47 protein-coding genes, 1 tRNA gene and 1 pseudogene (1 of these 49 running past the window's edge) are annotated in these 57,671 nt (G+C 62.1%); 28 read left to right on the plus strand and 21 right to left on the minus strand.

Annotated features, from left to right (window positions below; translation table 11 throughout):
- Together FJU11_RS04050 and FJU11_RS04055 are read right to left on the minus strand one after the other, a co-directional pair.
- On the minus strand, positions 1-418 hold a 418-nt coding region (locus FJU11_RS04050; RefSeq protein WP_235890799.1), incomplete at its 3' end, for an FAD-binding oxidoreductase.
- 150 nt (positions 419-568) lie between these two features.
- On the minus strand, positions 569-1,015 hold the full coding sequence (locus FJU11_RS04055) for a MarR family winged helix-turn-helix transcriptional regulator (RefSeq protein ID WP_141165750.1): 447 nt from the start codon (positions 1,013-1,015) through the stop codon (positions 569-571).
- Positions 1,016-1,231: 216 nt separating this feature from the next.
- Here FJU11_RS04055 and FJU11_RS04060 point away from each other — a divergent pair, with 216 nt between their 5' ends.
- The 9 genes from FJU11_RS04060 (at position 1,232) to FJU11_RS04100 (ending at position 13,245) form a co-directional block, all read left to right on the plus strand.
- Positions 1,232-2,725: a 6-hydroxynicotinate reductase gene (locus FJU11_RS04060; protein ID WP_141165751.1), complete on the plus strand. Its 1,494-nt coding sequence runs from the start codon at positions 1,232-1,234 to the stop codon at positions 2,723-2,725.
- Between the two features lie 10 nt (positions 2,726-2,735).
- Positions 2,736-3,668: a UPF0280 family protein gene (locus FJU11_RS04065; protein WP_141165752.1), complete on the plus strand. Its 933-nt coding sequence runs from the start codon at positions 2,736-2,738 to the stop codon at positions 3,666-3,668.
- Entirely contained in the window at positions 3,661-4,242 is a 582-nt protein-coding gene (locus FJU11_RS04070) for an amino acid synthesis family protein (RefSeq protein ID WP_141165753.1), read from the plus strand. The genes FJU11_RS04065 and FJU11_RS04070 overlap by 8 nt, the downstream gene beginning before the upstream one ends.
- A 179-nt stretch (positions 4,243-4,421) precedes the next feature.
- Positions 4,422-6,509, plus strand: coding sequence for a hydantoinase/oxoprolinase family protein (locus FJU11_RS04075; protein WP_141165754.1), 2,088 nt, complete (start codon positions 4,422-4,424; stop codon positions 6,507-6,509).
- Positions 6,506-8,287, plus strand: coding sequence for a hydantoinase B/oxoprolinase family protein (locus FJU11_RS04080; RefSeq protein ID WP_141165755.1), 1,782 nt, complete (start codon positions 6,506-6,508; stop codon positions 8,285-8,287). Before FJU11_RS04075 ends, FJU11_RS04080 begins: the two co-directional genes overlap by 4 nt.
- Positions 8,288-8,479: 192 nt before the next feature.
- Positions 8,480-9,691, plus strand: a complete 1,212-nt coding sequence (locus FJU11_RS04085) for an ABC transporter substrate-binding protein (RefSeq protein ID WP_141165756.1) — start codon at positions 8,480-8,482, stop codon at positions 9,689-9,691.
- A 200-nt stretch (positions 9,692-9,891) separates the two neighbouring features.
- Entirely contained in the window at positions 9,892-11,781 is a 1,890-nt protein-coding gene (locus FJU11_RS04090; protein WP_141165757.1) for an ABC transporter permease, read from the plus strand.
- Positions 11,778-12,551, plus strand: a complete 774-nt coding sequence (locus tag FJU11_RS04095) for an ABC transporter ATP-binding protein (protein WP_141165758.1) — start codon at positions 11,778-11,780, stop codon at positions 12,549-12,551. The genes FJU11_RS04090 and FJU11_RS04095 overlap by 4 nt, the downstream gene beginning before the upstream one ends.
- Positions 12,544-13,245, plus strand: a complete 702-nt coding sequence (locus tag FJU11_RS04100) for an ABC transporter ATP-binding protein (RefSeq protein WP_141165759.1) — start codon at positions 12,544-12,546, stop codon at positions 13,243-13,245. The genes FJU11_RS04095 and FJU11_RS04100 overlap by 8 nt, the downstream gene beginning before the upstream one ends.
- 138 nt (positions 13,246-13,383) lie before the next feature.
- Here FJU11_RS04100 and FJU11_RS04105 read toward each other — a convergent pair whose 3' ends face one another.
- From FJU11_RS04105 to FJU11_RS04115, 3 genes are all read right to left on the minus strand, one after another.
- Positions 13,384-15,297: a TRAP transporter permease gene (locus FJU11_RS04105; protein WP_141165760.1), complete on the minus strand. Its 1,914-nt coding sequence runs from the start codon at positions 15,295-15,297 to the stop codon at positions 13,384-13,386.
- A 134-nt stretch (positions 15,298-15,431) separates the two neighbouring features.
- On the minus strand, positions 15,432-16,364 hold the full coding sequence (locus FJU11_RS04110; RefSeq protein ID WP_141165761.1) for a TAXI family TRAP transporter solute-binding subunit: 933 nt from the start codon (positions 16,362-16,364) through the stop codon (positions 15,432-15,434).
- Between the two features lie 255 nt (positions 16,365-16,619).
- A complete protein-coding gene (locus FJU11_RS04115) occupies positions 16,620-17,534 on the minus strand; it encodes an ABC transporter substrate-binding protein (protein ID WP_141165762.1) in 915 nt (304 codons plus the stop codon).
- Positions 17,535-17,687: 153 nt separating this feature from the next.
- Between FJU11_RS04115 and FJU11_RS04120 the strand changes: the two genes are divergently transcribed.
- Positions 17,688-18,233 carry a cupin domain-containing protein gene (locus tag FJU11_RS04120; protein WP_141165763.1) on the plus strand — a complete coding sequence of 182 codons (546 nt, stop codon included), beginning with the start codon at positions 17,688-17,690 and terminating at the stop codon, positions 18,231-18,233.
- 332 nt (positions 18,234-18,565) lie between these two features.
- Here the strand turns inward: FJU11_RS04120 and FJU11_RS04125 are convergent, their stop codons facing one another.
- Positions 18,566-19,312, minus strand: coding sequence for a GntR family transcriptional regulator (locus tag FJU11_RS04125; RefSeq protein ID WP_141165764.1), 747 nt, complete (start codon positions 19,310-19,312; stop codon positions 18,566-18,568).
- A gap of 69 nt (positions 19,313-19,381) precedes the next feature.
- Entirely contained in the window at positions 19,382-20,770 is a 1,389-nt protein-coding gene (locus FJU11_RS04130) for a malonyl-CoA decarboxylase domain-containing protein (RefSeq protein WP_235890800.1), read from the minus strand.
- A 221-nt stretch (positions 20,771-20,991) separates the two neighbouring features.
- On the opposite strand from FJU11_RS04130, the gene FJU11_RS04135 reads away from it, so the two are divergent.
- Positions 20,992-22,212 (plus strand): 2-isopropylmalate synthase, encoded by a 1,221-nt coding sequence (locus FJU11_RS04135; RefSeq protein ID WP_141165765.1) that lies wholly within the window; start codon positions 20,992-20,994, stop codon positions 22,210-22,212.
- Positions 22,213-22,300: 88 nt separating this feature from the next.
- Here the strand turns inward: FJU11_RS04135 and FJU11_RS04140 are convergent, their stop codons facing one another.
- From FJU11_RS04140 to FJU11_RS04155, 4 genes are all read right to left on the minus strand, one after another.
- Positions 22,301-23,995: a CocE/NonD family hydrolase gene (locus FJU11_RS04140; protein WP_235890801.1), complete on the minus strand. Its 1,695-nt coding sequence runs from the start codon at positions 23,993-23,995 to the stop codon at positions 22,301-22,303.
- 39 nt (positions 23,996-24,034) lie between these two features.
- Entirely contained in the window at positions 24,035-25,348 is a 1,314-nt protein-coding gene (locus tag FJU11_RS04145; RefSeq protein ID WP_141165766.1) for a TRAP transporter large permease, read from the minus strand.
- Positions 25,345-25,869, minus strand: coding sequence for a TRAP transporter small permease (locus tag FJU11_RS04150; RefSeq protein WP_141165767.1), 525 nt, complete (start codon positions 25,867-25,869; stop codon positions 25,345-25,347). Before FJU11_RS04150 ends, FJU11_RS04145 begins: the two co-directional genes overlap by 4 nt.
- A gap of 76 nt (positions 25,870-25,945) precedes the next feature.
- Complete coding sequence (locus FJU11_RS04155) at positions 25,946-27,145, minus strand: TRAP transporter substrate-binding protein (RefSeq protein WP_181408036.1); 1,200 nt, start codon at positions 27,143-27,145, stop codon at positions 25,946-25,948.
- A gap of 406 nt (positions 27,146-27,551) precedes the next feature.
- On the opposite strand from FJU11_RS04155, the gene FJU11_RS04160 reads away from it, so the two are divergent.
- The 7 genes and pseudogenes from FJU11_RS04160 to FJU11_RS18550 form a co-directional block, all read left to right on the plus strand.
- Positions 27,552-28,526, plus strand: coding sequence for a tripartite tricarboxylate transporter substrate binding protein (locus FJU11_RS04160; RefSeq protein ID WP_141165769.1), 975 nt, complete (start codon positions 27,552-27,554; stop codon positions 28,524-28,526).
- A gap of 24 nt (positions 28,527-28,550) precedes the next feature.
- On the plus strand, positions 28,551-29,021 hold the full coding sequence (locus FJU11_RS04165; RefSeq protein ID WP_141165770.1) for a tripartite tricarboxylate transporter TctB family protein: 471 nt from the start codon (positions 28,551-28,553) through the stop codon (positions 29,019-29,021).
- A 6-nt stretch (positions 29,022-29,027) separates the two neighbouring features.
- Positions 29,028-30,566, plus strand: a complete 1,539-nt coding sequence (locus tag FJU11_RS04170) for a tripartite tricarboxylate transporter permease (RefSeq protein WP_141165771.1) — start codon at positions 29,028-29,030, stop codon at positions 30,564-30,566.
- 16 nt (positions 30,567-30,582) lie between these two features.
- Entirely contained in the window at positions 30,583-31,401 is an 819-nt protein-coding gene (locus tag FJU11_RS04175; RefSeq protein ID WP_141165772.1) for an SDR family oxidoreductase, read from the plus strand.
- Between the two features lie 62 nt (positions 31,402-31,463).
- The gene (locus FJU11_RS04180) at positions 31,464-32,204 is read left to right on the plus strand and encodes a FadR/GntR family transcriptional regulator (RefSeq protein WP_141165773.1); all 741 of its coding nucleotides are present in this window, start codon (positions 31,464-31,466) and stop codon (positions 32,202-32,204) included.
- Positions 32,204-32,863, plus strand: coding sequence for an RraA family protein (locus FJU11_RS04185; protein ID WP_141165774.1), 660 nt, complete (start codon positions 32,204-32,206; stop codon positions 32,861-32,863). Before FJU11_RS04180 ends, FJU11_RS04185 begins: the two co-directional genes overlap by 1 nt.
- Before the next feature lie 308 nt (positions 32,864-33,171).
- Positions 33,172-33,595, plus strand: a pseudogene (locus tag FJU11_RS18550) (IS481 family transposase); the annotation flags it as partial.
- 426 nt (positions 33,596-34,021) lie between these two features.
- Here the strand turns inward: FJU11_RS18550 and FJU11_RS04195 are convergent.
- Together FJU11_RS04195 and rfbA are read right to left on the minus strand one after the other, a co-directional pair.
- Positions 34,022-34,095 (minus strand) — tRNA-Gln (locus FJU11_RS04195).
- Positions 34,096-34,187: 92 nt separating this feature from the next.
- Complete coding sequence (gene rfbA / locus FJU11_RS04200; RefSeq protein WP_141165775.1) at positions 34,188-35,069, minus strand: glucose-1-phosphate thymidylyltransferase RfbA; 882 nt, start codon at positions 35,067-35,069, stop codon at positions 34,188-34,190.
- Positions 35,070-35,223: 154 nt separating this feature from the next.
- Between rfbA and rfbC the strand changes: the two genes are divergently transcribed.
- The 5 genes from rfbC (at position 35,224) to FJU11_RS04225 (ending at position 43,136) form a co-directional block, all read left to right on the plus strand.
- Positions 35,224-35,799, plus strand: coding sequence for a dTDP-4-dehydrorhamnose 3,5-epimerase (rfbC, locus tag FJU11_RS04205; protein ID WP_141165776.1), 576 nt, complete (start codon positions 35,224-35,226; stop codon positions 35,797-35,799).
- Positions 35,796-36,860 (plus strand): dTDP-glucose 4,6-dehydratase, encoded by a 1,065-nt coding sequence (gene rfbB, locus FJU11_RS04210; protein WP_141165777.1) that lies wholly within the window; start codon positions 35,796-35,798, stop codon positions 36,858-36,860. The genes rfbC and rfbB overlap by 4 nt, the downstream gene beginning before the upstream one ends.
- A gap of 98 nt (positions 36,861-36,958) precedes the next feature.
- A complete protein-coding gene (locus FJU11_RS04215; RefSeq protein WP_141165778.1) occupies positions 36,959-38,311 on the plus strand; it encodes a DUF2793 domain-containing protein in 1,353 nt (450 codons plus the stop codon).
- A 218-nt stretch (positions 38,312-38,529) separates the two neighbouring features.
- A complete protein-coding gene (locus FJU11_RS04220) occupies positions 38,530-41,838 on the plus strand; it encodes a glycosyltransferase (protein WP_141165779.1) in 3,309 nt (1,102 codons plus the stop codon).
- 2 nt (positions 41,839-41,840) lie between these two features.
- Positions 41,841-43,136 (plus strand): glycosyltransferase family protein, encoded by a 1,296-nt coding sequence (locus tag FJU11_RS04225; protein WP_141165780.1) that lies wholly within the window; start codon positions 41,841-41,843, stop codon positions 43,134-43,136.
- Between the two features lie 50 nt (positions 43,137-43,186).
- On the opposite strand, the gene rfbD is transcribed toward FJU11_RS04225, so the two are convergent.
- The 4 genes from rfbD to FJU11_RS04245 all read right to left on the minus strand — a co-directional run bounded on the left by rfbD (position 43,187) and on the right by FJU11_RS04245 (position 46,944).
- The gene (gene rfbD / locus FJU11_RS04230; RefSeq protein WP_141165781.1) at positions 43,187-44,062 is read right to left on the minus strand and encodes a dTDP-4-dehydrorhamnose reductase; all 876 of its coding nucleotides are present in this window, start codon (positions 44,060-44,062) and stop codon (positions 43,187-43,189) included.
- A 64-nt stretch (positions 44,063-44,126) separates the two neighbouring features.
- Positions 44,127-44,966 (minus strand): 3'(2'),5'-bisphosphate nucleotidase CysQ, encoded by an 840-nt coding sequence (cysQ, locus tag FJU11_RS04235; protein WP_235890802.1) that lies wholly within the window; start codon positions 44,964-44,966, stop codon positions 44,127-44,129.
- Between the two features lie 95 nt (positions 44,967-45,061).
- Positions 45,062-45,316, minus strand: a complete 255-nt coding sequence (locus FJU11_RS04240; RefSeq protein WP_141165782.1) for a hypothetical protein — start codon at positions 45,314-45,316, stop codon at positions 45,062-45,064.
- A 152-nt stretch (positions 45,317-45,468) separates the two neighbouring features.
- Positions 45,469-46,944, minus strand: coding sequence for a mannose-1-phosphate guanylyltransferase/mannose-6-phosphate isomerase (locus FJU11_RS04245; protein WP_141165783.1), 1,476 nt, complete (start codon positions 46,942-46,944; stop codon positions 45,469-45,471).
- Between the two features lie 238 nt (positions 46,945-47,182).
- Here FJU11_RS04245 and FJU11_RS04250 point away from each other — a divergent pair, with 238 nt between their 5' ends.
- Positions 47,183-47,836, plus strand: coding sequence for a sugar transferase (locus FJU11_RS04250; RefSeq protein WP_141165784.1), 654 nt, complete (start codon positions 47,183-47,185; stop codon positions 47,834-47,836).
- Positions 47,837-47,906: 70 nt separating this feature from the next.
- Positions 47,907-49,838, plus strand: a complete 1,932-nt coding sequence (locus FJU11_RS04255; protein ID WP_235890803.1) for a polysaccharide biosynthesis protein — start codon at positions 47,907-47,909, stop codon at positions 49,836-49,838.
- Positions 49,839-50,105: 267 nt separating this feature from the next.
- Here FJU11_RS04255 and FJU11_RS04260 read toward each other — a convergent pair whose 3' ends face one another.
- On the minus strand, positions 50,106-50,702 hold the full coding sequence (locus tag FJU11_RS04260; RefSeq protein ID WP_141165786.1) for a biotin transporter BioY: 597 nt from the start codon (positions 50,700-50,702) through the stop codon (positions 50,106-50,108).
- A gap of 146 nt (positions 50,703-50,848) precedes the next feature.
- Between FJU11_RS04260 and FJU11_RS04265 the strand changes: the two genes are divergently transcribed.
- Positions 50,849-51,757, plus strand: coding sequence for an MBL fold metallo-hydrolase (locus FJU11_RS04265; protein WP_141165787.1), 909 nt, complete (start codon positions 50,849-50,851; stop codon positions 51,755-51,757).
- A 15-nt stretch (positions 51,758-51,772) separates the two neighbouring features.
- Here FJU11_RS04265 and FJU11_RS04270 read toward each other — a convergent pair whose 3' ends face one another.
- Positions 51,773-52,696 (minus strand): DUF1499 domain-containing protein, encoded by a 924-nt coding sequence (locus FJU11_RS04270; protein ID WP_141165788.1) that lies wholly within the window; start codon positions 52,694-52,696, stop codon positions 51,773-51,775.
- 167 nt (positions 52,697-52,863) lie between these two features.
- Here FJU11_RS04270 and FJU11_RS04275 point away from each other — a divergent pair, with 167 nt between their 5' ends.
- On the plus strand, positions 52,864-53,847 hold the full coding sequence (locus FJU11_RS04275) for a magnesium transporter CorA family protein (protein WP_141165789.1): 984 nt from the start codon (positions 52,864-52,866) through the stop codon (positions 53,845-53,847).
- Between the two features lie 19 nt (positions 53,848-53,866).
- Positions 53,867-55,795 carry a potassium transporter Kup gene (locus tag FJU11_RS04280; protein WP_141165790.1) on the plus strand — a complete coding sequence of 643 codons (1,929 nt, stop codon included), beginning with the start codon at positions 53,867-53,869 and terminating at the stop codon, positions 55,793-55,795.
- A gap of 25 nt (positions 55,796-55,820) precedes the next feature.
- Here FJU11_RS04280 and FJU11_RS04285 read toward each other — a convergent pair whose 3' ends face one another.
- Positions 55,821-56,111, minus strand: coding sequence for a hypothetical protein (locus tag FJU11_RS04285; protein ID WP_141165791.1), 291 nt, complete (start codon positions 56,109-56,111; stop codon positions 55,821-55,823).
- Positions 56,112-56,271: 160 nt separating this feature from the next.
- A protein-coding gene (gene ppdK / locus FJU11_RS04290; RefSeq protein ID WP_141165792.1) for a pyruvate, phosphate dikinase crosses the window boundary here: on the minus strand, positions 56,272-57,671 show its 3' portion. Its footprint extends 1,294 nt past the window's final position; the window shows 1,400 of its 2,694 coding nt (coding positions 1,295-2,694); the start codon falls outside the window, past its right edge; its stop codon occupies positions 56,272-56,274.

Here is a 57,671-nt window from a genome sequence, read left to right on the forward strand (position 1 = left end):
TGCCCGTCGAAAGCATGTAGAGCCGCCTGCCCGGCACAAGCGCGTCGAGCACGAGCGTGCCGGTCGGCTTCTTGCGCATGAGCACCGTATCGCCGGCCTTCACCTTCTGCAGGTGTTCCGTCAGCGGTCCGCCCGGCACCTTGATCGAGAAGAACTCGATCTCGTCGTCCCAGAAGGGGCTGGCGATCGAATAGGCGCGAAAGACCGGCTTTTCCGCGTTCGGCAGGCCGATCATCACGAACTCGCCCGACCGGAAGCGGAACTCGGCCGGCCGCGTCATGCGGAACTTGAACAGACGGTCGGTGTAGTGCTTCACCTCCGTCACGGTTTGCGCATAGACATTCGCGGGGATCGCGAAGGTCGGTGTAGCTGGTGCGTCTGCAAGGGTCGGTTCGCCGGACTGTGCACCGTAATCCATCGAAGGGACCTTTCTTTATGAATTCATCCTGATTTCATTTGTACACAAACGATTTTTATCGTGCAAGGCAGCCGCGCGTCTGGACACTCGGCGCGCGACCCCGACGACACCTCGAAGAGCATCCGAGCCATTCGCCAGGCAATCGGATCATCAGCAAAGCTTGTGAAGCATTTCGAGGAAAAGCATGCGTTCACCCGTCGTCAGCGGCGAAAGCGTTTCGCTCGTCGCGGTCGTGGCAGCGGGAATCATCTCCTGGACCGTCTTCTCTCCCTCTTCGGAAAGCGAAAGTACGACACGCCGTCCGTCGTTCGGGTCTTGTGCCGTTCGAACCAGACCCCGCTTCACCAGGCGATCCACGACGCCCTTCACCGTCGCGATGTCCATCGCGGTTTCCCGACCGAGTTGATTTTGGGAACAGGGCGCGAGTTCCTTCAGGCGAACGAGCGCGGACCATTGCGTCGGCGTCAGCTTGTAGCCGACATGCTCGCCGAAGATCGCGACATGCCGCTGGTTCGCCTGGCGCAGCATGTAGCCGGCCTGATCCTCAAGCCGATAGATGGCGGCCGAGCGATCCGCCTCCTCCAGTAATTTCGGCATTTCCGTTGCTCTTTTGCGGTTTGGCATAGGGGTGGGCTTACCGGGACACGAACGAATGTCAACGCACGAGATCAGCGCCGGCGCGTGACCTCGACGCCCGCTCGCGCAAGCGGTCCGAAGCCACCTGAACATTCTTGACATGTTCCCGGACCCCCTCGATAATCGTTAGCGTACCAACAATCAAAGGCGTCGGGCGTCCAGTCCTTCGGAGAGACGATGGTCAAGCAAGCGGCCGAGCAACGGGCTGACGGCAAGATCCGTTGTGATGCCTGTCCCGTCATGTGCTACATCGCCGACGGTCGATCCGGCGCCTGCGACCGCTACGCCAACGAGGGTGGCGACCTCATCCGCGTCGATCCGCTGACCGTCGTCGACGAAACGATCGCGCAAGGGGGACAGGTCGTCCCCTTCCTGCCTGGCGAAACGGAAGTCGAGTGGGACGGTGATCTCGTTCATGCCTCGCGCAATTTCGTGACCGCTGTCGGCGCAGGCACCACCTATCCCGATTACAAGCCCGCCCCCTTCATCGTTTCGCAGAAGGACAACGGCATCGACATGGTGACGGTCGTCACCGAAGGAATCTTCAGCTATTGCGGCGTGAAGGTGAAGATCGACACCGATCGCCATCTCGGCCACGAAACGTCGAAGATCATGGTCGGCGGCGAACCGATCGGTCACGTCACAACGGGCGAATACGGCTCGCAGATGCTTTCGATCGGCGGCGTGGAGCATCTCACCGGCGGCTCGAAGAAGGAAGGCCGCGTTACCTGCGAAGCGCTCCTGAAGCTTTGCAACAGCGAAGCGGTCGATCTTTCGATCGAAGGCGGCGCGGAACTTACGATCCAGGCCGGACGCGCGCCGATCATCAACGGCGCCGAGGAAAGCCGTATGCGTGTCGGCTGTGGCTCGGCGACGATCGGCATGTTCGCCAAACAGTGGATGGGCCATGTGGACGAGGTCGTCGTCGTCGACGATCACATCACCGGCGTCCTTTCCGAGCATCAGGCGGGCAAGCTGCTGGACGTTCCGGAAACCGGCATTCGCATCAAGGGCCGCCGGTCCACGCCGGGCCGCTATTTCCAGGTCGCGGAGCCGGGTGTTGGATGGGGCGGGACCGATATCAGCGATCCCCTGACGATCCTCGGCGACTTCAACGCGAAGAAGGCGTGGCCGGGCCTTCGCATGCTGATGGTTTCGACCACGGGCGAACAGCACGGCTATTACATCCTCAACGAGGATCTCGTGCCCGAGCGGCAGGAGATTCTGCCACCGGCGCTTCAGGAAAGCGTCGAGATCATCGCGGAAAACTGCGAGCCTGCGCTGACGTCGGTCCTCTTCATCGGGGGAGCGGGGGGAAGCCTGCGCGCCGGCGTGACCCGCAACCCCGTGCGCCTGACGCGCTCCGTAAAAGACGCACTGACCTACGTTTCGTGCGCCGGCGTGCCCGCTTATGTGTGGCCTGGTGGCGGCATCACGGTCATGGCGGACGTCTCGCGCATGCCGAGCAATTCTTTCGGCCATGTGCCGACACCCGCGCTCGTCGCACCGATCGAATTCACCATGCGTCTCGACGACTATCGCGCGCTTGGCGGCCATATGGAGGCCGTCGTGCCGATCGACGAAGCCCTTGAAGTGGCCGAACGCAAGGTCGCACCGAACGACCGGGCCCCATGGCCGACTGCCAGTCGCAACTTCCAATGGGGCGCGTAAGGAGCCGGTTATGAGCGCTCGGCCGCTCGCACGCTACCTCGACGCCGAAGGACCGCTCGGCCGTCTGCACTTGCAGCATGGGCCGATCGACCTCGTCATCGGGATAGACGGAACGCGTCGTTCGGGTCCAGAAAACGTTGCCTTTCGCGAAAAGGGGTTCCGTGCGGCAAAGAAGCGGCTGGACACCGTTCTCGAGGAACTCGTCGAGGAACTCCCGCTTTTGCGCCAACCAGCGCGGAAGGACGGCGAACCCGTTCGCGGCAGCGTTGCACAACGCATGGTCCGCGCGGTCTTGCCCTACGCCGAGGACTGCTTCGTGACGGCGATGGCAAGCGTGGCAGGTGCCGTCGCCGACGAAGTTCTGGCCGCGATGCTTTCGGCCTACCAGCCGGACGACCGGCCGAACCGCATCTATGTGAACAATGGCGGCGACATTGCGCTTCACCTCGAAGGCGATGCGGAATTTCGCGTGCGCATGAAACGCGAGGACGGAGCGAAATTCGGCGATCTGACCATGGCCGCTCGCGATCCCTCGCGCGGGATCGCCACCAGCGGACGTGGCGGACGGTCGCTTTCGATGGGCATTGCGGATTCGGTCACGGTTGTCGCGGCGGACGGCGCCACCGCGGATGCTGCGGCAACCCTGATCGCCAATACCGTCGACCTGCCCGGCCACCCGGCGATCACTCGCAAACCGGCCTGTGAAGTTGTGGACGAAAGCGATCTTGGCGATCGTCCGGTCGTGGTCGGTCGCGGCCGGTTGACCGACCGGGAAATCGACGCAGCACTCGCATCCGGCACGGCCTATGCCGAAACGCTGATCGAGCGCGGCCTGATCCACCGGGCCGCCCTCTTCCTGGGCCCTGCCGGGCGGCTTGCGCTACCGCGGACATCGCATTCGAAACGCACATCGAACCCTATGAAAGAGCTGCACCATGCCTGAACCCAAAGTCCGCAAGTTCGTGATCATTTCCGAGGAAATCCATCACGAGGGCGGTGCGCCGGTCGATCATCCGCCACGTCGCGCCGCGATTCTGGCCGTGATCGAAAACCCCTTTGTGGGTGAGTATCATCAGGAGCTTACCGGTTTCATGGAAGACCTGAAGCCACTGGGGCTCGAGATGTCGCGCCGCCTGATCGAACATCTTGGCGGCGCCTCCGCTGTCACGAGCTACGGCAAGGGCGCGATCGTCGGCGCTGCCGGCGAACTCGAGCACGGCGCGCTCTGGCACGTACCCGGCGGCTACGCGATGCGCGAACTCCTCGGAGAAGCGAAAGCCATCGTGCCGTCCAGCAAGAAGGTCGGTGGCCTCGGCGCCCGTCTCGACGTCCCGATCACGCATATCAATGCTTCCTACGTACGCAGCCATTTCGATGCGATGGAAGTCGGCGTGCCGGACGCACCACGCGCGAATGAAATCGTCTACGCGCTGGTCATGACGACAGGCGGCCGCGTCCATGCCCGTGTCGGCGGTCTGCAGGCGTCGGACATCAAGGGTGAGGACGGACTTCGCTGACCGGCGACCCGTTCGGAACGAACCGATCGTTTCGACCTTGCCTAACCGAACACGCTCGTGCGCCGAAACGCTCGGCGCACGAGACGGGAAACATCGGCAATGTCGGCGAATGTCGCTTGACACCCGAAGCGCAACGCCAATAGCATCGTTAGTATACAAATGATTTTCTGGAGCGGTCGGTGAGCCAAATCCCTTCGCCTGCAGCGAACACGCAGACACCGCCGCAATCGCAGGTCGCCGGTATCGACGTCGGCGGTACGTTCACCGATCTCGTCCTTTTCGATTCCCGTTCCGGGCGCGTGCGCCTGGCGAAGACCGCAACGACGCCCGACAATCAGGCTACCGGCGTGCTGGCCGCGCTCGATGCGGCGGAGACCGACGCCTCCGCGCTCGACCTTATCGTCCACGGAACGACGACCACGACGAACGCCGTGCTGGAGCGCAATCTCTGCCGGACCGGTCTGGTGACGACGATGGGCTTTCGCGACGTGCTCGAACTCGGCCGACGCACCCGGCCCAACGCCTACGGGATGACCGGCACGTTCGAGCCGATCATTCCCCGCGACCTGCGCATCGAAATCCCCGAACGCCTCGACGCAGCCGGCAACGTGATCGTGCCCCTCGACGAGGAACGCTTGCGTACGGCTCTTCGGCATCTGCTCGAATGCGGGTGCGAAACGCTCGTCATTCATTTTCTCCATGCCTACGCGAACCCGGCGCACGAGCGGCGTGCCGGCGAAATCGCGGCCGAGATCTGGCCGAACGGCAACATCACGCTCGGCCATGCTCTGCTTTCGGAAAGCCGCGAATTCGAACGCGGGGTCACGGCAGCTGTCAACGCGTCGGTTCAGCCGCTTCTGGCTCGCTATATCGACAGCCTTGCCGACCAGCTCGCCGAGCGCGGCTACCGGCACGACGTGCTCGTGATGAACGGCAATGGCGGCATGGTTTCGGCCCGGCTCGTCGCGCGCGAAGCGGCGAAAACGGTCATGTCCGGACCGGCCTCCGGCGTCATGGCGGCAGCCTATACGGGACGACGCGCCAAGATCCCAAATCTCATAACCTACGACATGGGCGGCACCTCCACCGACGTCGCGCTGATCCGCGATGCAGAGCCGGCCGTTTCCAACGAGATCGAGATCGAATACGCGCTGCCGATCCACGTACCGATGGTGGATGTGCGCACCGTCGGTGCCGGTGGCGGCTCGATCGCCCGTGTGAATTCGGCGGGTCTGCTGCAGATCGGCCCGGACAGCGCGGGCGCTTCGCCGGGCCCCATCTGCTATGGGCGCGGCGGTACGCAGCCGACGATCTCGGATGCGAACATGATCCTCGGCAGGCTCAACCCGTCGAAGCTCAGTTCAGTGCCGGGTGGTGCTTCCATCGACGACATTCGCGCGATCTTCGAGGAAAAGATCGGTACGCCGCTCGGCCTCGATGCGACCGAAGCGGCAGCGGCAGTGGTGCGGGTCGCGACCGCGCGCATGGCCGGCGCCGTTCGCATGGTCTCGGTCAGCCTCGGCGAAGATCCCCGCGATTTCGCACTCTTCTCTTTCGGCGGCGCCGGTCCGCTGCATGCCAGTGCAATTGCGCGCGAGCTCAACATCCCGCGCGTGCTGACGCCCTCTCGCCCCGGCATCACGAACGCGCTCGGCTGCGTGGTCGCCGATCTGCGGCACGATTTCGTCAATACGGTCAACCGGCCGCTCGACGATGTCGACATGGATGCGGTGCACGCGCTCTTCGCCGGCCAGTCGGAAGAAGGCCGTCGCCTTATCGGCAAGGAAGCCGTCGAGATCCAGGAGATCCGGAAGAGCTTTTCCGTCGACATGCAGTTCATCGGCCAGACCCATCTTCTGCGTGTCGCGATTTCGGGTCCGACGCCGACGCGGGCCGAACTGCAGCGCGCTTTCGAGGAAGCCTATTTCGCCCGCTTCCATGTCGACCTGCCGCAGATCCGCGCCAATCTCGTCAACGTCAATGCCTCCATCATCGGCCGACGTGGTGAAATCGATCTGTCCATGCTGATCGATCCGGACGGCAGGCGATCGACGCTGGAAGACGCGCAGACGGAAATTCGCCGGGTCTGGTTCGATGGATGGCGGGAAACACCCGTCTATTGGCGCGATCACCTGCCGGCCGACGCGACGATCACGGGGCCGGCGATCATCGAGCAGATGGACACGACCATCGTCATCGAACCCGGCGACCGGGCCGGGCAGGATGCCGACGGCAACATCATCATCGAACTGAGGGACGCAGCATGAGCATCGATCCGGTCACGCTGAGCGTCATTCAGTCCGTTCTTCAGCAGGTGTGCGACGAGATGGATCTTTCCTTCTCCCGCGCCGCCTTTTCTCCCGTCATCGCCGAAGCCAACGACCGGTCGGACGGCATCTATTCCGCCCTCGACGGCTCGCTGATCGCCCAGGGTGGGCAGGGACTGCCGGTCTTCGTCGGGACGATGCAGTATTCGACGCGCGTGCTCATCGAGATGATCGCTGCAGGGACGGCCGCCGCCCCCTCGCCCGGCGACATCTACATCGTCAACGATCCCTATCTCGGCGGCACCCATTTGATGGATGTGCGCTTCGCCATGCCCTTCTACCGCGACGGCGAGATCTTCTGCTGGCTGTCGAACACCGGCCACTGGCCGGATACGGGCGGCGCGGTTCCGGGCGGCTTTTCCGCCTCCGCGACGTCGGTCGAGCAGGAAGGCCTGCGCCTGCCTCCGGTCCGCCTCTTCAAGCAGGGCACGCTCGACCCGGAAATCTACGGTATCATCTGTTCCAATATCCGCGTTGCCGAACAGCGCATCGGAGACGTCAAGGCCCAGGCCTCCGCGCTACTCGTCGGCGAGAACCGCCTGACGCGCCTGCTCGATCGCTACGGCGACGACGTGGTGCGCGAGGCGATCGACGAACTGAGAAGCCGTGCCGCGGAGCAGATGCGCGCATGCATCCGAACCATTCCCGAGGGGACCTATCGCTCGATCGCATATATCGACAGCGACGGCGTGGTGAACGAACCGCTGGAAATCCACCTGCGTGTCGATGCCAGGGGTGACGAACTTCACTTCGATTTCGAAGGATCGTCGCCACCATGTGCCGGGCCGATGAACTCCGTGCTCGCCACGACGCTTTCTGCCGTCTACCTCGCAGTACGGCATATCTTCCCCGACGTTCCGTTGAGCGCCGGCGCCTTCGAACCGTTGAAGATCCGCACGCCTGAAGGCACCTTCTTGAAGGCGGAATATCCGCGACCGGTCTCCGGCTGTGCCGCAGAGGTCAGCCAGCGCGTTGCGGAGGCCGTCTTCGCCGCACTGGTCCAGGCGATCCCGGATCGCGTGACGGCGGCACCGGCCGGCAGTTCGGGCAATTTCGCGCTTGGCGGCGAGGACCCCGACCGCGGCCGCGGTTTCGTCATGTATCAGATTTCCGGTGGCGGTTATGGCGGCAATGCCGACCATGACGGGCTCGCCAACGGTTGCTCGACGATCGGCATCTCCAAGGCGCCGCCGATCGAGATCATGGAGCAGCAGTTCCCCGTGCTCTACCATTGCTACGCGCTGCGCGAGAGTTCGGGTGGCGCCGGCGAACACCGCGGCGGTTTCGGCCTCGACTACGAGCTCGAGCTTCTTCGCGGGCATGCCACCGCGAGCTTCGTCATGGATCATGGCCGTTACGGGCCGCAGGGCGTGCTCGGCGGCGCGGATGGCATGGTGAACGCGGTGACGGTCTGGCAGGATGGGGTAGCGTCGACACCCGAGCATCTGTCGAAGGCTCAGGGAATCCCGTTGAAGCCCGGCGATCGCGTGCGCGTTGGAACGCCGGGCGGTGGCGGCTACGGCAATCCGTTCGTCCGGAAACCATCGAGCGTCGCGGAGGATGTCCGCCTTGGCCGTTATACGAGTGATGAAGCGCTGGAACTTTTCGGCGTCGTGCTCGGCGACGATGGTATCGTGCTTTCCGCCGAGACCGAGCGATACCGGACGAACCGATCCGACGCGAAGACAATGGAAGACGCTGGTCCGCACGCGCGGTGACGAACCCAAGGCGTGGGTGCCGACAATTCGCACGCCGCTTCGCGTTGCTTGTGCGCTTACGGGCGATCCATTAGCGTACACACGAATTTCAGGAGGCGTGGAGAACGCATCCACTTTCATCCCGGCTGCTGGCGGGCAAAGCTCAGACGGTCGAAAACGACCGCTAGAACGAACGATAAGGGGAACTGAACAATGACCGGACTACGAAATTTCTTCGCCACCGTGCTCGCTTCGGCGGCCGTCTTGGGCGCGGTATCGGGCGCGATGGCGGCCGATACCATCAAGATCGGCGACATCAACAGCTATACGGGTATGACCGCGTTCACCGCACCATACAAGAACGGTATGATGCTCGCGCTCGACGAGATCAACGCCGATGGCGGCGTGCTCGGCAAGAAGCTCAAATTGATCACCAAGGACGACAAGGGCCAGCCGGGCGAAGCCGTAAAGGCCGCGCAGGAACTCTTCAATCGCGACGGCGTCGCCATGATCACCGGCGCGACCCTCAGCAATGTGGGTCTCGCGCTCACATCCTATGCCGGCCAGCGCAAGCACCTCTACATCGCCTCGGAGCCGCTCGCCGACGCCGTCGTTTGGAGCGAGGGCAACCGTTACACCTTCCGCCTGCGTCCCTCGACCTACATGCAGGCTGCGATGCTCGCCGACGCCGCGGCGAAGGAAAACAAGAAGCGATGGGCGACGATCGCGCCGAACTACTCCTACGGCAAGGAAGCGGTCGAAGCCTTCGAGAAGCTTCTGAAGGAAAAGCAGCCCGACGTCGAATTTGTGGGATCTCAGTGGCCCGGCCTCTTCAAGATCGATGCGGGCGCAGAGGTACAGGCGCTCGCCGCCGCCAAGCCCGACGCGATCTTCAACGTCACCTTCGGATCCGATCTCGCAAAGTTCGTTCGAGAGGGCGAAACGCGCGGCCTTTTCAAGGATACGCTCGTCACCAGCATGCTGACCGGCGAACCGGAATACATGGACCCGATGAAGGCGGAGGCGCCGAAGAACTGGCTCGCCACCGGCTATCCCTGGTACGCGATCGAGGAAAAAAGCCACGAGGACTACGTCGCGGCCTACAAGAAGAAGTTCGGCGATTATCCGCGCCTCGGCTCGCTCGTCGGCTACGACACGATACTGACGGCAGCTGCTGCGCTGAAGAAGGCCGGGTCCACCGATACGGACGCGCTTGTCGAGGCGATGTCGGGCCTGACGATCGACACGCCGCTCGGCAAGGTTCTCTATCGCCCGATCGACCATCAGTCGACGATGGGGGCCTTCGTCGGACGCACGGCGGTCAAGGACGGAAAGGGCATTATGGTCGACTGGTCCTACAAGGATGGTGCGGACTTCCTTCCGAGCGACGCCGAAGTGAAGAAGCTGCGCCCGGCTTCCGACTGAGCTCAAGTCCCGAACGCGGTCGCGATCTCGTCACAAGTTTCGCGACCGCGTTCAATGATCGGAGCAGTTGGCGCGTCTTCATGCGCGCACGCTTCCCACGGTAACGCCCGGGCGCACGATGATACGCGGCGCCCTTCCTTCCCCGGAGCTTGGCGCGAGAATTCCTCCCTGGCGCCAGCGGATATTGGAAGACGACTTTCATGGGCTTCTTCGTCGCGCAGTTGCTGACGGGCATGGCAAATGCCGGGGCGCTGTTCCTCGTGGCCTCGGGCCTTTCCATCATCTTCGGCGTAACGCGGGTCGTTAATTTCGCCCATGGCTCCTTCTATATGCTCGGCGCCTATATCGCCTACACGCTGATGAGCCATCTGCCGGGTGCGATCGGATTCTGGTCGGCGATCGTGCTGACGGGCATCGCGGTCGGGCTCATCGGCCTCCTCGTCGAGATCGTCGTCCTGAAGCCGATCTATCGTGCGCCGGAACTCTACCAGCTCGTCGCGACCTTCGGTGTCATCCTCGTCATTCAGGACGCGGTGCGCTACGTCTGGGGACCGGAGGATCTGATCGGGCCGAGAGCGCCGGGGTTCGGCGGTGTCGTTTCGATATTCGGACAGAGCGTGCCGACCTACGACCTCGTTCTCATTGCCCTCTCGCTCGTCGTTCTTGCCGCGCTATGGGCACTTTTCAACAAGACCCGGATCGGCGTCCTGATCCGCGCCGCGACGCAGGACCGCGAGATGGTCGGTGCGCTCGGCGTCAATCAGACGCTTCTCTTTTCCGCCGTTTTCTTCCTCGGCTCGTTTCTCGCAGGCATCGGCGGTGCGGCACAGTTGCCGAAGGGCGGTGCCGATCTCACCATGGATCTGAACATCATCACCGCCGTCTTCGTCGTGGTCGTCATCGGCGGCATGGGATCGATCTTCGGTGCCTTCATGGCATCGGTGCTGATCTCCGAACTCCAGGTTTTCGGCGTTCAGCTCCTTCCTCAAAGCACGCTCGTGCTGATGTTCGTCGTCATGGCGATCATCCTCGTCGTTCGGCCTCAGGGCCTCTTCGGACGCCCGGACGCCGCCGTCTATCAGGGCAATTCCGCTATGGTCCCCAAGCCGCTGAAGCCGCTCGGTCTGGCGGGCAAGCTGGTCGGAGCGGCAATCCTTGCCTTCCTTGCCTTCATTCCCTTCTACGGTGACAATTTCCTCGTCTTCCTGTTTTCGGACATCATCATATTCTGCCTGTTCGCCGCGAGCCTGCATTTCATTCTCGGCATCGGTGGAATGGCCTCCTTCGGACACGCAGCCTATTACGGCGGTGGTGCCTATGTGGCGGCACTTCTCGTCCAGTACCTGCAAACGCCGATGGAACTTGCCATCGTGCTTGCGCCGCTCGGAGCGGGCTTTCTCGCGCTTATCATCGGCTGGTTCTGCGTTCGCCTTTCCGGCGTCTATTTCGCGATGCTCACGCTCGCCTTCGCGCAGGTCGTCTGGTCGGTCGTCGTGCAATGGACGTCGCTGACAGGCGGGACCGACGGCATTCTCAACATCTGGCCCTCCGATTGGGCGTCGGACCCGTCCGTCTTCTACTACGTGGTACTCGTCGTCGGGGCCGGCGGCATCATTGCGCTGAGAGCGATGGCGCATACGCCCTTCGGCTACGCGCTTCGCGGCACGCGGGACTCCTCGCTTCGCGCCGAAGCGATCGGCATCCACGTGCGCCGGGTGCAACTGCTCGCCTTCGCATTTGCCGGAGCGATGGCGGGGCTTGCCGGCGCCCTCTTCGTCTTCGCGAAGGGCAGCATCTTCCCGACCGAGCTCGCGATCAGCAGGTCCTTCGATGCGCTGATCATGGTCTTCTTCGGTGGTGTGCAATCCCTGGGCGGACCGATTGCCGGCGCGAGCGTCTTCACGTTACTGCAGGACTGGCTTTCCGATTTCACCTACTGGCAACTCCTTCTCGGCGTCGCCATCATCGCGGTCGTCATTCTGTCGCCGCGCGGCATCACCGGTCTGCTCGAAACGACCGGCCGGATCGGCGACCGCTTCCGAACCGCCACCGGATCGAACGCGGAAGTCGCCGGTAAGGAGGCACGATGAGCTTTCTCGTCGTCGAAGGACTGTCCTTGAGCTTTGGCGGCGTACGCGCGGTCGACGACGTCTCGTTCACCCTCGCGAAGGGTGAACTCCTGGCGTTGATCGGCCCCAACGGTGCGGGAAAGTCGACCTGCTTCAATATGCTCTACGGCGTCAGCCGGCCGGATTCAGGCTCGGTGAAGCTCGATGGCAACGAACTCGTCGGCCTGAAACCGCGCCAGATCTGGCGCCTCGGCGTCGGTCGCACGTTCCAGATCACGGCAACCTTCACCTCGATGACCGTCTGCGAGAACGTGCAGATGGCGCTGCTTTCGCATGCCAACCGAACCTTCGGCATTTTCCGGCGTGCGCACGACGCCTACCGCGACCAGGCGATGGATCTTCTCGACATCATCGGCATGCGCGGACAGGCCGATCGACCGACGAACGTGCTTGCCTACGGCGACCTGAAACGTCTGGAACTGGCCATCGCGCTCGCCAACGAGCCGAAACTTCTGCTGATGGACGAACCGACCGCCGGCATGGCCCAGCCCGAACGGCGCTCCTTGATGAAGCTGACGGCAGATCTCGTTCGCGATCGTGGCACCAGCGTGCTGTTCACCGAACACGATATGGACGTCGTCTTCGAACACTCCCATCGCCTGCTTGTTCTGAACCGTGGACGTGTGCTCGCCGAGGGCTCGGTCGCCGAGGTCCGCGCCGATCCGAAGGTGCGCGAAATCTACCTCGGGGGCGGATCGACGTATGCCAGCATGGAGACGAACCATGCTTGAGGTCGCGGACTTGAACAGCTTCTACGGCGGCGCGCATATTCTGCATGGCGTATCGCTGGATGTCGGCCAGGGCGAAGTGGTCGCGCTGCTCGGGCGAAACGGCGCGGGCAAGAGCACGACCATGAAGAGCATCATGGGTCTCGTGCGGCCGCGGTCGGGAACGGTGACTTTCGAAGGCCAGGCGATCGCCGGTCGCCCCGCCTACCGCATTGCACGCCTCGGGCTCGGCTATGTGCCGGAAGACCGGCGTATCTTCACCGATCTGACAGTGCTCGAAAACCTCGAAGTAGGCTGCCGCGCCGCTCGAGGCACGCAACGAGCCTGGACCAGCGAACGCCTGTTCGAGCTCTTTCCAAACCTTGCCGAGCGTCGCAGCGCCCGCGCGGGCGCGATGAGCGGTGGTGAGCAACAGATGCTGACCATCGCCCGTACGCTGATGGGCAATCCGAAGCTCGTTCTTCTCGACGAGCCTTCGGAGGGTATCTCCCCCCTTATCGTCGAGCAGATGGCCTTCGCCATCCGGCAACTGAAGGCCGAAGGCATCGCGATCCTGCTTTCCGAGCAGAACCTGCACTTCGCCATGCTGATCGCGGATCGGGTGCAGGTGATCGAGGGCGGACGCATTCAGTTCCACGGAACGGCCGAAGAGCTTTCAAACCAACCCAAGCTTCGCGAAGAGCTACTCGCACTCTAGGCTCGATGTCCGTAATTGCGAGGCGGTATGATCCCCTGAGGGTTTCACGGATCTGTCCGCACCTGACAGAGCCTAGGCCGGCTGTGCGATACCGGGTCTCGCCAAGCGACGTCGACGGCATCTCCAACGAAAGGGCTTCTAATTCCGATCACCGGCCGGAGCGGTGTTGCGTCCCTGCCGGAACGACAATGTCGCGATCAGCACGAACAGGATCGCGCCCAACGCGTCCGAAAGCGCCGACTGATAGAGAAGAAACAGGCCGGCAAGGGCGAGCGCGCCGCGTTCGATCCAGCTGACGGGTCTGAAGAGCCATCCGACCACGGCGGTGGCGATGCAGAACACGCTCACGAACCCGGTAAGCGTCGCGCGGGCGATGTCGAGGACCGATCCATCCATCAGCAATGCCGGGCTGAAGAAGAACATGAACGGCAGGATATAGCTGGTGATGCCGTAGAAGAAGGCGGTCCAACTCGTCTTGTTGATATCGCATTCGGCGATGCTCGCCGCAACGTAGGAGGCGAGTGCGACCGGCGGCGTGATCGTCGATATGCAGCCGAAGAAGAAGACGAACATGTGTGCCGTGAGAAGCGGCACGCCCATCTTGGCAAGGCCCGGCGCCACGACGGTGGCGAGGATCAGGTAGGCCGCAGTCGTAGGAAGGCCCATGCCGAGCACCAGCGCCACGACCATCGTCAAGAGCAAAGCAAGGAGCGGTTCGCCCGCCGATACCGCGACGATGATCGCCGAGATTTTCGAGCCGAGCCCGGAAAGGGCGAGAACGCCGGCGATGATGCCCGCCGCTGCACAGGCGATCGCGATCGGCACCACCGCCTTCGCACCCGATTCGAGCGCATCGAGGATCTTCGCGCCGAAACCCTTCATGTCGTCGAGCTCGAAGAAGAAGCAGCCGACAAGCAGGATGATCAGCGCCGCGAACGAGGCTTTGAAGGGCGAGTAGCCGGCGACCATCATTGAGATCAGCAGCGCGAAGGGAACGATGAAGCGCAAGCCCGGCAGAAGGATTTTGAGGAACGGCAGGTCGCCGCCTTCGATCGCGGTGACCCGCATGTCCGCCTTTACCGCCTGCAATTGCACGATGAAGAAGATCGACGCGAAGAAGAGTAGTGCCGGAATGAGCGCCGCCCGCATGATGTCGGGATAGGGCCTGCCGATGATTTCCGCCATGATGAAGGCGGCGGCGCCCATGACCGGCGGCATGATCTGCCCGCCTGTCGAGACGACTGCCTCGATCGCGCCGGCCTGATGCGGCGCGTAGCCTTCGCGCTTCATCATCGGGATCGTCATCGTGCCGGTGACCGCCACGTTGCCGGCGGCCGACCCCGAGACCATGCCGAGCAGCGTGCTGAAGATCACCGCGGTCTTGGCCGAAGCGGCACGCGTGTTGCGCGTCAGCTTCCCCGAGAGGCGGAAGAAGAAGTCGCTCGCTCCGAACCGGCCGAGAAAGGCACCGAAGATCGTGAACATGATGATGTAGGATGCCGAAACGCCGATCGGTATGCCGTAGACGCCGTCCGACGAGTTGGTCAGGTAGCCTGCGAGCCGATCGATGCCATAGGGCCGGCTTTCGAGAATGCCGGGGAGGTAGTCGCTGACCAGCGGATAGAGCAGGAAGAGAAGTGTGATGACCATCAGCGCAAGCCCGACACGCAACGCGACGGCGAGCATGACGAGGAAGACGATCCCGAGCCCTACATAGGTGTCGAGGTCGGTCGTCAGTCCACCGCTCAACGCGATGTCCTGCCAGCGCGAGTAGAGGTAGATGCCGCTGGCGATCGCGCCTGCCGCCGCCAGGAGAAAGACGCCGGTGAAGACCTTCGGGCGAAGACCGCGTTCGCCCCCTCGCGGTTCGCCCGTCGTGGCCGGCAGTGACAGAAAGGCAAGTACCAGCACGGCGCCGAGATGGACGATGCGTACCTCCATCGTCGACAGCGAGAGGAAGCCCGCGACGAGAACGAGATGGAAGATCGCGAGCGCGATCGCGATCCAGCGCGTCACGATGCGAAGGCCGGTACCCAACGACGATCTCTGCATGGACTATGGTCCTCCGAAGGGTCCGCACGCGATCGCCGGGTGCGCAAACCCTTGCCGACCCACCTTCCTTCCGGACGCCGAATGCACCCGAAAAGGCAATACGGCGATGCCGCGATCGATCTTTCGTACGAAAGCTACTTTGCCTCGAAATAGGCTTTCGCGGCAGGATGCAGCGGAACTGCAATCTTCGCCGCCATCGCCGGATCGACCTGCTTGGCGTTGGCGTTCTCCTTGGCGAATTCGTCGAGGTGATCGTAGATCGCCTTGGTCACGGCCGAAACCTTGGCATCGTCCATCTTGGACGAGGTGATGAGGATGTTCGAAACGCCGAGCGCCTTCACGTCGCCTTGCGTCTTGTAGATGTCGGCAGCGACGTCCACATCGGTGTAGTAAGGGAATTTCTTCTCGATTTCGGCGAACTTGTCCTGCGGAATCGAAACGAAGGCGATCTTGTTCGTGGCCTGCGTCTGCGTCACAGCGGAAGTCGGGAAACCCGCGAGCGCGATGCTCGCGTCGACATTGCCATCCGCAAGCTGACTGAACCCATCCGAATAGGACAGGAAGCTCGGGGTAACGTCCTTCAGGCTCATGTCGTAGACGGAGAAGAGATCCCGCAGGACCGAAAGAGTGCCGCCACCCGCCGGCCCGACGGCGACCCTCTTGCCCTTCAGATCCGAGATCGACTGGATCGACGACCCCTGAAGCGTGACAATGTGGAGAATGCTCGGATGCAAGGGGCCGACCGCCACGACGTCGAGCTTCTTCTGGTAGGGCTGTTCGCCGCGCGCGGCGAAGAACGCGGTGCTGGCGTTGGCGATGGCGAAATCGGCCTCGCCGGAATCGACCAATCTCGGATTCTGCACCGCGCCTTGCGTGACGACCGGCACCATCGTGATGCCCTTCGCATGCTCGTTGACGAGATTGGAGATCGCCTGCCCCATCGGGTAGAAAGCACCGCCGAGGCTTGCCGTACCGATGCGCAGTTCCTCCGCAGAGCTCACGCCCGGCGCCGAAGCGAGGGCCCCGAGCGCAGCGAACGCAAGTACGACTTTCCTGAATGTTCTCATGACGATCCTCCCGATTGCATCGCGCCTGAACGGCTAATCATGTTTGCCGCTACGAGGACCAGCGTCAACACTTTTATCGATTTTTTCGGCAAAAATATAAGATTGTCGACAGGAAGACACGAGCGATCGTGTGGCGGTCGAGCGAGGTCGAAACCGGTCTCTGTATTCGTTCGTCGACGCCGAGTGGCCATGCGTCACCCTCCCCTACCCGCCGCCGACGACCACGCGGAGGACATCGGCCTCGCCGTGCCGTCTTCAGTGTAATTCCGGAATGAGGCTTCGATCGAGGTAATCTTCCGGCGTGCGGGCAATCCGGTATCCAGTATATTTCTCGCGCAGCCGCATGACCTGCGAGATGCCGGACATGGTGATGGGCAGGCCCGGACGAACGATGGAGCCGGGCGCCTGCAGGGCGCGTGCGATCCGCAGTGCTTCGGTCATCTCGAGCCCGCCGCCTAGATGCGCGACGAGCGCTTCTGCCGTTTCCTGCGTGTTGTCCGGATCAAGCACGGCGTTGACGCCCGCGAGCGTGGCACGGACGAAGCCTTCGACAGCGGAACGATTGGCGGCGACCCAATCCGTGCGCGCACAGAAGACGTTGCCCTGGTAGTCGTCCCAGGGGTCCGGATCGCTGGCAAGGGCACGGAAACCGAGACCCTTGGCGATCGTCGCGAAATGATCGTTCAAAAGAGCGCCGTCGACGACGCCCTCGCGCAGTGCCCGCCAGCGTTCGCGCGGAGCCCCGAAGGAGCGGAACTCGTAGCGATCCGGATCGAGCCCATTGATCGCGAGCATTTCGCGCAGAAGGAAGGCGAAACCGGTCGAAAGGGCATCGACGGCGATCGTCTTTCCTTCGAGATCCGCAAAGCCCGCGACACGAGGCGCCACGACGAAGGGTAAACGGTACGAAGCCGAACCCATGAAGACCACGAGATCCGGCTCCCGGTTCGTCGGCGCCGCGCCCTGGCCTTCGCGGTAGGCGATCACATTGTCGATCGCGCTTGCGGCGATTTCAAAGGCTCCGTCTATCAGGCCGGTCATCTGCGCGATCGAGCTCGTCGTCGAGACGATTTCCACCTCCAGCCCTTCCTCGCGAAAATAACCGCGCGAAGCCGCGACCTCGAGAGGTACGGTGCCGGCATTGGTGAAGATCGAGATCCGCAGTTTCATATCGAGCTACCGCCTCCTCGAGCGGGGGCCGACACCATCGCCGGCATCCTTGGATCGATCGACAAATATACCATTCTCGCACAAAAATCGATTTTTTATTTGTAATGGAGGAGCCGGGCGGTAGGGTCCGATTCTCATTCAGGAGGAAGCACGGTGAACACAGATTTCAGGCGCGTGGTGACGGGACATGACGGCGAGGGAAAGGCCATCGTCATCTCGGACGCAAATTCGACCAACGTTCTGCAACGGCCGAACCGGCCGGGCGTCGCGCTCGTCAATTTCTGGCAGACATTCGAGAGTCCGGCCCGCTTCGACGGCCCGGAGGAGACGGTCGACGACCCCCTGATCCTCCATCCGCCGAAGGGCGGCAGCGTCTTCCGCTTTGTCGTCTTCGAACCGGAGGATCCCGAAGTCATGGCTACGCTCGACGGCCGGGCTGCCTTCGCCGAAATGGGCGCGGGCGCCAACGTCGTCGCCGGCGCACGCCATCCCTTCATGCACCGCACGGACAGTGTCGACTATGCGGTGATCGTCTCGGGCAAGATCAAGATGCTTCTCGATGATTCGGAAGTGACGCTTTCCGCGGGGGACGTCGTCGTGCAGCGGGGAACGAACCACGCGTGGTCGAACCAGTTCGACGAGACATGCGTCATCGCCTTCGTACTCGTAGACGGCGAAGGAGAAACCGGCGCCACCTGATGCGCGACCGCAACCGACCGCATGTCGCAGATGCCCGGAACGTTTTCGTCCTGACTAGAGCCTTTCAGGTTTATACGGAAGCGCTCTGCCGACCCTGTTTGCGTCAGGACCGAGACGGATGGCGACGAGCGTACTGGTAGTACGGTCGAGCCATCCGTCGAAGCGTCATGGCCCAAACAGGGCCGGCCCGAAGGGTTCGACCGTGCCGCTCTCCTACTTTGTCGGCGATCTTGCCCGATGAACCACATCGCGCTGCGATCGCCTTCGCGTGGGAAACCGGCACGATCGAACAGAGCTCTTCCGTATGAACCTGAAAGGCTCTAGGAAGTATTCTATCGGCGCGCGCTGGTACGCGGCGTACTCGCCGTCTCGGCGACCTGGCTATGCAACGAGTTGCGCAGGAAGTTTCCGGTATTGTGGTAGTGATCGATCAACCGTGAAACGGCGAGATCGCAATCGCGCTCGAGAACGGCATCGGTGATCGCGTCGTGCTCGGCGCTGACGTCGCGCTCGGCATAGGCTGTCATCCGCGCGGCTTGCCGATAGCGCGTGTTCTGGTCGTAGAGATCGTCGCAGATATTGTAGAGGAAGCGGGATCCGCACTGCGCCAGGAGGCACATGTGGAAGCGCTTGTGGAGCGTCTCCCACTCCTGCGTCATGATGGTAGGGTCGCCTTCGACCGTGCGACGGGTGCGCGACAGACGGTAGGCGGCGATCACGACTTCCTCCTCCCACCGCTTGCTTCCGTTCACGATGGACTCGCGCAGTGCCCGTTCGTCGAGCCAGCACCGCGTCTTCAGGAGTTCGTCGAATTCCTCGATGCTGACGCGCGAGACGCGGAAACCCTTCTGGTCCAGACGTTCGACAAGCTGCGTGGACGTCAGCAGGCTCAATGCCTCGCGGATCGGGCTGGCACCGACTTCGTAGCGCTGACGCAACTCGTCGATCTTGAGCTTGCTGCCGGGCTCCAGTGCACCGGCTATGATATCCGCCCGCAGCAGCGACATGATGCGGCTCGTCAGCGACTCCCGGTTTTCCGTCGCGGCACCCGAACCGACGGCGCCCGCTACATCATTCATTCGCCACTCTCTTGCAAACGGGCCACGATGGTCATGCAAAAAATCGACCGTCCGACCAACTCCATGATTTTATCGACTATCATGGACCATCGGCGCCGCGTTCGCCAAGCGCGAGATACGCTGCGAGGTGCTGATAGTGCCGGAATTGACGAATTTCTCGTGGTTTTCCTCGATACGGTTGAAGGCATAGAGGTAGTTCACCATCGTGCCGAGCGCGTTCGCTTTCGCCTCCGGCGAAGGGTCGGCGAGGACGTTCACCCGCTCGAGGCTCGCCCCGTTGCCGAGATGGAAGCGGGCGACCGGATCGACGATACGCCCGGAATCGTTACGCGCCTTGGATAGAAAGTACGCCGCGGTGCTTTCCACGAAACGCCGCGCTTCCGCGTTCTGGTCCGAGGCGGGATCGTCGAGCGCCGCGCGAAACGTGTCCCAATCGGGACAGGCTGCCGGCATTGCGAGTTCGCCGGCTTCGTGGCGCGCTTTCAGCCATTCGGCGTATGCCGGCAGTGGCGAAAGGGTGACGAACGTCTTCAAGCGAGCGAAGCGCGACTTCAGATCGGTCACGACCTGCTTGATGAGGAAGCTTCCAAGCGGGATCCCCCGCAGACCGCGCTGGCAATTCGATATCGAATAGAAGACCGCGGTCGTTGCCTGGTCGGCCGAAAGTTCTTCCCGTTCGCGTTCGAGGATCGTCCCGATACTTTCGGGAACGGCGTCCGTCAGCGCGACTTCGACGAAGATCAGCGGCTCGCCCTCGAGGCGGGGATGGAAGAAGCCGTAGAGGCACCGATCCTCCGGTAGGATCCGACGGCGAAGTTCGTCCCAGCTGTCGAGCCGGTGCACGGCCTCGTAGCGCATGATCTTTTCGAGCAGGTCGGCCGGCGCGTTCCAGTCGATGCGCCGCAGTTCGAGGAAACCGCGATTGAACCAGGCCGAAAAGAGTTTCACGAACTGCCAGTCCAGGGCGGCCAGACCCGGGTCGCTCGCCATGGCATCGAGCAGGTCTTCACGCATGCGCACAAGAGAAAGCGTACCGCCCGGCGCCTGATTCAGTCGCTCCAGCAATACGCTGCAGCGCGGCCGCGTTGCCGTGTTGAGGACGGCAAGCGAGGTGTAGCTCGGCGCGTCGACGAAGTTGGCGGCCGCCGTTATCGCCTTATCGAGATCGCCTTCGAGACGTTCGAGAACGCCGCTGAAAAAAGCGGATTTCTGTGCCTCGTCCAGCTTCCTGTAGAGGGCGAGCGCCTCGCGCGCCATGGCGATACCGGACGCCTCGCCCTTGCTCGTCAGCAGGAGGCCGCACAGCTTGAGAAGGCTTTCGACCGTATCGCCCTCCCGGCGATACCGCCGCGTATCGATCAGCGACATGCCGCGCTCCGCGATGGAGGTCAGAAGCTCGCTGAACAGAAATCCTTTCGGGCTTTTGTCGATATTCTTCCCGGCGGACATATCGTTCATGGTATCTCTCCACTTCGGAAACGACCGCCGAAATTCGACGGGAATGGTTAGTTCCGGCACTCAGACCCAAGGGATACAGGCCCGCAGCACGATGGCCTCACTGATAACCTCGCCGCACATTCCACACAATGCGTACGACGTATGAGACATGGATTATTGATATTTTCCAGTTTGTACGTAAATTGTCGATTTAATTGATCGGTGAGAACGAGGATTATGGGATGCGAACGAACTTCTTCGAGGATGGCAAATGGTGGGTAAGCCCCTATAATTTCACTCCCGAGGTGCTCGAAGGTCTCGACCTTCCCTCCCGCGTACAGATTCATGATGCGACGTTGCGCGACGGCGAGCAGACGCCCGGCGTCGTCTTCTCCGTCGAAGACAAGGTTCGTGTCGCGCGCAAGCTCGACGAGATCGGGATCGATCGCATCGAGGCCGGCATGCCTGCCGTTTCGCCGCAGGACGAGGAGGCGATCAAGGAGATCACGAGACTCGGCCTCAAATCCAAGATCTTCACCTTTGCGCGCGCCATGAAGAAGGATATCGACATGGCGCTCGAATGTGGCGCCCACGGCGTCATCATCGAGGTTCCCATCGGCTACCCGAAAATCAAGACGCAATTTGGCTGGACATGGGAAAACGTGCTGGAGCGAAGTGCTCCGGTCATCAACTACGCGCGCGAGCAGGGCCTTTACGCGGTCTTCTTCCCCTACGACACGACGCGGGCGCGTCCCGAGGACTTTTCGGCACTGTGCAAGGGCATCATGGAGCAGTCGCCGCCCGACTCGATCGGCATCGTCGACACCATGGGCTGCGCCACGCCGGAAGCGATCAAGTACATGGTGCGGTGGGTCAAGAAGATGACCGGCCTTCCCATCGAGATCCATACCCACAACGATTTCGGCATGGGCGTCGCCACCGAGCTGGCGGCCGTTGCAGCCGGCGCCGAGGTCGTCCATTCGAGCGGTAACGCGCTCGGCGAGCGGACGGGCAATGCCGCCCTCGAAGAACTCGCCATGGCGCTTCATGTGCTTTACGGCTACGACACGCCCTACCGCCTCGACAAGCTGACCGAGCTCGGCGACCTCCTTTCGGAACTCGCCAACGTACCGATCGCACGCAACAAGCCGGTGCTCGGTTCGGGCAATTTCACGCGTGAGTCCGGTATCGGCGTCAATTACGTCGTCCACGACCCGCTCGTCATGTTCGGCACGCATCCGCAACTCACCGGGCGTACTGGCGAGGTCGTGCTCGGCAAGAAGAGCGGCAAGGCGTCGATCGTCTACAAGCTCGACCAGCTGGGGCTGTCGGAGGCGAACGACGAGGAGATCGCCGAGATGCTGTCGGCCGTAAAGGAAAAGGGAATCGCCAAGCGCGACATCCTCGATGACGAAGAATTCCGGGTCATCGCGGACGGCGTCTTCGCCAAGCGCGCGGCCTGAATACGGAACTTCCAAGCGTATGGCGGATCGAGACTGCCGCCATACGCTCGGGCACGACCGGCGGCGGTCTTGCAGACCGGGCTTCACGTCACGCAGGAATAAGAGGCAGAAGCAGGAAGCTTTCCCTCTCCGGGCCGGTATGGATCGTCGTCTTGCCGCCAAACGTGGTCCGCGACCGATCCATCGAAGAATCGTGTAGCATCCGCCCTGCCTTCTCGTACTCGAAATCATGTCCCATCAACCGAAGAGCGAGCCGGTAGCCCGGTGGGCATACGACGCTCGTCGGCCAAATCTCCACATCGAGTTCGTAAACCTCGTCCGGCGTGAGCTTCTCGATGCGACGATGGGTGTGGAAGGGTCGGTAGGGCGTCGAGCGGTGAGGATCGAGCGCACGGTGGGAGGCGCGCAGCCACCCGCGCGCGACCGGCACCTCCTCGTGCGCACCGGTAAATCGAACTTCGTCGCCGTCGGGATCGAGCAGCCGCAGGACTGCGAAGATGTCCATATCGTCCGTCGTCGAGGAAGCTTGAAGCTTCAGTGCCACCGGTCCGGTGAATTCGACCGCCTCTTCGAAGGCGGGGGTGAGAAACTCGACGCCGTCGCCATCGGCCTCGAAGGTAACGCTCGCGTCGCTTCCGCTGCCGCCGGCAGGCATCAAACCGAGCCTATCCGCATCGAGATGATAGGACGTCCATCGCGTTTGCGGTAGCGGCCAGCTTTCCGCCTCCCGCCATACGGCGCCGTCCGGATGGCGCACGGCGAAACGTATGGCGGGTTCGTGGTCGAAGCCGTTGTCGATGTCCTTCAGGAAGCGGTCGAAGAAGCGCTTCTGTCGGCTGACGAAATCCGGCAGATAGAAGCTTTCGTAGTGCGTGCCGACGTGGAGCTGCAGCCATTTGCGTTGTGACCCGGTGCGCAGATAGCCTTCGATGTTTCCGCGCAGATGCAGTCCCGGCCCGCCCCAGTTTGCCGCCGACAGGACCGGCACTTCGATCCGGGAGAGGTCCGGGCTGCGTTCGCGATGCCAGTCGTCGTCGAGTTCATGGCGGTGCAGATCGGACATGTGATCGGCAATGTTGCCCGCGAGAATTCCCTCTTCGAGCGCCGGCCCGGTCGTCCGCTCGCCGGTATCGGGATCCACGAGCGGCGAATTGCCGTTGCCGTTCTGGTTGACGCTCACCTGCCGGGGCAACCATGCCGCGGGAAAGCCGTGGCTCAGGATGCCGCCATGCCTGGCCCACTCGCGGTAGAAGTCCGAAGCCCCCTCCCATGGCACGATCGCTGCCAGGTGCGGCGGGCGCAGAGCGGCCACCTGCCACTGCTTGATGGCGAAATAAGAGACGCCGAGAAGGCCGACCTTGCCGCTCGACCATTCCCGCGTTCCGGCCCATTCGATCAGTTCGAAATGGTCCATCGTCTCCGTCGGCGAAAACGGATCGAGATAACCCGGCGACTTGCCGCTGCCGCGCGCATCGACCGAGACGAGAACGTAGCCGTCGGGGACCCAGCGCTCCGGATCGGCCGTCTCCCAGCGCAGGAAGCGGCCGCTCGAAGCACCCTTGTCGAGGTCGGGATAAAGGCCGGTCAAGACCTCCCATTGCGGCTTGAAGGCGTCACGGAAGTGGACGTCCTTCCCGTAGACGCCATGGGCGAGGATGACCGGATATCGTCCCGGCGTGGTCGGTCGGAAAACGTTGGCGCGAAGGTGCAGCCCGTCGCGCATGGCGATCTCGACATCCTTTTCGAAGATCAGGCAGTCGGTTTCCTCGACGGTATGGGCCATGGCGGGTTCCCGATGGTTCGAACAGGGGGAGAAGCGATCTCAACGTGCGAAGGCGTGGCTCGGCAACCAGGTGACGATACCCGGGAAGACGGCGAAGATCGCAAGGCAGGCGAGTGCGACGAAGAAGAACGGCACCACCGCCTTGAAGATCGAGAAGACCTGAACTTCCGGTGCGACGCGCGCCATGATGTAGACGTTGAGCCCGATCGGCGGGGTGATCGCGGCAAGCTCGCACATGATGATGATGTAGACGCCGAACCAGACCGGATCGATGCCCGTGGCGACGACAACCGGGAAGACGAAGGGGATCGTCAGGATCAGCATCGCCCAGATGTCGAGCATCATGCCGAGCACGATGTACATCAGAGTGAAGACGACAAGCAGCCCGTACGGGCCGAGACCCAGCGAGACGATCCAGTCGACGAGGCTCGTCGTGATGTCGGTCAGCACGAGGAAACGGCTGATGACGTGACCGCCGAGCAGGATGAGGAAAATCATCATCGAGGTGTGGGCCGCGCCGCGAAGCGCGATGCGGATCGTCGGGAAGGTCAAGCGGCCCATGACAAGCGCGATGAGACCAACCCCCATGACGCCGATGGCAGCCGCTTCCGTCGGATCGAATATGCCGCCATAGATGCCGCCGACGATCAGCAGGAAGATCAGGATGACGGGCAGGAGCTTGATCAAGCTCGAAAGTTTCTCGGCGAGCGTGAAACGCTCTCCGACCGGTCCGAGCGAAGGGCGGAACCAGCACATGACGACGATGAGCAGCGAAAAGGCTGCGCACAGGAAGAGGCCGGGTATGATACCCGCCATGAAAAGGGCGCCGATCGAGGTCTCGGTCCAGATGCCGTAGGCGATCATGAAGATGCTTGGCGGGATGAGGATGCCAAGCGTTCCCGCACAGGCGATCGAGGCTGCGGAAAGTCCGCCGTCGTAATCGAACTTGCGCATTTCGGGCATGCACATGGGGCCGAGCGTCGCGACGGCGGTGGCGCTGCCGCCGGAGACGGCGCCGAAGCCCGCAGCGGCGAGCACGGAGGCGACGGCGAGCCCGCCTGGAAGCCGGCCGATCCAGCGATAGACGCAGTCGTAGAGGTCTTCGGCCAGCCGTGTGCGATAGACGAGCTGTCCCATCAGCAGGTAGAGCGGGATCGCGATCAGCGAGAAGTTCGTTCCCTGATCCATCAGGTTGAGAAGAAGCTGTGCTTCCGCGTAGATCGCGCCGTTGATGGCGAGCAGACCGACCGTTCCAACGGTGAGGAGCGCGAAAGCGATCGGTATGCCGAGACCGATCAGCGCGAGCAGGGCGAAAAGCGCGATGACGGCGATCATGTGCGGATCGATGCTCATTCCGCCCACTCCACGGACTCCTGCTCTTCGACTGTGTCCCGGCGACCGGCGAGGATGAAGACGGCGGCCAGCAACGCGTAGAGGACGAGCAGGACCGAGACGAAGACGACGATGCCCTTTACCGCCCACAGCCTGATCCCGAGCTCCGGCGTAACCTGCGGAAGCGAATAGGCGAAGGGAATGTCGACGGACGCCTTGCGTGCGATCATGGCGAATACCGTCGCGAGCGCGAGCGCCGAGACGATTGCGACCGCCCTGCGAACCCCGCGCGAGAGGAACGACACCAAGAGGTCGACGCGAATGTGCGCCCCGCCGCGAACCGATTCCAGAAGGCCGAAGAGGAAGAAGAGGAGCAGCAGGTAGCTCGAAGCCTCGAGTGCCCAGGAAAGCGGGCTGTTGAAGGCGTAGCGCAGAACGACGTCGACGGTGACGAGTGCCACGAGGGCGGGCAGCAGGAAATAACAGCTGACCCCTTCCAGAATCCTGGCGACGACCCTTAACAGACCCGCAAGGGCATCCATGACCAAATCCTCGCAGAGTGGTTCGGGATCGTCGCCGGCGGAATTGGACCAGCCGGCGACGAATGCATGGGAAACGCTAGTTGATGGCGTTCTTCAGCGGCGACACCTTGGTCGCGGGATCGCTGATCGTATTGTCCATCCGCTCGGACCGGCTCATGGGACCGTATTTCTTGACCAGATCGCGTATGTCCTGGACGAGCTGCTTCGTCGGCAGGCCCTTGGCTTCACCGTCCTTGATGTATTCCTGAATGACGGGATCGAACTTCTTTTGCCAGCGTTTGAATTCGGCCGGGTCAATCTCGTTGTACTTCATGCCTTGGTCGATAAACTGCTTGCGCGCCTCGGCGGACGCCAGCGTGAAGGAAAGCTGGCTCTCGGCCTGACTCTTCTGACGCGACCAGCGATAAAACACTTCCTGCAGATCGGCCGGCAGCGAAGCGTATTTCGCCTGGCTCATGCAGAATTCGAGCGGCATGTGGTTGATCGGCGTATCGGTGTGGTCGCTCGCCGCCTCGTTGATGCGAAAGGCTTTCGCCGCCGCATCGGAGGTGAACACCGCGTCGAGCAGCCCGCGCTGGAGGGCGGAGAAGAAGTCCGCCGAAGAGATGTTGACCGGCGTTGCGCCGAGCGCGGCGAAGACATCCTGATTGACCCCCGATCCCGAACGAACCTTCAGGCCCTGAAGATCTTCGAGCTTGGTGATCGGCCGGTTGGAGAAGAGGTTGAAGCGGGCGCTACCGGTAATCCCCTCCAGGTAGACACCCTGACGCTCGAACTCCTTGCGGAAATACTTGTCGGCAAGATGCTCGGCAACGATCGACAACGTCCCCGCATCGGGAAAGAGGCCGGGCAGCGACAGTGCTTTCGTGAGCGGGAAACTGGTGATGTTCAGGAAGGTGAAGCATGCCGACATGTCGGTGATACCGGAGCGGTTCGCCTCGAAACCTTCGCTGACCGAATGCACCGTGCCGGACCAGCGCGCCTTCACGACGAGCTTGCCGTCCGACATCTTCTCAAGCACCTGGAAGGCCTGCTTCAGGAACTTCGCCTGCGCCGACTGCTCCGGCAAATGGCTCGAGAAGTTGATGGTAACCGGATCGCCGTCATAGATGATTTTCGGCGCACCATAATCGTCGAGCTTGAGGTCGCGCCAGTCGATCGCCTCCTTCACGCTCTGCTGTACGCTGGAGAGCGTGGCCTCGTCGGACTGCGCGAATGCCGGCGCATGGGCCAGCGTGGCCGCCACGATGGCCGCTGCCAAAGGTCGGTAAATCATCGGCTCCTCCCATTTCCTCTGCAGGCAGCCGGCCACCGTTCGCCGAAACGAAGCTTGCAGTCGGACCATGCCCGATACCCGCGCCGACTCGAGGTGACTTCCACAAAGCCGTGGGGAATGCCGATGAGGTTATGAACGCCTACCCCTATCGTCAATCGATTTTATTGCGACAAAACAGAAAATATCGACAAAGTTATCTCTGCCTGGGAGGGATCTGTGTTCCGACACGCGCGGTAATCGCACCAGGTAAGCCTCTCGAAGAGCTAGCCGGCCGAACTAGCGGATCTCCAGCGCCTTCCCGAACGAACATGAGTAAAACAGTCTTGACATATGTCATATGTCGTATCTATAGGTTCGCTGCGCTGGGTGAGGCCAGACAACGGTTCACGAATGGGAGGAGTAAGGCATGAGACGTCTGAAGACCGTCGCCCTTGCGGCGTCGTTTGCATTTGCCGCGATCGGAATGAGCACCGCCGCACACGCGGAATGGCCCGAGCGGGCGGTCACCGTCATCGTCCCGTGGTCGGCCGGCGGCGGTACCGATGCGACCGCGCGCGCCGTCGCCCAACAGTTGGAGAAACGCCTCGGACAGCCCTTCAACGTCGTCAACCGAACGGGCGGCGGCGGTCTTATCGGCCATCTTGCCATCACCAACGCCAAGCCCGACGGCTATACGCTCGGCGTCATCACGATCGAGTCGACGATGTACGCCGCGCAAGGCACCAGGGGTGCCGGACCGGACGATTTTACCATGATCGGCCGCTTCAATGCCGACCCGATCGGCTACAACGTCAAGGCCGACGCTTCTTACGACGACATGAAAGGGCTGATCGCCGCGGTGAAGAAGAACCCCGGCAAGATCAAGGCTTCCGGCGCCAACCGCGGCGGCCTTTCGCACCTTGCATGGGCGGGCCTCCTCAACAAGCTTGGCATCGATCCGAACGCTTCGCCTTGGGTCGCGTCCGACGGGTCGGCGCCCGCTCTTCAGGAACTTGCAGCCGGTGCGATCGACGTCGTATCGACCTCTCCGGCCGAAGCGCGAACGCTCGTCGAAGCGGGCAAGGCGAAGACGCTGGCGATCGCCGCGAATGAACAGAGCGATGCCTATCCGGATCTGCCCACGATGCCCGAGGCGCTCGGTATCAAATGGGCCCCCATGCCTTTCCGCGCGCTTGCCGGTCCTGCGGGCCTTCCCGATGACGTGGTGAAGAAATTGTCGAATGCGCTTGCCGCGACGGTCAAGGATCCCGATTTCGTCAAGTTCATGAAGTCACGCGGCTTCTCCGTCGCATACCAGAACGGTGAAGAGTTCAAGAAGACCGTCAAGCAGGACGAGGAAGACCTGAGCAAGACAATGGCCGTCCTCGGCCTGGCGAAGTAACGCGGTCGTGGGGAGGACCATCGGATGCGCTTCGACGATCGTATCCTGGGCGGCGCGCTCGCCATATTTTCCATCTGCGTCATCGTTGCGTCCCGCCGGATCGGTTCCGTGCCGGGCACGACGTTCGGGCCGGACGTCTTCCCCACGCTCATCGGCATCGCCATGCTGATCCTCTCGGTCCGGATCTTCGTCCGCGCCGCGAGGATCGGTGGCCGCGACGCATGGGTCGATCTTTCGGACTGGAAGGGTCAGACGAAGGGACTCGTCTGCGCTACCTGGATCCTTGCGGGTATCGTCATCGGCATCGCCTTCTTCGACGATATCGGCTTTCCGCTCTTCGGCCTCGCCTATGCCTTACCGTTGATGCTTCTGATGGGCGCGAGACCAATCTCAGCGTTCGTCGTAACCGCCAGTGCGGTCCTTCTTTCCTACTTCGTCTTCTCGCGCCTGCTCTTCGTGCCGCTACCTGTCGGCCCGCTTACCTTCCTGCGATAGCCGACCATGAGTATCGATACCTTCCTGGCAGCGCTCGCCATCGTCTTCCAGCCCTACGTGCTGCTCGTCATCGGCCTTTCGGCCATCTACGGGCTCTTCGTCGGCGCGGTTCCCGGCCTGACGGCGACCATGGCGACCGCGCTTCTCATCCCGCTTACCTTCTACATGGATCCGGTTCCCGCCATTGCCGCCATCGTCACCACGACGGCGATGGCGATCACGGCAGGCGACATTCCGGGCGCCCTCCTGCGCATACCCGGCACGCCGGCCTCCGCCGCCTATGTCGACGAGGCCTACGCGATGACGATGCGGGGCAAAGCGGATCTCGCGCTCGGCGTCTGCCTCACCTTCGCCGCGGTAGGTGGAATGGTGGGCGCAATCGTCCTCTTCCTGCTCGGGCCGCTGCTTGCCAGCATCTCGCTCCAGTTCTCGAGTTTCGAATTCTTCTGGCTGGCGGCACTCGGCCTGATGACCTCGGCGATGGTCAGTTCACAGGATCCCGCACGTGGCCTGTTCTCGCTGCTGATCGGCCTGCTCATCAGTACCGTCGGGCTGGACGTTACGAGCGGCCAGCCGCGCTTTACCTTCGGCGTCGTCGATCTCTATGGCGGCGTGAGCTTCATCCCGACGATGATCGGCATGTTCGCGTTCGCCGAGATCCTGCGGGGTCTTTCCAATGCCGGCGTCGCACCGCCCGCACCGACGACGGATGTCCGCCGCCCGTTTCGCGGCGTCTGGGCGGCGGCCCGGAAATACCCCTTCAGCATCGTGCGCGGCGTATCGCTCGGCACGGTCATCGGCGCGCTTCCCGGCGCCGGCGGCGATCTCGCCGCATGGATCGCCTACGGCATGGCCCGCCGGTTTTCGAAGACCCCGGAAAAGTTCGGTACCGGCCATGAAGAAGGCCTCATCGAAGCCGGTTCGGCGAACAACAGCGGGCTTTCGAGCGCCTGGATCCCCGCCCTTGTCTTCGGCATTCCAGGCGATGCGGTGACGTCGATCGCCATCGGCGTCCTTTTCATGAAGGGCCTCAATCCCGGCCCACGCCTTTTCGTCGACAACCCGACGATGCTGACGGCCGTGATCATCACCTTCTTCGTCGCGAACATCCTGCTCATCCCCGTCGGCTACGTCGCCATTCGGGGCGCCCGCTACGTCCTTTCGGTGCCGCGCTCCATCATCGTGCCGACGATCCTCGTCTTCTGCGTGGTGGGGTCGTTCGCGATCAACAATACCGTCTTCGACATCGGCGTGATGCTCGCCGCCGGTATCGTCGCCTACCTTCTCGAAAGCAATCGCTTCCCCATTGCGCCGATCATCCTCGGACTGGTTCTCGGCCACGTCCTCGAACGCAACTTCATCATGTCGATGCAGATCGCCGACGGTAACCTTCTCGGCTTCTTCTCGCGTCCGATCGCGGCATGCCTGGGAATGCTGGTGATCTGCGTTGCGCTGTCCCCACTCGCAAAATGGCTGATGCGCCGACGAAGCCGCGCGATTGCGCCCAATGGAACCACGGACGAAGCCGAGCGCGAAACGCGCTGATCACAGGAGTATCTCAATGAAAGACATGTTCAGCGTCAAAGACAAGCTTGTCGTCGTCACCGGCGGCCTCGGCCAGCTTGGAACCGAGTTTTCCCGTTCGCTCGCCGAGGCGGGAGCGAAGGTCGCCATCTACAGCCGTCGCCCCTTCGATGCGCAGGAGATGGAGGAAAAGTTCCCTGGTCTCGCCGAACGCATTCTCGTCTACGAGGCGAGCGTGGCCGACAAGGAGGCGCTGACGGAGGCGACCGAACGCCTCGTGAAGGAGCACGGCGTACCGCACGCGCTCGTCAACAATGCCGGCATCGATTCCAAGCCCGACGGAAGCGCCGAACAGAACGCACCCTTCGAAGTCTATCCGCAGAAATACTGGGACGAAATCATCGACGTGAACCTCACCGGCGTCATGCTGACGTCGCAGGCGATCGGCTCGAAGATGGCCGAAGCCGGACGGGGCTCGATCATCAATGTCGGTTCCATGTACGGTCTGGTCTCGCCGAATCAGGCGCTCTACGCCTATCGCGAAGCGCGCGACGGCGTGCCGTTCGTCAAGGCGATCTCGTACGCGGCGTCGAAGTCGGGTCTCATCAACCTGACGAAATATCTGGCGACCTACTGGGCCAAGCGGAACGTTCGCTGCAACCTCGTTTCGTTCGGCGGCGTTAAAACGGCGAGCTTCGACAAGGAGTTCATCGACGCCTTTCTCGAGCGGGTGCCCATGGGCCGCCAGGCCGAAATCGACGAATACAACGGCGTGATTCAGTTTCTGGCTTCGGAAGCTTCGTCCTACATGACTGGTGCGAACGTCGTCATGGATGGAGGCTTCACCGCGTGGTAGCCGGTCACGTTCCGACAGAAACGCGCAGCAGGAGCGGTGCCGGCCCCGGTGCCACCGACCCGATGGATCACACGTTCGAACGCAGCAAACTGCACGTCTCCGTGGTCGATCGCTTCGAGGCGGACATCCTCTCCGGCACGCTCGCGGTCGGCGACCGGCTTCCTGCCGAAGCGGAGATCGCCAAGGCGTTCAACGTCAGCACGCGCAGCGTGCGCGAAGCGATCCAGGTCCTCGAGACGAAGGGGCTCGTGCGACGCAAGCACGGCGAACGCGCGATGGTCGTGCGCGACGACGTCGGCGAATTCCTGGGCTCCCTCGCCGTCACGGTGAAGCAGCTCTTTTCGCAGAAATCGAACTATCTCGCGCAGCTCATGGACGTACGCCGCATGATCGAGCTGGAGGCGGTAGGCCGGATCGTCGACGAGGGGCACGACCTCAATTCCGAGGTCGAAAAGGCGATCGCCGACATGCGTCTGGCCGTCGAAAGGAACGATTTCGAACGGTTCGCCGATTGCGATGCCGCCTTCCACCTCGGCATCGTCCATTCCGTCGGCAACGAGATCCTCAGCGTCTTCTACGACAATCTCTTCGCCCTCATCAACGAGGTCATCCGTGTCACGAGCCGCGTGCCGAAAAAGGCGCTCGATGCGGCCTACGCCGAGCACGAGGAGATCTACGACCTTATCCGGAGCAATGACGCGAACGCCGCGAGGCAATCGCTCGCAAGCCAGATCGACAACAGTGCGCGCTACCTGAAGGTCGCGCTCGACGAAGCCGAAATCAAGAACGAACGGAACCCGTGATGGCCAATTTCGACTATTCCGATACCGACTGGGACTCCATCTCGCGACTGTCGAAATGGTATTCCGGTGACATTCACGACAGTATGGAACGCCACGGCGCCTTCGGCTATCTGGAAGGCATTTCGCTCTTCGGGCACCTCGAACCCGGCCAGGTGGTATGTGGCCCGGCGGTGACGGTGCTCTTCGCGCCTAGCAACCGGCGCGATCATCCGCAGGACACCTATCACTACGCCATCGACCATTGCCCGAAGGGTGGAGTGCTGGTCGTCGACGCTTCCTGCAGCCCGGGTTCATGCACCGGCGGCTTGATGTCGACAGGCGCCAAGACGCGCGGCGCGGCCGCGACGATCGTCAACGGCACGGTGCGTGACACGGCCGAAGTCAAGAAGCTCGGCTATCCGCTTTTCGGAACTTCGCTGAGCCCGCTTTCGGTTTCGGGACGCAAGGAGCCCGTGGCAGCCCAGGTGCCGATCCGCATCGCCGGCATCCAGATCATGCCGGGCGACGTGATCTTCGCCGACATCGACGGCGTCGTGGTTATCGCCAAGAACCTCGTCTCGACGATCGCCGACGAAGCGGAAAAAGGCGGCAGGGGCGAAGCCGAAGCGCAGAAACGCATCCTGGATGGCGAAGCCCTCCAAAGCGTGTGGCAGATTTAGAAAGATCGACAGTTTCGACGCCAACGGCCCGACAACCGGCGTCGAGATCCTGCGGGATGGCTTGTCTCGTATCGATCCAGCGATGTCTTAAAGCGCCAGTTCGGTGAATGCGTCGCCGCCTTCAACGACAACGACGCGAAAGTGGATGTTACTCCCTACGGCCAAGGCGCCGAGCACTTTAATCCGTTTGCGGTCGCTGAATGCACAGGCTTGTGTGTCGGCATATCGTTCAAGTGGGATTTGCGGAGCGATGTGTTGATCTCAGGCTTTGATGGTGCATCATCCAAACGCGAGTGGAAGGAGGCGTTATAAGCCAGGTTCTACACACGAGCGCCCGGACGACGGAGGTCATCCGTCGAGCGATACAGCATAGAGAAGAGCGCTTGAGAGAATTGGCCAGAACTTATGAGTCCACTACCTAATCCGCTCGGCGCTGCACCGTTGCTAGCAGCGCCACGGCATCAGCCGGCTACCCGACCTCGACGGCGACAAGCATCGAACCGAAGTTCACACCATACCCGATCGTTACTTCCACATCGACATTGCTGAAGTCCGAACTGCGAAGGCAAGCTCCGTCCTTATGTGGCAATCGACCGCACAAGCACGTTCGCCTTCGTGCACTTGGTGAAAAGCGCCAACCGGGTAACGGCTTCGGCCTTCCTGAAAGCGCTGGTCGCCGCCGTGCCATACAGGATCCATACCGTCCTGACGGAGAATGGCATCCAGTTCACCTTTCCGCCGCGCTACGCCCTGCTCCGCCCGCTCGAAATTCATAAGAACTGCGAGCTTTTATATATGGTCATCGCGGGACTGCCGAAAGATCTGACCGACTTGGTCGTGCGTAAGAGTAGGAACAGAGCTCATCGCAATCTCGGCAGTTTTGGCGTTCAAACCGACTGTGAGGAAGCGCGCCTCTTCGGGACGGCGGGTGTCGAGACTGATCTTAACATGGGGTCGCCTGATGCGGGTCGACCACGCCGGGCGGCAGACGCTTGCGCCAGTAGTAGATGGCGCCGCATTGGGTGATGTTCCATGCAAGTCCCACCGTCCGGCACCCCGCGTGTTCCGCGAGGGTGTCCCAGCCGTGTGTACCAGCGGGAGCAGAATTCGCCCCAGCTGGCATCGGCATCTCATGAACTTCAGGAGGTTAATCCAGCGTGGCTGGGGCGCCTGGATTCGAACCAGGGATCACGGTACCAAAAACCGATGCCTTACCGCTTGGCTACGCCCCACCATCCGAACCGGATTCAATCCGTCGGACCGCGTTCCGGCGAAAGTCGCTTAGCAAACCTTCGCGTGGCGGACAAGTTGGACCCCGTCGCCGTCATATAACGGATTCGTGCTCCTCGACGACCGATGCGAGGTAGCGCCCGTAATTGCTCTTGCCGAGGTCGGCGGCCAGTCCGCGCAGCGTGTCGACGTCGATGAAGCGCTGCGAAAAGGCGATCTCTTCCGGACAGGAGATCTTGAAACCCTGCCGGTGTTCCAGCATGCGGACGAACTCTCCCGCTTCGAGGAGGGAATCCGGCGTGCCCGTGTCGAGCCATGCGAAGCCCCGGCCCATGCGCTCGACGGAAAGCGCTCCCTCTTCGAGATAGATTCGGTTGAGATCGGTGATCTCGAGTTCGCCGCGCGCGGATGGCCGCAGGCTCCGCGCGAAACCGCTCGCGCGCCCGTCGTAGAAATAAAGCCCCGTCACCGCCCACTGGGATCGCGGCCGTTCCGGCTTCTCCTCGATCGAGGTCGCGCGTCCTTCCCTGTCGAAGGAGACGATGCCGTACCGCTGCGGATCGGAGACATGATAGGCGAAGACGCTCGCACCCTCGATTCGGGTCGCCGCACGCGAAAGCATCGGCGTCAGACCGTTTCCGTAGAAGAGGTTGTCGCCGAGGACGAGCGCGCACGGGTCGCCGGCCACGAATTCCTCGCCGATGATGAACGCTTCCGCCAGCCCGTTCGGTTCGCGCTGCTCGCCGTAGCTCAGGCGGATGTTCCAGCGCTCGCCGTCGCCGAGCAGCTTTTTGAACAGCGGCAGGTCGTGCGGCGTGGAAATGACGAGGATATCCCGGATCCCGGCCAACATCAGCGTCGACAGCGGATAGTAGATCATTGGCTTGTCGTAGACCGGCAGAAGCTGCTTGGAAATCGGCAGCGTCATCGGATGAAGCCGTGTTCCGCTGCCGCCTGCCAGAATGATGCCCTTCATGGGAACCTCGTCTCCACTGCCTCGCTTGCCGGCACAACCCTTATGGGAAATCGGCGAGACTTGCCAGTCTCCGCCGTCGGCGATAACAGCGGGCCTCGCGATCGGCCATTGCCGGTTTCGCAGCGATCACGAACGCAAGCTCGAGGAGAACACGGTGCTCGAAATCCGCCCGACGGCCATTCCGGAGGTTCTGGAGCTCGAACCGCGGCGCTTTTCCGACCCGCGCGGGTTCTTCGGCGAAACGTTCAATCGGGACCGCTTTCGCGAAGCCGGCATCACGATCGACTGGATGCAGGACAACCAGTCGCTCTCGCGCGAGCCCTTCACGCTGCGCGGCCTGCATTTCCAGGCGCCCCCCTTCGCGCAGGACAAGCTGGTGCGCGTCCTGAAGGGCCGCGTCTTCGATGTCGCCGTCGACATCCGCGAAGGTTCGGCGAGTTTCGGCCAGTGGGTCGGCCGCGAGCTTTCGGCGGAGGCCTTCAACCAGCTCCTCGTGCCGAAAGGCTTCGCCCACGGCTTTCTGACGCTCGAAGCGGACACGGAAGTCCTCTACAAGGTTTCCGCTCCCTATTCGCGCGAGCACGACCGCTCGATCCGCTGGGACGACCCGGCATTCGCCATCGACTGGCCGAATGGTGGCAACGCGCCGGTCCTTTCCGACAAGGATAGCGAAGCGCCGACGCTTGCCGAAGCCGGGTCTCCGTTCAGCATCGGGGATTTGCAGACATGAAGTTCCTCGTCACCGGCGGCGCCGGCTTCATCGGATCGGCAGTGTGCCGGCATCTGATCGAGAACACGGAACACCACGTCGTCAACGCCGATGCACTGACCTACGCGGCCAATCCCGCATCGCTCGAAGCGATCGCTGGAAACGCACGCTATCGCTTCGAGCATGCCGACATCCGCGACCGCCCGCGCATGCTTGAAATCATGCACACGCATGCCGTCGACATCGTCATGCATCTTGCGGCCGAAAGCCACGTCGATCGCTCGATCGACGGTCCGGGCACGTTCGTCTCGACCAATGTCGTCGGCACCTTCGAGCTTCTCGAAGCCGCCCGCGCCTATTATGCCGATCTGCCGGACGAACGGCGCGCGGCATTTCGCTTCCACCACGTTTCGACCGACGAGGTGTTCGGCGCGCTCGACCTCGGCGGCGGGCTCTTCAGCGAAGAAACGCCCTATTCCCCGTCCTCGCCCTATTCGGCATCTAAGGCGGCCTCCGACCACTTCGCCATCGCCTGGCACCGGACCTACGGTCTGCCGGTGGTTCTGTCGAACTGCTCGAACAATTACGGCCCCTGCCACTTTCCCGAAAAGCTCATTCCGCTGACGATCCTCAATGCGCTCCACGGCGAGCCGTTGCCGGTCTACGGACGCGGCGAGAACGTGCGGGACTGGCTCTACGTCGAGGATCACGCCCGGGCGCTCGAGGTGATCGCGACGAAGGGGGAACCGGGCCGCTCGTACAATGTCGGCGGTCGGGAAGAGCGCTCGAACCTCGACGTCGTCCATGCCATCTGCGACACGCTCGACCGGCTGAAGCCACCCGAAAGCGGGGAAGCTCGACGCACGCTCGTGCGCTTCGTCGAAGATCGTCCCGGCCACGATCTGCGCTACGCGATCGACGCATCACGCATCGAGGCCGAGCTCGGCTGGCAGCCGCAGGAGACCTTCGAAAGCGGGCTCGAGCGCACGGTTCGCTGGTATCTCGACAACGAAGCCTGGTGGCGCCCGATCCGCGAAGGGCGCTATTCCGGCGAGCGGCTCGGCCGGACGACCACCGGCTAATATCGGACAGCAGCGGCTTCGCACGGCGCCGCCGCGATCCCCGACCCGTGGCGGTACGATAGGCTTCCCTCGTTTCGAACGCGACGGAGCCTTTCGCCATGGAGACCACGCCGAGCCTCGCCCTTCCCTATCTGATGCCGTCCCAGGCACAGAAGCACGTGACCCACAACGAGGCGCTACGCATGCTCGACGCGCTTGTCCAGCTTCGCGTCGTCGAAGCCAGTCGAACCGCCCCTCCCGAGGCGGGCAGCGTCGACGACGGCGCGAGATACATCGTCGGCGAAGACGCGACGGGCGCCTGGGCGGGCCACGAGAAGGCGGTCGCCGCCTGGCAGGACGGCGCCTGGTCCTTCTACACCGCGCGAAAGGGCTGGCTCGCCTGGGTCGAGGCGCAATCCACCTTCGTCGTCTATGACGGCGAGGCCTGGATCGAAGCGGGCATCGGCGGCAGCGACACGCTGCCGATGCTCGGCATCAACACGGCGGCCGACGAGACCAACCGCCTCGCCGTGCGCAGCGCTGCCAGCCTCCTGACGCATGAGGAGGGCGGGCATGCAAGCGGCGACCATCGCCTGAGCGTCAACAAGAAGGCATCCGAGGACACGGCCTCCCTCGTCTTCCAGACCGGCTATTCGGGTCGCGCGGAGTTCGGCATTGCCGGCAGCGACGACTGGCAGGTCAAGGTCAGCCCGGACGGAGCGGCATGGAAGAGCGCACTCGTCGCCGAAGCCGCCACGGGTCGGGTCGGCTTTCCGAACGGGCTCAAGCACGTACCGAGCGGAGCACCGCTCAGCGGCCTGATTTTCACGCCGGGCGGCGACGGCGAAGTCTCCATCTACCGCAACGATGCCGTTCGCAACGAGAATTCGAGGACCGTCACGATCGTCGCGATCGCCGACGCGACGATCACGCTCGACGCTGGCAAGGCGGCACTGTTCTTCGACGATGACCGGATGAACGGCGTTTCCCGCGTGCGCGTGTGGAACATGAGCCGCACCCCGTACGCATCGGCCTGGATCGAAGCCGCACCGACGGACAAAACCTTGCGCGCGACTTCCGCCGCGGATCTTTCCGGCTGGTCGGCCGGAGATACGCTGCAGATCGGGGACCCGAAGGACATCGCCCCGCGGCGCGGGATCTCGGTCGACATCGCACCGATGATGCAACGCACCTTCGGTGCGACCTTCCGCCAGAGCGGCCTGCTGCTCAAGACCGGCATTGCCGGTGTCGACACCCGCGCCGGCATCGCCGTCTCGCCCACCGCCGAAAGCGGCTCGTTCCTGGAAACCTGGAGCTTCGATTCCGGCGCCCTCAATACCGGCACCGTCCTCGTTCCCTGCACAAGCCCCTCCCCCATCTCGAACACGAACCTCATCTTCGTGCGCGAGGACGAAAGCGGACCTCTTACGCTGAGCGTTACCTTGATCAGCGTAGTGGCAGTGATCCCTTGAGGCGAAAGATATCCGCCCGAATTGCGATCTGCCGACGCGCAACGTCGTGAAAAATCCACCATGACAAAAATTAGGCAAATGTGTCGGGTTTACGGTAGGCGTTGTCGGACGATATGCTACCTCATCTTGATCCATGAATCCGTATAGGCGCTTGTGTGAAGAACCATACACGAACGATTTCGACGAACGACGTCGAGAGTAAGCGGAATCAGGTAATTGTGCTCGGTATGCACCGATCCGGAACGTCGGCAATAACTGACTTCCTACGCTCGTGTGGCTTGTTCGTCGGTACTCAAGATGAACTGACGAAGCCGGGAACGGAGAACCCGAAAGGCTTTTTCGAACGCTACGACGCGCGCAGGATTTGCGATACGCTGTTGCATTCGGCCGATGCGGACTGGTGGAAAGCCGCCGATTTTTCGACGGATCGCATTCCCGCATCGACGCTAACCGATACCGGAACGGCAATCGATGCTCTCGTGTCCAAGCTCGATGCGCATGGTAGCTGGGTTCTTAAAGAACCCCGGCTTTGTCTTTTGCTACCGGTGTTCGAACGCTACCTTCGCGATCCGGTGGCTGTAGTCGTCTATCGCAACCCCCTCGAAGTCGCCTATTCGCTACGTCACCGCAATGGCATTCCGGTCGAAGCAGGGCTGGCACTATGGGAACTTTATGTAACGTCCCTGCTTCGACATTCTCAAAACATACCCAAGGTTTTCGTATCATACGAAAATATGGTGAGAGAGCCTACTTCAACCGGCAACGGTCTCTGTAGCGCTCTGGAACGTATTGGCATCCATAGATTGAAATTGCCACCTAATAACATTGTTGAAGCGCAATATCGTCATCAGTTCAGCAACATCGACACGTTCGAGCTCATGGTAAGCGCAAGTCAGAATCGGCTCTGGTGTTACCTAAATGGAGAAACTGACGAACCAGCCTTCGACGGACCGTCCGAACATTGTTACGCGGTCCTCCAGCATTTCGAGGCTGACTACGCCAGACTGCAGCATTCGAAGAAAACTACTCCGCAGATAAAATACCTTCGTGAAGCGCAGCTCGAAAACAACTTACGACTGCGTCAACAGGACAATCGTATTCAACAGCTCAATCAGCACTTACGTCAATCCGAACAGAAACTTACGTCGCAAACCCTAATCGCTGCCAGCGAACAATACGCGCGGCAACAAGCTGAGCTAAATGCAAAAGATGCATATACGGCTGCAGAGAACTACGAAACGCAGATCAGAGAACTCAAGCGCTCGTTACAGATTCTTAAACAAGACCAGGAATCAAATGCACAGAAGACGAGAGTGTTGAATAAGAAGAGCATCCAACCTGCGACCGTTCAACCGCAATATCGCTCTGATAGGCGGTCCAAGACGATCGACTTATTGGATCGGTTACGCAGCATCTTTCCATCTTCGGTATTTTATGAAGCACTGCAAACTGCGATAACTGGAACGGACAATCATGAAACTCTCGAACTTGTTCGTGGTGCACTGACTGAAATCGACATCAAAATGATCGGACGTTTTAGTGTTCACGATGGTCCCCTAGTTTCAATTATTATGCCGACCCATAATCGGGCGGGCCTTTTGGCCGAAGCTGTCGCATCGGTCAGTGATCAAACCTATGGAAATTTTGAGCTCATCATATGCGATGATGCGAGCGATGACGGCACGAACGATTATCTAACCAAACTGACCGATGCGCGTATTAACGTTATTCGACACAGCGAGAGAAAGGGCGCAGCGGCAGCTCGCAACTACGCTCTCTCATTAGCAAAAGGCAATATTCTTGCCTACTTAGACTCTGACAACCTCTGGCATCCGAGGTTTCTGGAACTTTCAGTCGGTCGCCTACTCGACATGCCTGGCCGACAATCAGTGTACGCAGCATATTATGACACTATCGAAAAAAATAGAAAAACGAGCATTAAGAGGATTAACGTCAGAAGTTTTAATCTCGAAAGTCAAATCTCGAGCCCATTTATTGACCTCAATTCATTTGTTCATCGACGTGACCTATACGACATGCTCGGCGGCTTTGATGAGGCGCTAGCGCGCAGGCAAGATTTCGATTTAGTATCACGTTATTGTTGGACACAGGAGCCCATTCAGATTTCCCATCCGCTGAACTTATATCGACGCCTTGAGAATATTCAGCAGATCACCAATGTTGAAAAACAGAATACAGTACCATCTACGATAATAAGCGAGAAAATTAATAGACGCTATGAAACCGGGTTAGCGGTCAACCTCCCTTCATGGGTACAAAAGGTATCCGTTTTATCTTGGGATATGAACCGCAACCATTTTGCCAAAGCATATAGCGTGGCTGAGGCATTAAGTCGGTCGGTAGAAGTTGAATTATTGTCTTTCAGTTTCTTTCCGGAAGAAAACTACAAGCCACTGGAAGGCAAAACGCCTCCTTTTGAATGCAAATTCTTCCCGGGCTCGGAATTCCCAGAATTCTTTTCCACGATGGCGAAGGCCATGCACTCGATTGAAGGCGATCTTATCTACGCAGTGAAGCCTCGATTACCCTCTTTTGGGTTGGCCATGATGGCGAATTACCATCATGGCATACCGTTTATGCTGGAATGCAACGATCTTGAGACCGTTGTATCGTCTCCCAAATCACGAGACCGTCACACTTCACTGTCGTTAGACGAGCTTTTGGGAAATCATCAAGAGTCCAAAAACCCCTACTCCCTCGTTTGGTCCCAAGCTTTAGATGAGCTAGTGGCCGACGTCCCGGTAACGTTGACGCATAACGACAATTTGAACCGACATTATGGTAATCGCTCACTTTTCCTTCGGAATGTCAAAAACGAAAAAGTCTACGACCCCTCTCTCTACGATCGAGATGACGTTCGAAAGAAGTATGGCCTTACTTCATCAGATAGGGTTATACTTTTTGGCGGATTAGTGCGTAAACATAAAGGAATTTTTGAGCTACTTAAACTTTTGGAGACCTTAGATGACCCTCGATACAAGTTGCTAGTAGTTGGCAACCGTCAAACACCCGACTTGCTTAAACTGATCGATTCAGCGGCTCAGAATGTCATTCTTCTTCCGCCTCAAACGCCTGAAGAAATGGCAGCTCTAAATCTCGCGGCGGATTTGGTGATCCTTTGGCTTGATCCCCAAGTTGCGGCCAGCCATTTTCAAAGTCCGTATAAAATGTCAGATGCCCTCGCAATGGGCCCGGCCATCATTGCATCACCAACCGGCGACCAAGCCAAATTCGCCGAGCATGGTATCATGTCAATGGTGCCCTACGGCAATTTTGAGCTACTTGTTCGCAAAATTGAGGAAATTTTCTCGTTGAGTAGAGATGAAACGGACCGTCGGCGGCGGCTTAATCGCCAATTCTTCCTTCGTGAATTTTCTTATAACGCTGTCGCTCCGGCCGTCGCGCTGGGGTCAACTGGAATGGCGTATAAAGACCAAACCTACCCGATCAGCGAGCGATTTGCTGCGTTTTTCGGTGATTTCGCGAAATCCCACAGGTCTATCTAACGTTGAAGATATCGATCAAGAACCCGGCGCCACTCGGAGAAAACCTCACTAAATGGGGAGACTATCATTTTGGTTTGCTGCTTAAGCGGCGCCTCGAACAGCTTGGCGTCGACGTTGTACAGCACTTTTATCCGGAATGGGACATAGAAGACGGCGAAGATGCTGTTCTAGTACTCCGTGGAAAGCGTAGATATAAACCGGATCGCAAGTGTTTTAATTTACTATGGAACATTAGCCACCCGGCAACGCTATCGCCTGCAGAATGCGAAGATTATGATCTCGTTTACGTCGCGAGTGAGAGACATCGCTCCATGCTTTGCTCGAAAACGAGTACGCCACTGCGTACGCTTCGCCAATGCACGGAACCGGAAGTTTTTAAACATCCGGATTTGGCCATTACCGAAGACGATCGGAATCGTCGTTCAATTGTCTTCGTTGCAAATAGTCGATTTGTTCGAAGGGACATGATTCGGTGGATTTCCGACATGGGTATCAAGCCCGTAATTATTGGTCGCCATTGGAACAAGCTCGGCTATGGCAACTTAGTTCAGCAGGATTTCATAGAGAATAGTAAAATCCCCGAATTATATATGAGAAGTCGGTTAAGCCTCAATGACCATTGGGGGGATATGCGTCATTTCGGAATAATAAACAATCGAATATTTGATTGTTTAGCGTGCGGAACCCCCGTACTCTCGGACCACTTTCCGGAGCTTGAAAATGTCTGTGGTTCTAGCCTTCTTTATGCTTACGATGAAACGTCATTGCTACGTTCTCTCGAGTATTTCTCGTTTTTTTATAAGGATTTACTTGAGCAAACGCGATTGACGTGGGAGAAGATATCACATGATTACACTTTTGAAGCACGAGCGCGGACAATTATCTCAGATATCGAAAATGCAGGTTCCTTACGTGATGAAAAGACAACTTCTTCATACGCTTCAGATATGACGTGTGATGGTAAAGTTATTGACGATACTAGAGCTGCGATTTACAAGGCGAAATCTTCTCTTAAAAATCGTCCGCTTCGCGTTCTCCACCTGAACCCAACCGCTGAAATAGGCTATATCCTTTCGGGTGACGCGGATTTGGATTATACGAGTGCGGGTCAAGGGAACGGTCCTTGGCACGTTAATTTGGAAAGTAATATCGCTGCACTACCAGAAAAATCATACGACATAGTTTTGTCAGAGTGTCATCAGGAAAATTCGGCCCAGATGCATTGCGTAGTTCATGACCTCTCTACGAATGTTACAGCTCGTAGCTTGAAGCCGTCGGGGTTTTCTTTTTTAATATAAGAAAGATATTCGTAGATTCCTCCTAAGTGGCACAAGAATATTCAGGCACTCTAACGACCGATGGCGCAGTTGATGTACTCGTCGTCGACAACCCTACGGTTCAAGTAATCAAATGCTACTCTAATTTTTTCAGTTTCAAGCGTAGAGTTCCGCGGTCGCACTGATTTTGTCGGGAACTCGTCAGACGACACGCGAATGACACGGGTGCGAGCTCCGCCACTTTTCGCACTGTCGGAAAAGATGCGTTCGGCGAAGTCGGCCCAGGACATGCTTTCGTTACCGGCGAAATGGTACGTTCCCCATAGCAGCGTTCGCTCCGTATCGAACTTGCGGGCGATCGTCAGGATCGCATTGGCGATATCGTAGGCGCTCGTCGGGTTGCCGTATTGGTCGTCGACGACTCGGACCTCGTCTTGCTCTTCGGCGAGCTTCAGCATCGTCTTCACGAAGTTCTTGCCGTAGGGGCTGTAGACCCAGGCTGTGCGCAGGATGATGTGCTGCGGGTTGGCTTCGGCGACCAGTCGTTCTCCTACAAGCTTGGTGCGGCCATAGACGGTGCGGGGGTCGGGGGTTTCTTCCTCGCTGTGCGGTTCGTCCCCCTCGCCGGAAAAGACGTAGTCCGTCGAAAGGTGGATGATCGGAATGCCGCGGGCGGCGGCTGCGTGCGCGAGTGCACCGGGGCCCTCGGCGTTGACGGCGTGGGCGAGTTCCGGTTCGTCCTCGGCCTGGTCGACGGCCGTGTAGGCGGCCGCAGAGACGACGATGTCCGGGCGGACGTTCTCGATCGCACGCTCGAGCGACGCATGGTCGAGCAGATCGAGTTCGGGCCTTCCGCATAGGACGATTTCGACATCCGCAGCATCGCGACCGCAATCGTCGAGGCACCGTGCGACCTGTCCGTTGCGGCCGGTGACCAGAAGCTTCATGGCGTTGTTCTCCCCTGTATTGCGCAACGTGTGAATGGCGCCGCACCCTTACATTTCGAGGCGGTTACGACGTCTCGTTACGCCAACCCCGGGCATCCTCGGGCGCACAGCTGCGCGCGGCCGCGAGGAACCACGGATTGGCGAACGGCACGTCGCCCGCGATATGCTTGCCGTAGGTGAGTGGTGTTCCGCCCTCGACGACCGTGAGACCGCCCGCCGCCCGCAGCACCGCGTCGCCGGCGGCCGTATCCCATTCCATCGTCCTGCCGAAACGGGGATAAAGGTTCGCGCTGCCATCCGCCAGGCAGCAGAACTTCAACGAAGAACCGAAGAAGGCAAGCTCCGCGTAGCGAAAGCGAGCGAGGAAGGCTTCGGTCTCGGCCGAACGATGCAGACGACTGGTGACGATCACGGGCGTCTCGTTGCCACGATCGACCGCCAGTTCCTGCCGTTCGACGATGGCGAAGCGCTCGTCGACGGTCGCCCTTTGCGCGCCGTCCGGCCCGCCCCTATAAAGCACGCCGAGGGCCGGCGCGTAGACCACGCCGATCAGCGGGACGCCGTCGCGCACGAAGGCGATATTGACCGTGAACTCGTCGCGCCCGTTGACGAACTCGCGCGTGCCGTCGAGCGGATCCACGAGAATGAACGCACTCGTGTCGATGGCCGTATCACGACCGCCTGCCACCTCTTCTTCGGCAATGCACGGAAATTCGCTCCATCGCGTGCGAAGGCCCTCCAGGATGATGGCCTCGGCCTGGCGATCGGCTTCGGTCACGGGAGAGTCGTCGTCCTTGCGCTCGACTGCGAAGTGATCATTGCGCACATCGAGGATGGCCTTTCCGGCCACGAGCGCGAGCGATTCGAAATCCGCGAGCATTCCTGCCGTGTCGACTACCCTCATCTTGCCTCCGTTTGGTGCTTCTCGCGGAGGTTTAAACGGCTAGCGTGGATGGGACCAGTCTTTTCCGGACGATCCGAATACGACGATGATCGGCCTCAATGGCCGACATCCGCATAGGTTTGACGGATGAAACCGCGCACGGAGTCGAAATGTCGATGTGCGAAGATGGAATGCGGCTCGCCACGAACCTTCATCGTGAGCCGGCCGAGCGTGCGATCGATCGAACCGACCGTGGCCATCATGGCGAGACCGATGGCGCGAACGATCCGCAGCCATTGCGAAAGCGGCGTCAGGACTGCGAAGCCGAAGACGGCGAGCATTGCGGCAAAGAGACAGATATTCCAAACCATCGACGACATCTCCTGCCCCCGTTCTGCTTCTCTCCGGTTATCCCGGACGATCCCTTCTCGCGCACGCGAAGGAACGATCGTCCATCGCATGCCGCATCCCGACTTCGAGGAGACGAACGGTAAAGCGCAGGCTTTGTTCCTGCCGACCGCTCTCACCCCCGTCCATATCGATCTTCGAGCCGCTCGATATCGTCTTCGCCGAGATAGCTGCCCGTCTGCACCTCGATGAGTTCGAGCGGGATTCGGCCGGGATTTTCGAGCGTATGGATCTCGCCGACGGGAATATAAAGCGACTGGTCCTCCGAAAGCAGCGTGCTCGTCTCCCCGCGATGGACCCGTGCCGTGCCATGGACGACCACCCAGTGTTCGGCGCGGTGATAGTGGCGCTGCAGGGACAGCTTGCAACCCGGATCGACGGTGATGCGCTTGACGCGGTCGCGATCGCCGAGATCAATCGTGTCGTAGCGCCCCCAGGGCCGGTAGACGACGCGGTGATCGGCAAGTTCGCAGCGTTCGAGTTCACGAAGCCTGGCGACGAGGGTCTTGATCGCGTGCGCGCGGTCCCTTCGGGTGACGAGCACCGCGTCCTTCGTCTCGACGACCACCAGATCGTCGACCGCGAAGGTCGCGACGAGGCGGCTTTCGGCGTGGACGAGGCTGCCATGCGTGTCGATGGCGATCACGTCCCCGTCGACCACGTTCCCCGCATCGTCCTTCTCTCGCGATTCCCATAGGGTGGAAAACGAGCCGACATCGCTCCAGCCTGCCGAAAGCGGCACGACGGCTGCCGCGCGCGTGTGCTCCATGATCGCGTGATCGATCGAAAGGTCCGGGTTGCGGGCAAACGCCGTCCGGTCGAGGCGCAGGAAATCGAGGTCGGGTACGGGATCGGCCGTCGCGGCCGTGCAGGCATGATGGATCTCGGGGCACAACGCCTTTACCTCGCGCAGGAACCGGCTTGCGCGGAAGACGAACATGCCGCTGTTCCACAGGTGCCGCCCGCCGGCGAGATAGTCGGCGGCGGTCTGCGCATCGGGCTTTTCGACGAACCGATGCACGGCATAGCCGCCGTCGAGTTCCTCCCCGCGCTCGATATACCCGTAGCCGGTTTCCGCACGCTCGGGCACGATACCGAAGGTGACGAGCCGACCAGTTTCGGCGAGCCGCACCGCGTCGCCGAGCGCACGGTGGAACGCGGGAATGTCCGCCAGCATGTGATCGGCCGGCAGGGCGAGCACGATCGGATCCTCGTGGTCACGCAGCGCGACCATGGTTGCGGCGGCAAGTGCCGGGGCCGTATTGCGCGCGACCGGTTCGAGAACGAGCGTCGCTTCGAGGCCGTCGGGCCCGCGCATCTGCTCGGCAGCGAGGAACCGATGCTCCTCGTTGCATACGACGACCGGAGCCGCGCAGGAAAGACCGTCGAGACGGGCGACCGTTTCTTGAAGCATGGTCTTGTCGCCGCCGAGCTTTAGGAACTGCTTGGGATAGGCGACGCGGGAGAGCGGCCACAGCCGCTGGCCGGAACCGCCGGCCATGACGATCGGAAGAATGCCCGCCGGAACGCTCCTGCCGCCGTCTCCCTCGGTCGTCGTCGCGCCTGGCGCCGCCGCATCCTCGTTTTCCATCGCACGCTCCCTACCCGTTTAGCTCGCACAGTTCCGATCGTGTCATGGTGGCGAAGGCCGGGCGGCTTGTCGATCCGTCGGGGAGCGAAGCACGATCGCATGGGTCGCGTAACAAAGCGTGCGGTGCATAGCCTTTGACCGCGGACGGCAGGGCGTTTATCGCTATTTTAGCCGCAATGGCAAGCTAAACGCGACAACCAGACGGCGCTCGGGCGCGCCGCGCAGAGGGGAAACAGGCATGGCCGATGGCGAGAGGGCGCCGGCATATCATCGTGACGATAGATCCGCTTCGCTTACCGTCGCCGATGCGTGCACGCGCGTTCCCGCACAGCCATGGAGCAAGCGCGCGTTCGACGTGACGCTTTCCATCCTCGGTCTCATTCCCGGCAGCCTGATCATCGCCCTGCTCGCGCTCGCCATTCGAAGGGACAGCCGCGGGCCGGCCATCTTTCGCCAGCGCCGGGTCGGCCGCGGTGGAGCGGTCTTTCATTGTCTCAAGCTGAGGACGATGCAAACGGGCCTTCCCGACCTGCCGACGCACGAAAGCAAGACTTCCGACGTCACCCGGCTCGGGCGACATCTGCGACGCTGGAAGCTCGACGAACTGCCGCAACTCTTCAACGTTCTGCGCGGCGAGATGAGTTTCGTCGGCCCGCGGCCGTGCCTGCCGAGCCAGACGGTGCTCGTCGAGGAACGCCGGCGCCTCGGCGTCCTCACTATGCGCCCGGGCATCACCGGCATCGCCCAGGTTCGCGGCATCGACATGTCGGACCCGCATCGTCTGGCCGAAGTCGATGCCCTCTACATCGGGCACGAGAGCATGACGGTCGATCTCGGCCTGCTCGCGCGCACCTTCACGCCTTCGGCGCTTGCCGACAGGATCGGGCTCTAGCCATATGCACGGCACGCATAAACCTTCCAAGAGGGCAACGGCCCCCGCCGGCAAGAAGATGCGGCACGCATTGGGATTGACCCGGGCGCGGTTCCGCGCGGCCCGCCGCCGCGGCAAGTCGGACGACGGGGGCATCGGGCCGCTGCGCGGCCTGCTGCGCGGTCTCCCTCGCCCGGCAAAGCGCGTACTTTTGATCGGCAGCGACATCGTGCTGCTGCTCCTCGTGCTGGAGACGAGCTTCAGCCTGCGCCTCGGCAACGTCTTCGTGCCGTCGAACGACCAGCTCGCGCTGATGCTTGCCGCGCCGGTCATCGCCATTCCGATCTTCGTGCGGCTGGGGCTCTACCGTGCCGTCATCCGCTACCTGCCCGACCGGGCGATCTGGGTGACCGTCCAGGCGATGTCGCTCGCGACGCTCCTGTGGGTCTGCCTCCTCTTCCTCACATCGATGTCCGGCCTGGAGGGCGCGCCGCGCTCCATCCCGCTCTTCTACTGGGTCTTCGGCATCTGGGCCGTCGCCGGCAGCCGGTTCGCGGCCAAGGCGCTGCTGTGGCCGAGCGGCACGGCGATCAAGCGCCTCATCCGCCGCCAGGTCCTCATCTACGGAACGGACGCGGCGAGCCTTCAGCTGGCGGCCGCCCTGCACCGCCAGGCGGATCGCTTCGTCGCCGGCTTCATCGATCCCGACGGCACGCTGCGCGGGCGCGACGTAATGGGCATCCGCGTCTATTCCGAAAGCTCGATCAGCGATCTCATCCGCAATTACGGCATCAAGGAGATCTTCGTCTCCCTCCCCTCGGTCGATCAGGAACGCCGCAAGCGGCTGCTGAGCGAACTGCACGAGCATCCGGTCAAGATCCGCGTCCTTCCGGCGATCTCCGATTTTGCCAGCGGCAAGGGCCTTCAGGGCCAGCTTCGCGACCTCGAGATCGACGATCTGCTCGGCCGCTCGGCCGTGCCGCCCGAACCGTCCTTGCTTGCCGGCATGATCGAGGACCGGGCCATTCTCGTCACCGGTGCGGCGGGCTCCATCGGCTCGGAGGTCGTGCGCCTCGTCGCGCGCTGGAAACCGCGCCGTCTCGTCCTTCTCGACATCAACGAGTACGGCCTCTACCAGCTCGAGCAATCGCTGAAGCGCATGGGCGTCGAGGATGCCGTCTACATGCTCGGCTCGGTCGCCGACGAGAGCATGGTGCGCAACCTGCTCGAACGCCACGCGATCGCCGTCGTGTTCCACGCCGCGGCCTACAAGCACGTTCCCCTCGTTGAGAACAACGTGCTCGCGGGCGTGCGCAACAACGTGCTCGGAACGCTCGCCGTCGCCCGTCAGGCGCATCAATGCGGCGTCGAGAATTTCGTGCTCATCTCGACGGACAAGGCCGTGCGACCGTCGAACGTCATGGGCGCCAGCAAGCGCTGGGCGGAGCTCATCACGCGCCATTTCGGCGAAAAGGCGACGCTTGCCGGCACGGGGCAGAAGTTCTGCGCGGTGCGCTTCGGCAACGTTCTCGGCTCTAGCGGCTCCGTGGTTCCGCTCTTTCGCGAGCAGATCGAGGCGGGCGGGCCGATCACCCTGACCGACGAAGGCATGATGCGTTACTTCATGTCGATCCACGAGGCCGCCGAACTGATCGTGCAGGCCGGGGCACTCTCGGAGGGCGGCGACATCTTCCTGCTCGACATGGGCGAACAGGTGCGCATCCGCAAGCTTGCCGAGAACATGATTCGGCTCGCCGGCTTCATGGAGAAGTCGGCCGAAAATCCGGAAGGCGACATCGAAATCCGCGTCGTCGGCAAGCGCTCCGGCGAGAAGCTGGTCGAGGAGCTGTTCTACGACCCGAACACGGCAATCCCGACCACGCATCCCAAGATCCTGCGCGCCCGCCGGCCGAACGCAGCCGGTAACGTGGTCGAGACGGAACTCGAATGCCTTCGCCAGCTCGTCGACGAGGGCGACGAGACGCGCATCCGCCAGCGCCTGATGGATTTCCTGAAGCTTTAGAGCCTTTCAGGTTTATACGGAAACGCTCTGTTCGATCGTGCCGGTTTTCCACACGAAGGCGATCGCAGCGCGATGTGGTTCATCCAGTCCCTCCCTGGACTCTGAAGTCTTGCAACTTCAGCATCCCCGGTCCGGACCGGATGGGCAACCTAATGAAGCTCACATCTAGTAAAAGAAAAGAAGAAGCCCGCGGCGGGTGTTCCGCCACGGGCTTCAGGGTTCGATTCGGGCAGACGAACCCGACATCGTCGGGCCGCAAAGCCGGTGTTAGCGCGACAGTCGCTCGATCACGTTGCGAACCGCCGGAAACGCGAGGACGACCAGCGCCGCCTTGATCAGGTCGCCGGCGATGAAGGGAACGACGCCGGCCTGCCAAGCCTTTTCGGGACCGATCAACATGGAAAGCCAGGCGAAGCCGAGCCCCAGGATTGCGATCTCACCGAGCGCAACAGCCGGCGCAAGGCTGAGGATACGGCGGTCGAGACCCCGGTCCGCAGCGTAGCCGACGATGATGGCCGCCACGACGAAGCCGGCGAGATAGCCGCCGGTCGGGCCCATCATGTAGGCGAGGCCGATCCCGTGCTCGGGCGAAGCCTGGAAGACCGGAAGGCCGCTCGCGCCCTCGGCGAGATAGAGCAGCAGCGTCGCGACGCCGAGGCGCATGCCGAAGGTCGCGGCGATCGCGAAGACGGCAAGCGTCTCCAGCGAGAGGTCGACGGGGCCGAAAACCACACGGGTCTTTGCCGACACCGTGAGCACCAGCGTGCCCAGGACGGCGAGCGTCGCGTACCACGCGAAACGCGCGGCGGGATGTTCGAAGTTCGGTGCGTGCGCCAGCGAGCGCGTCGTATCGGATGTCGTCATGGAGCTCTCTCCGCCAGGAACGTATGCGAGTGGCGGTTTCCGCCGGTCTCTCGGATGGGGGTATACCGTGCCGGAATGGGCAGGTAAAGAAAGGCCGCTTTCATCCATCGGCCTCGTTCCCGCCCTCCCTACCACCGCGACAGCGCATGCCCGAACCATCCTTCCAGACCGCCTTCGATCCGCAATACGGCCACCCCGTGCCCGTCGCCGAGGCCATCGCGCGACTGACCGCGCCGAATGCCGGGCCGATGACCTTTAAGGGGACCAATACGTATCTCGTCGGCAGCCGCGCGCTCGCCGTCGTCGATCCGGGGCCGGAGGACGAACGGCACTGGGACGCCCTGAAGGCCGCGATCGCCGGACGTCCGGTCAGCCACGTGCTCGCCACGCATACCCATCGCGATCACTCGCCGCTCGCGCGCCGCCTTGCCGAAGAAACCGGCGCGGTTCTCGCGGGCATCGGTCCGCACCGCCTTGCCCGCCCCCTCCACGACGGCGAACTCAACCGGCTCGCCGAAGCCGCGGACACGAGCTTCGTTCCCGACCGCACGCTCGCCGACGGCGAGGTGATCGAGGGCGACGGGTGGCGCCTCGAAACCGTTCATACGCCGGGGCACGCCGCAAACCATGCAGCCTACGCGCTTGCCGGCACGGGCATTCTCCTGTGCGGCGATCACGTTATGGCCTGGGCGACCCCCGTCGTGGCACCGCCCGACGGCTCGATGCGGGACTACATGGCCTCGCTCGACCGCCTGCTTGCCCGCGACGACACGCTGTACCTGCCCGGCCACGGCGGGCCGATCGAGGCGCCGCACACCTTCGTGCGCGCCCTGAGGGCCCATCGCCGCATGCGTGAGCGCTCCGTCCTCAACCGCGTGAAGGCCGGCGACCGTACGATCGGGGAAATGGTGGCGGTGATCTACCAGAACGCCGACCGGGCTCTGCACGGCGCTGCCGCGCTCAACGTCTTCGCGCATCTGGAAGACCTCGTCGCACGCGGCAGCGTGACGACCGACGGCGCACCGACACTCGATGGACGATACGTGCCGGCGTAAGGTTTCGACCGGCCTTCAGCTATCCGCCGTTCCCATCAGGCTGCGGTCGAGATCGGCGAAGATCGCCCGGATCAGCCGCGCGCCTTCGCCAAGGTCGTTCGGCCCGTAGCGCGAGGCGACCCGCATGTCGACGCGGGTCTTGTCGCCCTCCTCGCGCAGGCGGATGACGACGTCGCTCGAAAGGCCGAAGAGCATTGACCGGTGGACGGCCTGCAGGCGCACCGTCGCCGGCTCCACGCTGGCATTGCGCATGGCAAGCGGCGACGGCCGGTTGATCGGCACCGGTACCGAGGAAAGATCGATCCCGCCCTCCTCGTCGCTCGCCGCGCCTTTCCCGTCGGCATGCGACGCGGACTTCGAAACGGGCGTCTTGGCAAAGGCCGCCGTGCCGTCCTCCGCGACGATCGAGAGGTTTTCCGCCTTCATGGCCGATCGCACGGCCGCAAGCACGCGGTCTATCGCGCCCTCGTAGCGGCGGCCCGCAAGCTGCGGATAGGCGCTGGCGAGCGGCACCGGCCGGCCGAGCGCGGCCGTCGCAGTCTGCGTCAGGGCAAGCCCGCCCGGCGGCGGTGCCGTCAGCCATTCCGGCGGGTTCGCCGCATCGCTGGAGACGTCGCGGATCTGCGGCGCGCTCACGTAGAGCCAGGCGCCGAGCGCCATCGGCGCAAGCACCACGAGCGCGCAGGCGAACGCCACGAAGGAGGCGAGCCCGCCCCGCGCGCCGATGGTCCAAAGCCGTGCGAAGCCGACGAACGCGAAACACAGCGCCACCAGCGCAAACGCGCCGGCAAGCACGGAAAGGGCAACGAAATATTGCGTCGCCATGCCGGAGACGCGATGGGCGAACCACGCCGCGACGAAAAGGATCAACGCCACCAGTCCTACGCGGCGCGCGACCAGTGCGCTCTTGCTGACGGGCCGAACGTAACGTGCGATCATCGCGGGCGCAGCACTCCTCGATCTTCCGGCGGACGATGGCCTTTGGGGACATCGCTTCTATCACGAAACGGATTAACGGAACTCATCCACGGCATGCAACTTGACTCTTTGCCCGTTCGCGCCAACCTGCGGGCGAGCCCGCCATCCTCCATTCGCGCCTTTCTCCCATGCTGCATGCCTATACCCGCCAAGCCGCTTCCTTCGACATCGCCGCCGGAGATGGGACCGAACCCCTTCCCGACGACGTCGTCTGGCTCGACATGCTCTCGCCTTCCGCCGAGGAGGAGGCCCGCGCCGAAGCCATGCTCGGCGTTGACCTTCCCACACGCGACGAATTGAAGGACATCGAGCCGTCGAGCCGGCTCTATGCCGAGGACGACACGCTCTACATGACCGCAAGCCTCGTCTCGCGCTGGGAAAGCGGGGCGGCCGAACTCTTCGACATCGGTTTCGTGATCGTCGGCAACCGCCTGGTGACGATCCGCTACGGCGAGCCGAAGGCTTTTCGTCTCTTCCTCGCCGCGGCCGGGAGGCAGGGCGAGTGTGGAAAGACGGGCTCCGCCTCGCTCGCACGCCTGCTCGAGACGGTCGTCGACCGGACCGCGGAAATCCTGGAGGTGACGTCGGCCAACATGGACCGCCTCTCCGACGTCATCTTCAAGCGCGACATGCACCATCGCAACGAACACGACACGTCGAAGGATCTCGAGTCGCGGCTCGGCGAGATCGCCGAGAGCCAGCGCACGACCGCGAAGGTGCGCGAAAGCCTGTCCTCGCTCGGCCGCCTGGTACGCTTCTTCGCCGGAACGGAGGCCGTGCGTGCCAACGCGGATCTCCAGGAACGATGCGCGAGCCTCGATCAGGACATCCGCTCGCTCGGCGAACATGCCGGCTTCATCTCGGCCAACGTCACGTTCCACCTCGACGCGACGCTCGGCCTCATCAATCTCGAACAGAACAAGATCATCAAGATTTTTTCGATTGCGGCGGTCGTCCTGCTGCCGCCGACCTTCATCGGCACCATCTATGGCATGAACTTTAAGGACATGCCGGAGTTATCGTGGGCCTACGGCTATCCGTACGCGCTCGTGCTGATGGTGGTCGTCTCGGCGATCCCGGTGGTGTGGTTCAGGAAGAAAGGCTGGTTCTGAAGAAGCCATGGACGAAACGATGCTTGAGACGGAACCCGCAGACGCGGCCGTCGCATCCGAGCCGCTCGAAACGTCCCGTAAATCGGAACACGGCTCCTTCTTCGCACTGACGCTCGGGTCGATCGGCGTGGTCTACGGCGACATCGGCACGAGCCCGCTCTACGCGTTTCGCGAGGCGCTGCGGCCGATGACGGCGGACGGCCTTGCGCGTTCGGAGGTCCTCGGCCTCGCGTCGCTGCTCATCTGGGCACTGACGGTCATCGTCTCGATAAAGTACGTCGCGTTCCTGCTTCGCGCCGACAACCGCGGCGAAGGCGGCATGCTGGCGCTTCTGGCGCTGGTACAAAAGAAGATGGGCACGCGCACGACCCCCATCCTCCTGCTCGGCCTCGCCGGCTGCGCGCTCTTCTTCGGCGACGCGATCATCACGCCGGCGATCTCCGTGCTTTCGTCCGTCGAGGGTCTGAAACTCGTGACGCCGGCTTTCACGGGCTATGTAGAGATCATCGCCATCGCCATCCTGATCACCCTGTTCGCCATCCAGATGCACGGGACCTCCGCCGTCGCCGCCTGGTTCGGGCCGATGACGGCCATATGGTTCCTGGTGCTCGCCGGCTCGGGCATCGCCCACATCGTCGCGGTTCCCGACGTGCTGTGGGCGTTCAATCCCGTTCACGCGGTATCCTTCCTGTTCGGCGAACGCCTGCTTGCCTTCGTCGTGCTCGGCGCAGTCTTCCTGGCTGTCACCGGTGCCGAGGCGCTCTATGCCGATCTCGGCCATTTCGGCCGCGCACCCATCCAGACGGCATGGTTCGTCCTCGTCTTTCCCGCCCTGGCGCTGAACTATCTGGGACAGGCGGCGCTCGTGCTTTCGCAGCCGGACACCATCGCCGATCCATTCTTCCGCATGTTTCCCGGCTGGATGCTCCTGCCCGCCGTCGTCCTGGCGACGATGGCGACGATCATCGCCAGCCAGGCCGTCATCACGGGCGCCTTCTCGCTGACGCGCCAGGCGATCCAGCTCGGCTTCGTCCCGCGCATGGAAGTGCGCCACACATCGCAGGAGCAGACCGGGCAGATCTACATGCCCCGCGTCAACATGCTGCTCCTTCTCGGCGTGCTCGTCCTCGTCGTCGTATTCCGCAGTTCCGACGCGCTCGCCACGGCCTACGGCATCGCGGTGACCGGCACGATGATCGTCACCACGATCCTCGCCTACGCCTATCTTCGCCATGTGCGGTCGTGGTCGATGCTGCCGGCCTTCGTGGCCGTCCTCCCCTTCGCCGTCGTCGAGATCGTCTTCCTCGCGGCCAACATGACGAAGTTCTTCGAGGGCGGCTATCTGCCGGTGATCGTCGCGTCGGTTCTGTTCGTGACGATGTGGACCTGGACACGCGGCGCAGCGCTGCTCGCGCACAAGACCGGACAGACCGACGTGCGCACGAGCACCTTCGCCGCAAGCATCGAGAAGCAGTCCGAACACGGACCGACGCTCGTTCCGGGAACCGCGATCTTCTTCACGAGCGATCCCGAAACCGTGCCGACGGCGCTGCTCCACAACCTCAAGCACAATCACGTACTGCACGAGCAGAACGTCATCCTGACGGTTCACACCGCACCCGTGCCCGTCACTTCGCCGGAACGCCGCGTACGGATCGAGCCCATTTCGAAGCGGTTCGTCCGGCTCGACCTGACCTTCGGCTTCATGGAGAGCCCGAACATCTCGCGCGCACTCATCCTTTGCCGCCGTCACGGGCTGAAGTTCGACATCATGGCGACGTCGTTCTATCTCGGCCGCCGCAAGGTCATCGCGGATACGCGGTCGGCCCTACCGAACTGGCAGAACCGCCTCTTCATCGCGCTCGCGAACGCCTCGGCGGACCCGACGGACTATTTCGACCTGCCGGCGAACCGGGTGATCGAACTCGGCTCGCACGTTTCTGTGTAGCGCCAGAGAGCCAGCCGAAGATCGGTCAGCCGAGTATCGGTACGGCCTCGAAGGTCAGCGGACACATCTCGATCTCGGCGTTCGCCGCAAACCGGCTCATCGTCGAGCGGGCATGGTCCTCGTCACCGGCATCGAGCACGGCGATGCACTGGCGGTACCGACTTTGCAGGATCAGGCGTATGTCCTCGTCCGTGTCGATCTCATGGACGAGGGCCGTGCGGCGCTCCACTGCGAGAGAGTGCGCGCGGGCCGCCGCACCCGTCCTCGAAGCACCGTAGACGACGTGGATGGTTTCCATCGCAATCTGCTCCGTCATGCCACTTTCCCCGGACGACCCCAGCCGCCAGCAGCGTTTTTCATCAACGGTACCGATTTGGCAGGTGAAGACGACACGCCGACGACAGAATGGCGTCAATTCGAAGATTTTTTTATCCGAACGGTCACGTATGAGCGTTTCCGACACGATGCGGAAACGCTCATACGTCCTTGTGCGAAAGGCGCGCGGCCTCGGCGGCGATCGCCGATTGCGCCGCCGCGAGACGTGCGATCGGCACCCGGTAGGGCGAGCAGGAGACGTAATCGAGCCCGATCTCTTCGCAGAAGCGGATCGAGGCAGGGTCGCCGCCGTGCTCGCCCGAGATGCCGAGACGCAGTTCCGGTCGCACGGCGCGCCCGCGTTCGCTCGCCATGCGCATCAGGTCGCCGACGCCGTCGACGTCGATGGTCACGAACGGATCACGCTCGATGATGCCTTCACGCAGGTAGTCCGGCAGGAAGGCGGCGGAATCGTCGCGTGAAATGCCGAGCGTCGTCTGCGTCAGGTCGTTCGTGCCGAAAGAGAAGAATTCCGCCGTCTCGGCGATCGCGTCGGCCCTGAGCGCAGCACGCGGCAACTCGATCATCGTGCCGACGAGATACTCCACGCGAATGCCGGTCTGGACCGCGACGGCCTCTGCGACCGCATCGACACGCGCCTTGACGAAATCGAGCTCGCGGCGAAGGCTCACCAACGGCACCATGATCTCCGGGACGACCGGAGCGCCGGTGCGCGCGGCGGCCTCCGTCGCCGCCTCGAGGATCGCCTGCGCCTGCATCTCGGCGATCTCGGGATAGGAGATCGCCAGCCGGCAACCGCGGTGGCCGAGCATCGGGTTCGATTCGCCGAGCTCGGCGATGCGCCGGCGAAGCCGCTCGGCCGGCACGCGCATGCCGCGGGCGACCTCTGTGATCTCCTCCTCCGATCCCGGCAGGAACTCGTGCAGCGGCGGATCGAGCAGGCGGATCGTTACGGGCTGGCCCTGCATGATCTCGAACAGCTCGACGAAATCGGCGCGCTGCAGCGGCAGAAGCTCGGCGAGCGAAGCCCGCCGCCCCGCCTCGTCGGGAGCGAGGATGACTTCGCGCATCAGCCGCGCGCGCTCTCCTTCGAACACCATATGCTCCGTGCGGCAGAGCCCTATCCCCTCGGCGCCGAAGCGATGGGCGGCGCGCGCATCGGCCGGCGTCTCCGCGTTTCCGCGCACGCGCAGGCGCCGGATGGTGTCGGCCCAGCCGAGAAGCCGGGCGAAGGCGCCGGACGGTTCCGGCTTGATCATCTCCACCGTGCCCGCCAGCACGCGCCCGCCGGAACCGTCGAGCGTGACGATGTCCCCGGCCTTCAGATCGAAACCGCCACCCGTGAGCCGACCGGCCTCGACGTCGAGGCGAAGGCTCGCGGCCCCCGTCACGCAGGGCTTGCCCATGCCGCGCGCGATCACCGCGGCATGGCTCGTCATGCCGCCGCGCGTCGTCAGGATCGCCTCGGCGGCGTTCATGCCGCGAATGTCGTCGGGGCTCGTCTCCGGACGCACGAGAACGGTCGCGATGCCTTTCGCGG

This window comes from Pararhizobium mangrovi (assembly GCF_006516965.1).
GTDB classification, from domain to species: Bacteria; Pseudomonadota; Alphaproteobacteria; order Rhizobiales; family Rhizobiaceae; genus Pararhizobium_B; species Pararhizobium_B mangrovi.

Bases quoted from the DNA above. Each gene is read 5' to 3' on its own strand.
- FJU11_RS04260 (WP_141165786.1), bottom strand. From the start codon at position 50,702: ATGACGACATCCGATACGACGCGCTCGCTGGCGCACGCACCGAACTTC.
- FJU11_RS04185 (WP_141165774.1), top strand. From the start codon at position 32,204: ATGGCCAATTTCGACTATTCCGATACCGACTGGGACTCCATCTCGCGA.
- rfbB (WP_141165777.1), top strand. From the start codon at position 35,796: ATGAAGTTCCTCGTCACCGGCGGCGCCGGCTTCATCGGATCGGCAGTG.
- FJU11_RS04265 (WP_141165787.1), top strand. From the start codon at position 50,849: ATGCCCGAACCATCCTTCCAGACCGCCTTCGATCCGCAATACGGCCAC.
- FJU11_RS04250 (WP_141165784.1), top strand. From the start codon at position 47,183: ATGGCCGATGGCGAGAGGGCGCCGGCATATCATCGTGACGATAGATCC.
- FJU11_RS04275 (WP_141165789.1), top strand. From the start codon at position 52,864: ATGCTGCATGCCTATACCCGCCAAGCCGCTTCCTTCGACATCGCCGCC.
- FJU11_RS04090 (WP_141165757.1), top strand. From the start codon at position 9,892: ATGGGCTTCTTCGTCGCGCAGTTGCTGACGGGCATGGCAAATGCCGGG.
- FJU11_RS04140 (WP_235890801.1), bottom strand. From the start codon at position 23,995: ATGGCCCATACCGTCGAGGAAACCGACTGCCTGATCTTCGAAAAGGAT.
- FJU11_RS04280 (WP_141165790.1), top strand. From the start codon at position 53,867: ATGCTTGAGACGGAACCCGCAGACGCGGCCGTCGCATCCGAGCCGCTC.
- FJU11_RS04100 (WP_141165759.1), top strand. From the start codon at position 12,544: ATGCTTGAGGTCGCGGACTTGAACAGCTTCTACGGCGGCGCGCATATT.
- FJU11_RS04135 (WP_141165765.1), top strand. From the start codon at position 20,992: ATGCGAACGAACTTCTTCGAGGATGGCAAATGGTGGGTAAGCCCCTAT.
- FJU11_RS04085 (WP_141165756.1), top strand. From the start codon at position 8,480: ATGACCGGACTACGAAATTTCTTCGCCACCGTGCTCGCTTCGGCGGCC.
- rfbA (WP_141165775.1), bottom strand. From the start codon at position 35,069: ATGAAGGGCATCATTCTGGCAGGCGGCAGCGGAACACGGCTTCATCCG.
- FJU11_RS04065 (WP_141165752.1), top strand. From the start codon at position 2,736: ATGAGCGCTCGGCCGCTCGCACGCTACCTCGACGCCGAAGGACCGCTC.
- FJU11_RS04080 (WP_141165755.1), top strand. From the start codon at position 6,506: ATGAGCATCGATCCGGTCACGCTGAGCGTCATTCAGTCCGTTCTTCAG.
- FJU11_RS04160 (WP_141165769.1), top strand. From the start codon at position 27,552: ATGAGACGTCTGAAGACCGTCGCCCTTGCGGCGTCGTTTGCATTTGCC.
- FJU11_RS04060 (WP_141165751.1), top strand. From the start codon at position 1,232: ATGGTCAAGCAAGCGGCCGAGCAACGGGCTGACGGCAAGATCCGTTGT.
- FJU11_RS04215 (WP_141165778.1), top strand. From the start codon at position 36,959: ATGGAGACCACGCCGAGCCTCGCCCTTCCCTATCTGATGCCGTCCCAG.
- FJU11_RS04115 (WP_141165762.1), bottom strand. From the start codon at position 17,534: ATGAAACTGCGGATCTCGATCTTCACCAATGCCGGCACCGTACCTCTC.
- FJU11_RS04285 (WP_141165791.1), bottom strand. From the start codon at position 56,111: ATGACGGAGCAGATTGCGATGGAAACCATCCACGTCGTCTACGGTGCT.
- FJU11_RS04175 (WP_141165772.1), top strand. From the start codon at position 30,583: ATGAAAGACATGTTCAGCGTCAAAGACAAGCTTGTCGTCGTCACCGGC.
- FJU11_RS04110 (WP_141165761.1), bottom strand. From the start codon at position 16,364: ATGAGAACATTCAGGAAAGTCGTACTTGCGTTCGCTGCGCTCGGGGCC.
- FJU11_RS04145 (WP_141165766.1), bottom strand. From the start codon at position 25,348: ATGAGCATCGATCCGCACATGATCGCCGTCATCGCGCTTTTCGCCCTG.
- FJU11_RS04105 (WP_141165760.1), bottom strand. From the start codon at position 15,297: ATGCAGAGATCGTCGTTGGGTACCGGCCTTCGCATCGTGACGCGCTGG.
- FJU11_RS04180 (WP_141165773.1), top strand. From the start codon at position 31,464: ATGGATCACACGTTCGAACGCAGCAAACTGCACGTCTCCGTGGTCGAT.
- FJU11_RS04245 (WP_141165783.1), bottom strand. From the start codon at position 46,944: ATGGAAAACGAGGATGCGGCGGCGCCAGGCGCGACGACGACCGAGGGA.
- FJU11_RS04125 (WP_141165764.1), bottom strand. From the start codon at position 19,312: ATGAATGATGTAGCGGGCGCCGTCGGTTCGGGTGCCGCGACGGAAAAC.
- FJU11_RS04095 (WP_141165758.1), top strand. From the start codon at position 11,778: ATGAGCTTTCTCGTCGTCGAAGGACTGTCCTTGAGCTTTGGCGGCGTA.
- FJU11_RS04155 (WP_181408036.1), bottom strand. From the start codon at position 27,145: ATGATTTACCGACCTTTGGCAGCGGCCATCGTGGCGGCCACGCTGGCC.
- FJU11_RS04165 (WP_141165770.1), top strand. From the start codon at position 28,551: ATGCGCTTCGACGATCGTATCCTGGGCGGCGCGCTCGCCATATTTTCC.
- FJU11_RS04150 (WP_141165767.1), bottom strand. From the start codon at position 25,869: ATGGATGCCCTTGCGGGTCTGTTAAGGGTCGTCGCCAGGATTCTGGAA.
- cysQ (WP_235890802.1), bottom strand. From the start codon at position 44,966: ATGAGGGTAGTCGACACGGCAGGAATGCTCGCGGATTTCGAATCGCTC.
- FJU11_RS04070 (WP_141165753.1), top strand. From the start codon at position 3,661: ATGCCTGAACCCAAAGTCCGCAAGTTCGTGATCATTTCCGAGGAAATC.
- FJU11_RS04240 (WP_141165782.1), bottom strand. From the start codon at position 45,316: ATGGTTTGGAATATCTGTCTCTTTGCCGCAATGCTCGCCGTCTTCGGC.
- FJU11_RS04170 (WP_141165771.1), top strand. From the start codon at position 29,028: ATGAGTATCGATACCTTCCTGGCAGCGCTCGCCATCGTCTTCCAGCCC.
- FJU11_RS04130 (WP_235890800.1), bottom strand. From the start codon at position 20,770: ATGAACGATATGTCCGCCGGGAAGAATATCGACAAAAGCCCGAAAGGA.
- FJU11_RS04270 (WP_141165788.1), bottom strand. From the start codon at position 52,696: ATGATCGCACGTTACGTTCGGCCCGTCAGCAAGAGCGCACTGGTCGCG.
- FJU11_RS04055 (WP_141165750.1), bottom strand. From the start codon at position 1,015: ATGCCGAAATTACTGGAGGAGGCGGATCGCTCGGCCGCCATCTATCGG.
- rfbD (WP_141165781.1), bottom strand. From the start codon at position 44,062: ATGAAGCTTCTGGTCACCGGCCGCAACGGACAGGTCGCACGGTGCCTC.